This is a genomic window from Myxococcus sp. AS-1-15 (assembly GCF_020037055.1).
In the GTDB taxonomy this organism is placed as follows: domain Bacteria; phylum Myxococcota; class Myxococcia; order Myxococcales; family Myxococcaceae; genus Myxococcus; species Myxococcus fulvus.
On sequence record NZ_JAIQDF010000030.1, the window covers coordinates 1 to 53,492 of the forward strand.

Sequence of the window (53,492 nt, forward strand, 5' to 3'; positions counted from 1 at the left end):
GGGGTGGACAAGGGGTACGCGCGCCGACGGGTGGCGCTGCCGACGTATCCCTTCCAGCGTGAGCGCTACTGGGTCGACTCGCTCATCCCCAACACCGATGTGCTGGTGACCTTCTACCGGACCATCGTCCAACTGGCGGAGGTCAACACGGCGGTGCAGTTCCCCTCGTTGCGCTTCGCGACGCTGCGCGAGCCCGTGCCCGGCTTCTCGTGGATCGCCATGTACCGGCCGGAGGCCGACCCCTCGAAGGAGGCGGTCTACAAGCAGTTCTACGACCTCGCCCTCCAGTCGAACCTCGAGATGGCGAAGACGCTCTACCGGGGGCTCGACTTCTCGTCCTTCACCCGCGTGCTCGACATCGGGTGTGGTCACGCCGCGGACCTCATCGACCTGGGCAAGGCGCATCCCCACCTGGAGCTGCATGGCTGCAACATCTCGCCCGACCAGATTGAAGCGGGGCGGCAGCGCATCCGCGGGCTCGGGCTGGATGGGCGCATCAAGCTCCACTACCAGGACAGCTCGCGCGACGCCTTCCCGTCCACGTACGACCTGGTCATCGCGTTCCAGGTCATCCACCACATCCGGAACAAGGCGGACCTCTTCGCGAACATCAGCCGGAGCCTGCGCAACGGCGGCTACCTGGTGATGGCGGAGACGCTGTCCAACATGGCGAGCGCCATCGAGCACCCGGAGTCCACCACCCTCTTCGTGCCCCAGGCCGAGTGGGCGGAGCTGCTCGCCCGCAACCACCTGCGCATCGTCGAGGCGGTCGAGTCCAGCCAGGAGATCGCCAACTTCCTCCACGACCCGGACTTCGAGCAGAACTTCACGCGGGTGACCCGCGACCTGGACGAGGTGACGCAGAAGCACCTGCACGGCATCCACATGCTGGGGGAGCTGCTCAAGCGTCGGCTGGCCGCCTACCTCCTGTTCACGGTGACCAAGGACGAGTCGATGGACGTGGACACGATTCGTCGCATCAACCTCGAGCGGCTGGGCGCGCGTGTCTCCTACGATGCCGCCTACAGCGCCGTGACGAAGGGGCCGTACGCGCTGCCGCCTCCTCCGGGGGCGCAGACGCTCCAGGACGCCGCCTCCGCCGCGAGCACCTTCTCGAAGACGCTGCTCTCCACGGAGCCCGGCCAGCGAGGCCCGCTGCTCGACAGCTATCTGCGGGAGCAGGTGGCCAACTTGTTGAAGATGCCGGTGGTCCGGCTGGACGCGGAGCAGCCCCTGAGCACCCTGGGCCTGGACTCGCTGTTGTCGCTCGAGCTGAAGCACAAGATCCACGCGGAGACGGGCGTGAGCCTGCAGCTCGATGAGCTGCTGCAGGGCGCGAGCATCGCGCACCTGTCGCAGCGCCTCGCCGAGCAGCTCGACGGGAGCGGCGCGGGCCGGACGGCCCCGAGTCAGGACTGGGAGGAAGGCGAGCTGTGATGACCGACGAACTCATCGCCGAGCTGTCCCGGCAGGGCGTCACGCTCTGGGTGGAGGGGGAGCGGCTGAAGTACCGGGCCCCCAAGGGCGCGCTGTCGCCGGAGCACCTGGCGAAGCTGTCCACGAACAAGGCCACGCTGGTGGAGCACCTGCGCCGGCTCGCGGCCGACGGTGAGTCCGTCCATCCGCTCTCCCACGGACAGCAGGCGCTCTGGTTCGTCTCCCAGGTGGCACCCGACAGCGCCGCCTACAACACGGCGCTGTCGATTCGCATCGTCTCCGAGCTGGACGTCGCCGCGCTGCGACGCGCCTGTCAGCGGCTCGTGGACCGACACGGCGCGCTGCGGACGACCTTCACCACGCACCAGGGACAGCCCGTCCAGCGGGTGCGTGAGCAGGCCGAGGTCCCGTTCGAGCAGGTCCCCGTCCCGGAGCTCGACCTCGAGTCCCTGCGGGCGCGGGTGACGCAGGCGTACGAGGCCCCGTTCGACCTGGAGCGGGGCCCGCTGATGCGCGTGCGGCTGTTCACGCGGGGCCCGCGCGACCACGTGCTGCTCATCGCCATCCACCACATCGTCTATGACGGATGGTCGCTGCTGGTGCTGGGAGAGGAGCTGCTGCGGCACCTCTACGCCGCGGAGAAGGCGGGCGCTCCCGCGACGCTGCCCGCGCCGCAGGCGACCTATGTGGACTACGTCCGCTGGCAGGCCGAGATGCTCGCGGGCGCCACGGGGCAGCGGCTCTGGGACTATTGGTCCCGACAGCTGGGCGGCGCGCTGCCGGCGCTGGACCTGCCCATCGCGCGTCCCCGGCCGCAGGTGCAGGGCTACGCGGGCGCGTCGGTCCCGGTGTCGTTGAAGGGGACGCTGCCCCGGCGATTGAGGGAGCTCTGTGAGCAGGAGGGCGTCACGCTGTACACGCTGCTCCTGGGCGCCTTCATGGGCCTGCTGCACCGCTACTCGGGGCAGGAGGACCTGCTCGTCGGAACGCCCACGCTGGGGAGGACGCAGCCCCAGTTCGCGAAGGTCGTGGGCAACTTCATGAACATGATGGTCCTGCGGGGAAATCTCTCCGGGGACCCTTCGTTCCGGGCCCTGCTCGGGCAGCTGCGGCAGACGGTCGTCGGCGCGCTCGCGCACCAGGACTTCCCCTTCCACCTGCTCGTGGAGAAGCTCAACCCGGAGCGCGACTCCGGCCGCTCACCCATCTTCCAGGTGGCGTTCATGCTCCAGCCCACGCCCCGGGAGGACATCTACCAGGGGGACGAGGCCCACCCCGCGCTGCCCGGGGGGCTGGTGCTGCGCCCCTTCGACATCCCGCAGCAAGAGGGCCAGTTCGACCTCTCGCTGGAGCTGACGGAGACGGACGCTTCGTTGGGCGGCGTGCTGAAGTACCGCACGGACCTGTTCGACGCGGCGAGCATCCACCGGATGGTGGGGCACCTGGAGACGCTGCTGGAGGGGCTCGTCGAGGACCCCGAGCGGCGCTTGTCGGAGCTGCCGCTGCTCACCCCCGAGGAGCGCCGCCAGGTGCTCGACACCTGGAACGACACCCGCTCCGCGCGGACCCCCGCGTCGTGCCTCCACGAGCTGTTCGAGGCGCGAGTGCGCGCGTCCCCGGAGTCCATCGCCCTGGTCGCCGGCGCCGAGCGGCTGAGCTACCGCGAGCTGGACGCGCGCGCCAATCGACTGGCGCACCGTCTGCGGGCGCTCGGCATCGGCCCCGAGGCGCGGGTGGGCCTCTGCGTCCCCCGGAGCGCCGACATGGTGGTGGGCATGCTCGGCATCCTGAAGGCCGGCGGCGCCTACGTGCCGATGGACCCGACCTATCCCGCCGACAGGCTCGCGTACATGCTCGGCGACTCCCAGGCGAAGGTCGTCCTGGTCGACGCGGGCCACGCGACGCGGCTGCCGGAGACGGGCGCGAAGGTGGTGCCGTTGCAGGCCGGCGGCGACGAGGTCGTGGACCCTCCGAGGAGCGGGGTGGTGGCGGAGAACGTCGCGTACACGCTCTACACCTCGGGCTCCACGGGGCGTCCCAAGGGCTGCATGGTCTGTCACCGCAACGTCGTGCGCTTCTTCGACGCGATGGATGACGCCATGGGCGCTCACGAGCGCGGCGTGTGGCTCGCCACGACGAGCATGTCGTTCGACATCTCCGTGCTGGAGCTCCTGTACTCGCTCACCCGGGGCTTCCAGGTGGTCCTCCGCGGCGAGCAGGGAGTATCGACCGGGACCGGCGCGTCCAGCAGGCCGCTCGAGTTCAGCCTCTTCTATTTCGCCAGCGACGAGCGCGAGCACACGAAGGCCAAGTACCGGCTGCTCCTGGAGGGTGCGCGGTTCGCGGACACGCATGGCTTCAAGGCGGTCTGGACGCCCGAGCGGCACTTCCACGCCTTCGGCGGGCTCTACCCGAATCCCTCCGTCGTCAGCGCGGCGCTCGCGGCGACCACCCGGAACATCCGGCTGCGCGCGGGCAGCATCGTGCTCCCGCTGCACAGCCCCATCCGGGTCGCGGAGGAGTGGTCCATCGTGGACAACCTCTCCGACGGACGCGTGGACCTCTCGTTCGCCTCGGGGTGGCACCCCAATGACTTCGTGCTCGCGCCCGAGCGCTTCGCCGATGCGCGCACCTCCTTCTTCGAGCAGATCTCCACCGTCAGGAGGCTCTGGAGGGGCGAGGCGGTGTCGTTCCGGAACGGACAGGGGCAGGACGTCCCGGTCCAGTCCCTTCCCCGGCCGGTCCAGCCGGACGTCCAGGTCTGGGTGACGGCGGCGGGCAACCCGGAGACGTTCCGCGCCGCGGGAGCGTCGGGCGCGCATGTGCTCACGCACCTGCTGGGGCAGAACCTCACGGAGCTGGCGAAGAAGGTCCGAATCTATCGGGAGGCCTGGGCGGCCGCGGGCCACGGGCCGGGGCCGGGCCACGTCACGCTCATGCTGCACACGTTCATGGGCGAGGACGTCGACGACATCCGCCAGAAGGTGAACGCGCCGCTGCGCCAGTACCTGAAGAGCTCCATCGGGCTGCTGCGCTCGGTCATCGGGCCCCTGCCACATGGGGGCGAGCTGGAGGCGCTCTCGGAGGCGGACGTCGACCAGCTGCTCGCGAAGGCCATCGACCGGTACTTCAACCAGCTGGGCCTGTTCGGGAACGTGGAGAGCTGCCTGCCGTTGATCGACAGGCTGCGCGAGCTGGGCGTGGACGAGGTCGCGTGTCTCATCGACTTCGGGATGGACGTCGACGCGACGCTGGCGGGGCTCGAGACGTTGAACGCCCTGAAGGAGCGTTGCACGCGGCCCCCATCCGCGCCCGAGGACATCCCCTCGCTCATCGCCGCGCACGGCGTCACCCACTTCCAGTGCACGCCGTCGATGTTGCGGATGTTGCTGCTGGAGCCGGGGGGCGTGGAGGCGCTGCGTCCGCTCCGCAAGCTCCTGGTGGGCGGCGAGGCCTTCCCCTCGGTCCTGGCGCGCCAGGTGCTCCCGAGGGTGGAGGGCGAGGTGCTCAACATGTACGGGCCGACCGAGACGACCATCTGGTCCTCGTTCGAGCGGGTGGAGGACGCGTCCCGGGTCACCATCGGCGGGCCCATCGCGGACACGCGGATGTACGTGCTGGACGCGCGGCTTTCGCCCGTGCCGGTGGGCATGCCCGGAGAGCTGTTCATCGGAGGCGAAGGGGTGGCGCGGGGCTATCTCCACCGCCCCGAGCTGTCGGCGGAGCGCTTCATTCCGGACCCCTTCGCGGGGGAGTCCGGCTTGCGCATGTACCGGACAGGAGACCGGGTCCGTCGTCTGCCCGAGGGGCGCATCGAGTTCCTGGGCCGCGAGGACCACCAGGTGAAGGTGCGGGGAGTACGCATCGAGCCGGGGGAAATCGAGGCGGAGCTGCGTCAGCACCCGGAGGTCCGTCAAGCGGTGGTGGTGGCGAGGGCCGACGCCTCGGGCGAGGTGGCGCTCACGGCCTATGTCGTGGCCGCGACGACCGTCACCCCCTCGGCGCTGTCGCGCTTCCTGAGGGACAGGCTGCCGCCCGCGATGATTCCCTCCCACTTCGTCCGGCTGGACGCGCTGCCGTTGACGCCGAACCAGAAGCTGGATGTCCGCGCCCTGCCGGTGCCCGAGGCTCCGGCGCCGGAGCTGTCGGCCGCGTACGTCGCGCCCAGGGACGCGCTGGAGCTGGAGCTGGTGGCGCTCTGGGAGGAGCTGTTCGATTTGCGCCCCATCGGCGTTACCAGCAGCTTCTTCCAGCTGGGCGGCCACTCGCTGCTGGCGGTCCGGTTGATGTCCCGGCTGCGCGCCCGCTGGGGGCGTCAGCTCCCCGTCTCCCTCCTGTTCCAGGCGGACACCATCCGTCAGCTCGCGGCCCTGCTCGTCCAGCAGGAGGGCGGTGCTCGCGCGCGGGAGCCGCTGGTGCGCATCCAGGAGACGGGCGACAAGCCGCCCCTGTTCTTCGTGCACCCGACGGGCGGCGACGTGCTGTGCTACGCGCCGCTGGCGAGGCAGCTCGGGCCCCGGCAGCCCTTCTATGCGCTGCAGGCGCTGCCGGACCAGGACGCGGGCTCCATCGAGGAGATGGCGGCGCGGTACCTGGAGGAGGTGCGCCGCGTCCGTCCGAGCGGGCCGTACCGCCTGGGGGGCTGGTCCACGGGCGGCATCGTCGCGCAGGCGATGGCGCGGCAGTTGGAGGCGCGGTCCGAGCAGGTGGAGCTGCTCCTGTTGTTGGAGACCTGGTCTCCGGAGCTCTACCAGCGGGCGGAGGAGCCCGGCGCGCTCATGGCGTGGTTCGCCACGGACCTGCTGGGGGGCGCGGAGGCGGCGAAGCTCGACGCGGTGAAGCTCCAGGCGCTCGATGAGGCGGGGCGCCTGGGCTACCTGGTCGAGCACGCCAAGGCCCTGGGCGCGCTTCCGGGGGTGGAGCTGCCGGAGATGGAGCAGCGCTTCCGGGTCTTCTCCCGCAACGCGCGGGCCCTGTCCCGCTACCGGGCGGAGCCCTATCGCGGCAAGGTGCTCTTCCTCCAGGCGGAGCAGCTGGCCGCGCCTTCGTCGGACACGCTGCCCGCGCCGGTGGAGAGCTGGGGGGAGCGGTTGCTCCAGGCCCAGCTGCATCAGGTGCCGGGCAATCACTACACGATGCTGCAGGCGCCGCATGTCCGCGAGGTCGCGGACCGGATGACCTGCTTCCTGGATGCGCTCACGGTGGCCGCCGGGCCACGTTGAAGGAGCCTTGGGTCATGGGAATTCATGTCGCGCGGTTCAGGATGGGAGGCGAGGTCCGGTGGGGATGGGTGCGGCGGGAGCAGGTCATCCCCATCCCGGGGCGGTACGAGTCCCTGGCGGAGTTCCTCGCGGAGGGGGCGGCGAGGGCGCGGGGGATGGTGGCGGCGGGGAGCGAGGGAGAGGGGCTCGCGCTGGCGAAGCTCGAGCTGCTCGCGCCGGTGACGTCGCCGTGCAACGTGGTCTGCCAGGGGCAGAACTACCGCAGCCACATGCTGGAGGTGGGGCAGGACCCGGACGCGAAGGACTTCAACCAGTTCTTCCGCAAGGCCTCGTCGTCGCTGGCCTCGAGCACGGAGGACATCGTCAAGCCGGGGCGGGTCCGGATGCTCGACTACGAAATCGAGCTGGGGCTGGTCATCGGCCGGAGGATTTCGGGGCCGGTGCGGGTGGAGCGGGGAGGGCTGCACGAGTTCGTCGCCGGAATCGTGATGGGCAATGACATCTCCGCCAGGGACCTCCAGCTCGCGGAGGGACAGTGGCACAAGGCGAAGAGCTTCCGGACCTTCTGTCCGGTGGGGCCGTATGTCTATCTGCTCGACGCGGAGGATTGCGCGCGGTTGATGGACCTGCGGCTCCAGCTGTCTGTCAATGGCGAGCCGAGGCAGGACGCGAGCACCTCGGAGATGCTCTACCCGCCGGAGGAGACGCTCACGGAGCTGTCGGAGGTGATGGACCTGTTCCCGGGGGACCTGGTGCTGACGGGGACGCCGGGCGGCGTGGCGGCGGGGCGCAACCTGTCGAAGCTTGCGCGACAGGTGGGCAGGTTCATCAGCGTCTTCCTGTCTGACAAGACGCTCGCGAAGCTCATCCTGAAGCAGGGCAACACGGCGGGCTACCTGAAGGAGGGGGACGTCCTGCGTGCCTCGATTTCGAGCCCGGACGGGGTCATCCACCTGGGGACCCAGGAGAACCGCATCGTGACGCGGGCCCTGGAGGCGCCGGTGCGCGAGGCTCGCGCGAAGGTGGGGTGAGTCATGGGTGGGGCCGCACGTCGACCACGGGGATGGGGGAGGTGGCCTTCGGCTCGGCCTCCCGCTTCGCGAGGATGGACGCACTGACAGGCCCCACCAGCAGACTCCCCAGCCAGAAGAAGAAGCCGAGCGTGGGGTAGAGCAGCTCGAGTTGCCGGGTCGGGCTGACACCCTCGTCCGCGGGGATGGAGTGGAAGTACCAGGACAAGGAGGAGAGCCCGACGAGCACCGCGAGGAAGCCTGTCCAGAAGGCCCCTCGATACCGGCCCATCAACAGCAGGAGGAGCGTGACGGCCAGCAAGGGGTTCGCGAACCAGCCCCCTTGCATCACGAACACGCCCAACCAGCCGGTGAGCAGGAGCGTTACACCCGACATCGTGTCCTCTTGCTTCGTCGCGGTGTTGTACAGGACGAGGGCGGGCAGGGCGCAGCTGACGATGAAGAGGACCGTCGACACGACCGCGGCGCTCGTCCGGGTCAACCAGGGCTTGGCGGCAGGAGCCATCGGAGCGTCGTCTGAAGGAGGTGCCATGGGTCGCGGATGATAGGGGAAACCCGGTCGACGTGGCGAACGGAGGCTTCCCCAGCGGTCTGGCCATCGACTCGACGAACCGCACGCTGTACGGGTCCGACTTCAACGGCAGCCGGGTGATGAGCGCCGGGCTGGACGGCAGCCATCCCACGCAGGTGGTAGGCGGTATCAACAGGCCGTCCGCCCTCGGGTTCGATGTCCCGAATGGCAAGGCGTAGGTCGTCACTACAACAACAGGACTCCCCTGGTGACGAACCCGACGACGGTGCATGGGATTGCCAGCGATGTCGCGGCTGGTCGGCTGTACTTCGCGGATGGGCTGGGGACCCGGATCCGGCCTGTGGCTGGCATGGAGGCCCGCGCCGTGGTCTGGTGCCACGACGGTCGCCCTCCGTCGTCCTGAGAGGACTTCACGCATGAATCATCCCGAGCATGGCGAAGCGAGGAGCCTCGAGGAGCTCATCCAGGTTGCCCTGGAGGGGGACGAAGAGGATGCGCGCGCCTGGGAGGCCATCCGGGCCCTGCATGCGCGGGGGACGCGTGACGTGCTGGACGCGGCCCTTGGGCTGCTCGGGTCCTCCTCCGCGAAGGCGCGGGGGCGCGGCGTGGACATCCTGGGCCAGCTCGGCGCTGGAAACCCGGTCTTCCAAACGGAGCGTGGGGACGCGCTGGTGGACCTGCTCCGGCGGGAGCGGGAGCCCGAGGTCCTCCTCTCCGCCGGGGTTGCCTTGAGCCACCTGGTGGAGCCCCGCGCCCTGGCCGTGCTCGTCGCGCTGGCAGGTCATCCCTCGGCCGAGGCGCGGTATGGCGCGGCGCATGGATTGGCGGTCCTGGATGCGCCGGAGGCGGTGGAGGCGCTCATCCGCCTGTCGGCCGACGAGGACCGCGATGTCCGGGACTGGGCGACGTTCGGGCTGGGGACGCTCATGGAGGCGCGTGACACGCCGGAGCTGCGGGACGCGCTCGTGGCGCGCCTCGGGGATGAGGACCCGGAGATTGTCGGGGAGGCGCTGGTGGGACTGGCGACTCGCAAGGATGCTCGCGCGGTCCAGCCCGTGCGCGCCGCGCTGAGGGGCGAGAGGGTGATGGTCTATGCGCTCGAGGCCGCCGCGGCCCTGGGCGACCCGAGCTTCCATCCGCTGCTGCTCGCCCTACGTGATGTCGGTGGCCCCGCGGAGGGCTACTTCCGGAGCGTCCTCGAGGAGGTCATCTCCCGGTTCGGGCAGGAGCCGGCTTGAGGGGCGTCACGGACAGAATGCCGGCAGGCTCGCCCGGAGGGCCGTGAGCTCGCTGAGCGAGTCGTTCATGGCGTTGATATCGGCGACGGTCGGAATCACCAGCGGCAAGCCCGCCTGGACCCGGACGATGGCGCCTCGCATGTCACCCTGCGTCTGCAACTGGACCGCGACCTCGGTGTCGACGTTGAAGGCCTCGGCGATGACCTCGGCGTCGAAGCCGGAGAAGATGTTCATGGCCGTGGCATTGACAGTCAATGATGCGAGGTCGCTGGTGGCCTGCAGGAGGTTGAGAGGACTCGGAGTGGCGACCGCCGTGAGCGTGGAGGCGACCGAGGCCTGTGCCGAGCCTACGTAGTTGTCGACCACGGTGAGCCACGTGCCCGCGGTCGAGTTCGCCGAAACGCACTGCTGGGCCTGGGCTGGCGCGACATGGAGGACCACGGCGAGCACGGCGACGGACCACCCGCTCAAACGAGAGGACATGTCTGGATTCTCCTGGGAGTTGCTGCTGGGTGACGACGAAACTCTCGCCTCGTCGTCACGCGGGCGTCAATCAATGCCAGTCATCCAGGAGGAGTGACTGTGTCTCCGTGGACACAGTCATTGGACGTTCCGCCACCCTCGCTCAGAAGATGCCTTGTCCCGGGGTGAGGACGTGGTCCGGGTCGTAGCGTCGCTTCGCGTGCGCGAACCGCTCCCAGTGGGGATGGAAGTGTCGGCGCCAGTCGGCGGGGCTCAAGGGCACGGCATCCACGGGGTAGATCTTCCCGCCGAGGGCCGTGAGCCGGTCGACGATGGCGCGGTTCTTCTGCACGAGGGCGGCGACGTTCTCCGGCGTCGGGGGAATCGCGGTGCGCAGCAGTGAGAAGAGGAAGACGTGTCTGTCGTTGGGCGTCCGCAGGAAGGGCGTGGTCAGCGCCGAGGCGCGGAAGGGGTAGAGGAGGATGGGCCCTTGTCCCATGTCGGCGTCGGTGGTCTGCGCGAGGACCTCCTGGACGAACTCCTCGGCGCACCGGGCGGGGACGAACATGTCCAGCCAGGGGTGGGGAAAACCCCAGACGCCGAGCTGCTTGAGCAGCTCGATCAGCGGCGCGAGCCGGTTGGCGAAGTCGAAGTAGCTGCCGTCCGTCACCTGGAGCGTCCCCGGTTGGAAGCGCAGGCCCGCGAGCAGCCGCGAGTCCTGGGGCTCCGAGCCCGGGGTGAAGTACTTCACCACCTCGAGCTGATACGCCCGGCCTCCGTTGGAGGAGACGACGGAGCCCTCGACGTAGTCGAAGCGGCCGTCCTCGATGAGCCGCCGCTGGTCCTCGAGGAAGCGGTGGAGGTCGTCGTACAGCGCGAGGTAGGTCCGGGCGCGGGGCTGCACCTCGACGAGCCGAACCCGGGCTCGCACGATGATGCCGAACTGGCCCAGGCCCGAGCGCACGGCGTCGAACAGGGGCCGCTCGCGCCAGCGTGAGCACCGCACGAGCTCGCCCCGGCCCGTGACGACGTCCAGCTCCAGGACGTTGTCCACCTGGAGACCCCAGCGGAACGCCTGTCCGCCGATGCCTCCCGCCGACAGCGTCCCGCCGATGCTCAGCTCGATGTAATCGGTCAGCACCGGGGGACTCTTGCCGCTGGGGAGCGAGGCCTGGAGCAGCTCGTGCCACCGGACGCCCGCATCCACCCAGGCGCTGTCCTGGTCCAGCTCGTGGAGGGTGGCCAGCGCGGACATGTCGACGACGATGCCCGCTGGCACCTGGGACTGGCCGAAGGTGCTGTGGCTCTCACCCAGGCCGCGCGCGGCGGCGATCTTCAGCCCCTGGCGGCGCGCGAAGCGGACCATGGCCACGATGTCCTTCACCGAGCCGGGCACGAGCACCGCCCACGGCGTGTGGTGCCGGATGTGACCGAAGTCGTCCGAGGCCGCGGTCCGCGACGCTTCGTCCAGCAGCAGCTCGCCATCGAGAGGGGGCAGGGGGACCGCGCCGGCCTCCGGCGTGGAGGCCCAGCTGCGGCTCATGGGATTGAACGCGACCGCCACCAACGCACCTTGGAGCAACGTCCTCCGGGACACCGTTCGACTCGACATTCACGCCTCCTTCGACGTCGGAGACTTCTAGCCCGGCGTTGTCCTGCCCAACAATTGCCCTCGCTTCGCGGTCTCCATCGCATGGGATGCACCGCGCCAGTCCCGTGCGACCATCACGTCGATGGCGGGCGGGCACTCGTGCGCCGCATCGGTGCGCGTGCATGGCGCTCGGTGACCTTGCCCGGATATGGGGACTGGACATATGTTCAGCCCATGGCAGAGCTGCGCTCCGTTCCCCTGGGCGAGGGTCATGAGGTCCTGGTGGGGCAGTTGCCTCGCGAGCTCGTGCCCTCGGACGAGGCCTTCGAGGACCTCTGGACGCTCCATCCCGTGGAGTTCCATGAGATACAGATTCATGGCCGCCGGGTCCGCACGCCCAGGTGGCAGCAGGCCTACGGCGCGGACTACCACTACACGGGGCGCGTCAACCGCGCCCTGCCCCTCACTCCGTCGATGGAGCGCTGGCTGCAGTGGGCGCGCTCCGAGTTCGACGCGCGCCTCAATGGCCTGTTGTTGAACTGGTACGAAGGCGCGGAGGACCACTACATCGGCAAGCATCGCGACAGCGATGTCCAGCGCATCGAGGGCACCCCCATCGTCACGCTCTCCTTCGGGCAACAGCGCGCGTTCCGCATGCGGCCCTGGAAGGGGGAGGGCTTCATCGACATCCCCGCGGTGAACGGGGGCGTCATCGTGATTCCGTGGGCGACGAACCGGGCCTTCACGCACGAGGTCCCTCCCTCCGCGCAGGCACGCGGGCGGAGGATTTCGGTGACGATTCGCGCCTTCAGCGCTTGAGTCCCGGGCGCGACGTCACGTGTCCGCGCAGAGGCCCTGCTCCTGCGCTAGCAGGATGAGCTTGGCCCGGCTGGGCACGGCCAGCTTGGCGTAGACGCGCTTCAGGTGCGTCTTCAAGGTGTTCAGCGAGCTGTCCAGGTCGTCCGCGATGGTCTGGTTGTCCCAGCCATTCAAGACCCGCTCCACCACGTCCATCTCGCGCGGCGTCAGGCGCTTGCGCCACTCCGCGGGAGCCTGCGCCCCGTGCCGCACCTCCTGGAAGATCATCGCCCACGGCATCCTCCCCGACTGCCCCGGCAACCGCAGGAAGGTCACCTTCAAGCTCCTCCCCGGGCGCCGGAAGGTCAGCACGTCCTGTCCGGAGAGCTGCTGGGGGCCGGAGCGACGGAGCCCCTCCAGCGCGTCCAGCAGCACCTGCGGCAGGCCGAAGCGGCCACAGGGCGCGTCCGGGAACCAGCGATGCAGCAGCGCCGTGGAGCGGGGCGTGCGCATCAGCTCGGTGGTGGGCGGGCTCAACACGATGCTGTCGAGCCCCGTGTGCCGGAAGAGCTGCTCCAGGAGGTCGCCCTGGTGCGCCAGGTCTTCCAGCATGCGGCAATTGCGCACGGTCCTCGCCAGGATGGGCGTCAGGCGCTGGAGGAAGGCGCGCTCCTTCTCCGTGAAGGCCTTCCGGGTCTCCCGGTACAGCGTGAAGCCGCTGTGCCAGCCCAGGCCCATGTCCATCAACACGGACAACACCCGCTCCACCGGCATGTGCATCTCCCGGCAGTACGCATACATGGCGCTGTCCTGCATCTGCCGGCGCGACAGCATCTCGGTGTCCCGCAGCACGGTGTTCGGCCGCCGAATCACCGCGGAGCTCACGAAACACTCGTCTGAAATCTCCGGGTAGCGGTCGAAGAAGACCTGCGGCATGTCCTGGACCATCGGCCAGTCGTATTGGCCGGGCGCCCCCGGATTGGACACACACAGCCCTCCGAAGTCCGCCGCCAGCACGCGTGACAGAATCCGGTGGGACTCCGAGAAGGCTTCCTTCAGGTCGAGCGAGCTGCTCAACGCCGTCATCACCTCCAGGAGCACCTGCTCCCCCTGCATGGAACCCGGCTGACGCTTCACGCGCATGACCTTGTCTCCCCGGTGGCTTCGAGTGTCGGCACGACGTCCGGGGGGATTTCTACCATGCGCGGCAACGACAGCCTTTCTCACGCCCCCTGGGTTCGGAGGGCGTCACCCCGATGGGTGATGCCGGCGCTCGACGGCTCTCCCGTATGTTTCTCGGGCCCGTTCGCCGTGTCTGTCCATTCGCTGGAGGTCCCATGTCCCCGCAGCCGTGCTGGATTCGTCTCACGTCGAGGATGTCATTGCTCGCGCTCCTGGCCGCCCTGAGCGCCGTCACCTGGAGCGCGCCGGCCCAGGCGCGAACGCCTGGAGGCATCATCGGCGTCGGGTATTACGGCCATCATGGCCCGCCGCCGTGGGTGGACGCCGCGTGCCGGTTCACGGCGGTCCACAAGCCCTGTGTCTGCGCACTCCCCGCCGTCGCCCCGCTCAATGAGACCCTGGGCTGTTCGAACACGAGCCAGGCGTGGGCCGACCTGGATGCCAAGAACACCTGCACCCGGCTCTGTACGCATCCGGCGAACAACCCGTCCGGCGACGGCGGCACCGTGGCGCGCCCCGGGGGCTCGGCGGACGGCGAGGTCCTGTTCCGGGGCTCCGGCGCCGTGAGGCGCCTGCAGACGGGCGGCTATCTTGGGTTCGTCCCGTACAGCGAGGCGCCTCTCGGGTACGGCCTGGACGTGGCGTGGGTGGCCTCGGCGGTCGTGGAGGCCACCACCGTGCCCTGGGTCTTCCTGGAGGACCTGGGCCCGGCCATCCAGTGGGATGACCCGAAGGGGAGCGCCGCCTTCGTCCAGGCCTACTCGAGCGAGCGCGGCGCGCCCCAGCCCATCGGGACCTGCCGCCACGCGCTGCAGGTCTCCTGTCCGCTGACGGACGTGAAGCTCGGTGACCGCCTCCAGGTCTGCTCGGGGCAGAGCGAGGAGGACGCGAAGCGCATCGCCCAGACGAGCTGCGCGCCGCTGCGCTACGAGGCGCTGAGCCGCTCCTGGAGTCCCTGGGCCCTGTATGGCGCCCCTTCGGAGCAGCCGCATCGCGCGCCCTCCGCGACCGTCGTCGCCGTGGGGCCCGGGCAGTTCCTGGGCTACGTCCCGTCCAGTCTCCAGGTCGTGGGCTTCCACGAGGACTGGACCCGGCTGGCCGAGGCGCTGCTGGAGCGCACCGACGGCACCACCGTGTGGCTCGCCGGCCCGGCGGAGTTCTACGCCCCCAAGGCCGAGTGAGTCCCGAGCGGTTCAGCGCGGCGCGCACCGTGAGCATCCGGACACCGCGCTTCGGCGCCCGCGTGGCACACTCACGTGATGACTCGTTACGCGCTCCTGCTCCGTGGTGTGAATGTGGGCACGAAGAACAGCCTGCCGATGGCCGAGCTGCGCGCGATGCTGTCGCGGCTCGGCTGCGGCGACGTGAAGACCTACGTGCAGAGCGGCAACGCGGTGTTCACCACGAAGCTCGGCGTGGCGGAGCTCACCAAGGGCATCGAGGAGGCGCTGGAGCAGTTCATGCGGCGGCCCATCTCCACGACGCTGCGGACGCTGAAGCAGCTGCAAGCCGTCGTCGACGGCAACCCGTTCGCGGACGTGGCGACGAACCCCTCCTCCCTGTGCGTGACGTTCCTCTCGGCCGCGCCGACGAAGGCGGAGCTGGCGCCCCTGCATGCCCAGGACTGGGGGCCGGAGCTGTTCCAGGTCGCGGGCAAGGAGATCTACTCCTGGTACCCGAACGGCCAGGGGAAGAGCGCGCTGGCGGTCGCGCTCGGGAAGCTGGCCTTGCGCGGCACGGCCACGACGCGCAACTGGAACACCGTGCTGAAACTCCTGGAGCTGCTCGGCTAGGCTCCAAGGCCTCCATGGCCATCGACTTCATGGTTCTGCCTCTCAGCCGCTACATTGTCGGTGATTTCATCACCCCGGCGATGCGCTCCGCGTGGGCGAGCGGCGTCCCGTATTCCATCATCGGGCCGGAAGGTGCCCGGCCGCTTCCGGAAGGACTGCCATTCGGCGGCCCTGAGGCGCCGGTTCGTCGCGCCAGGGTCATCGACATGTTGGTGGAGGACCTGCGGCAGCTCCCAGTCTCCACGCCAGACCCACTGTGGGACGAGCGCTCCGAGGCCGAGCCTCGCTTCCACCGCGTGGACCCCGCCTCGTACGAGGCGCTCCTGGAGGAGGCACGCAGGCCCGGCAAGTCGTTCCTGGGTTTCCGCAAGAGAGGCGAGGGCGACCGCGTCCATGTGGCCGCCATGCTGTTTCTTCCCCGCGACTTCGAGGCGACCTTCGAGATGACGACGCCGCTGCGGCGCCTCACCGGTTCGACGCCCCGGGCCCTGGCGGCACTGGAGCGGATGCACTGGCCCGACAACGCGAAGGCCGCGGTCGACAGCCTCCGCGCCGCGCTCGTGGACTCCCGGGACCACCAGGTGCCGATGATCGTGGACTGGTGAGGGTCAGGCCCGCGGGGAGGGGAAAGGGACGTCGTCGGCTCAGGGCGAGGCGGACGTGGGCCGCGACGGGGCCTCCGCCCGGGGCTCGCGGTGGTACACCTTGGCCACGATGCGCCACCTGCCGTCCACCTTGAGCAGGGAGATGTAGTCGATGAAGTCCCACTTCGCCGTGCGCGCGGACACCTTGACGACGGCCGCGCTGCCGGTGACGTCCACGCCCGGTGAGCCGCCATGGGGGGCGGTGAGCGGGGGCGCTGGACCGACACGGGCGCCGGTGAAGCCGCGCGTGCTGCTTCCGAGCAGGCGGACCCGTGGGGCCTGCTTCTCGGGGACTCCTGGATAGGTCATGATTCTCCTTCCCCCTTGTCGTGAAGGAGTCGCCATGCAAGCCAAGCGTCTGGTCGTTTCCCTGTTCGCGATGTGCAGCCTGTCCCTGGTGGCCTGCGGTGGTGGAGCCGAGTCCGAGTTCGACGCGCCGGAGGGCGAGGTGATGGCGAGCACGGAGCAGGGCATCGGCATCCCGCCCAACTGCCCGAACAACGACCTCATCTACTGGTTCGAGAACATCCGTGCCTGTGTGGTGAAGTGCGGCGCCTCGCGCATCCAGGCCACCCCCGCCACGCAGTACGCCGGCTGTCAGTCGAACCTGCCCGCCACGCGCACGCTCATCAACGTGAACTACTGCATCCCCGGCTGCGACCTGCAGTAGCCCGTGCGTCCCAGGGCCGGGACACTGGCTGTGCGCCGTGTCCCGGTGGCCCTCGGGCTGGTCCATTCCGTCGAGTGGCGCGTTTGTCCGTGCGACCTGCGCCGCCGGGCTCCGTTATGGGGGCAGCACCCCACCGGGTTTCTCCGGCCCTGGGGGGCTTCTTCCTGTGAGGGGGCTTGTGAAGCACCAACGCGTTCGTTCGTACCCGAGACTTCCGTCCGTTCCCTGGCTGCGCACCCTGCTGCTCTGCGTGGCCCTGGCCGCGTGTGGAGGAGGGGAGGACAAGAAACCACCCGCGCCTCCTCCTCCGGCCAACACGGCCCCGTCCGGGCATGACGACCTGCTCGCGACCGATGAGGACACCGCCCTGGTGATTCCGGGCGCGTCGCTCGTGTCCAACGACGTCGACGCGGACGGCGACTCGCTGACCGTGACGGCCGTCGGCAAGGCGACCCATGGCGGCGTGACGCTGGTGGGCGGCACCGTCACCTTCACCCCGGAGGCGGACTTCTTCGGAACCGCGACGTTCGAGTACACGGTGGGGGATGGCCGCCTGACGGACACCGCGCGGGTCACCGTCACGGTCAACGCCGTGAACGATGCCCCTGTCGCCGTGGCGGACGGCGCGAGCACCGACGAGGATGTCGCGCTCGTCGTCCCCGCGGCCACGCTCGTCGCCAATGACACGGACGTGGATGGGGACACGCTCTGGGTGGCGGGCGTCGGCGCCGCGACGCATGGCACCGTGACGCTCGCGGATGGCAACGTCACCTTCACCCCGGAGGCGAACCACCACGGGAGCGCCAGCTTCGAGTACACGGTCAGCGACGGGCTGTTGACGCACACCGCGACGGTGGCCGTCACGGTCCGCTCCGTGGAAGACGCTCCGGTCGCCGTCGCCGACACCGTGTACGCCCGGAGGAATACCTCGCGGTACATCAAGGTCGAGGAGCTCACCGCGAATGACGACATGGGCGATGGCTTCCTGCTCAACCTCGCTGGCGTGGGCTCGGCGGTCCATTGCACCGTGAAGATCGACGGCGGGATGATCGACTTCAGGCCGGAGGCGGACTTCACCGGGTCGGCGACGTTCCACTACACGGTCAGGAATCTGGCCGGAACCACCAGCGCGAGCGTGACCGTCATCGTGGGCGAGGCGCCCGTGGCCGTCGACGATACCGTGAGCACCCTCGAGGACACCGTGCTGGTCATCCCGACCGCCACGCTCGTCGCGAATGACATCGACGTCGACACCGACGACCTCCTGGTGGAGGGCGTCTACTCGGCCACGAATGGCACCGTGAAGCTGGAGGGGCAGAACGTCATCTTCACGCCGGCGGTGGACTTCTTCGGGACGGCGACGTTCAGGTATGAGGTCTCCGACCGGGCCAGCTTCAGCTTCGGGACGGTGAGCGTCACCGTCAACCCGGTCAACGACGCCCCCGTGGTGGTCGCGGATTCAGCGGTGGCCAGTGTGGACGTCGCGCTGCGCGTCCCCGTGGCGACGCTGCTCTTCAACGACCGTGACGTGGAGGCAGACGCGCTGGCGGTGACGGGAGTCTCGAACGCGCGCAACGGCACGGTCGAGCTCGTCGGGGACGCCGTGCGATTCACGCCCGCGTCGGGCTTCGTGGGCGCCGCCGGCTTCGACTACCAGGTGGCCGACACCCACGGCGCCACCAGCACCGGCTCGGTCGACGTGCGCGTGCGTGGCTACGCGGTGAAGTCCGTCTTCGCCGGGGTGGGGACCACGTGCGCGGTCTTCACGGATGGACGGCTCAAGTGCTGGGGTGAGAACAGCAAGGGGCAGCTGGGGCTCGAGCACACCGACAACCGAGGGGGGGGCCGTGGCTTCAACCTGATGAGCAACCTCCCCTTCGTCAACATGGGTTCGGACGCGCGGGCGGCGATGATGGGCCTGGGAATGGGCTTCGGCTGCGCGCTCTTCGAGGGAGGCTCGGTCAAGTGCTGGGGTGACAACGCGCAGGGCCAGCTGGGGCTCGGCGACACGCGGCGCCGCGGAGACGGCCCTGGCGAGATGGGCGACGCGTTGCCCCGGCTGGACCTGGGCGCGGGGCGGACCGCGAAGACGCTCGTCAGCGGGCTGAATCACCTGTGCGCCATCCTCGATGATGGGGCGGTCAAGTGCTGGGGTGACAACGGGAATGGCCGGCTGGGGCTCGGCGATACGGAGCACCGCGGAGATGGCCCGGGGGAGATGGGCAACGCGCTGCCTGCCGTGAGCCTCGGCACGGGGCGGACCGCGAAGGCGCTCGCCGCGGGAGGTCGTCACACGTGCGCGCTCCTGGATGACGGCTCGGTCAAGTGCTGGGGCGATAACAACTGGGGCGAGCTGGGGCTCGGTGACACGGCGGAGCGCGGAGATGGCCCGGGCGAGATGGGCGACGCGCTGCCTCGGGTGAACCTGGGCACGGGGAGGACCGCGAAGGCGATTGCCGCCCGTGAGTTCTCCACGTGCGCGCTCCTGGATGATGGCTCCATCAAGTGCTGGGGCGGCAACCAGTACGGCGCGCTCGGCCTCGGCGACAAGGTGCACCGGGGAGACAACGCGGGTGAGATGGGAGACGCCTTGCCGCGAGTCGACCTGGGGACGGGGCGGACCGCGAAGGCGCTCACCGTTGGCGGCATCTACACCTGCGCGCTCCTGGATGACGGCTCCGTCAAGTGCTGGGGCGGCGGCTACTGGGGGCAGCTCGGGTCCGGCGACTGGAACGAGCGTGGAGGCGCGCCGGGCGAGATGGGCGAGGCACTGCCCCGGGTGAACCTGGGCGCGGGTCGCGCCGTGACGTCCCTCGTGGCGGGCTACCACCACACGTGCGCCACCTTCGATGAGGGCAGCGTCAAGTGCTGGGGCTCCAACGCCAGCGGGGAGCTGGGGCTCGACGACGAGGACCACCGCGGAGACAACCCGGGCGAGATGGGCGAGGCCCTCCCGCCCGTCGAGCTGTAGTCACACGAGGACGGCGCGGATGGGCGGGGCTTGCCCGTCCGCGCTCCCTCGCGCCCGTCAGTAGTCGGGGTGCTCGATGTCCGCGAGCAACGCCGGGCCGGTGGGGTTCCATCCCAGCACGGCCCGCGTGCGCTCGCTCGAGCCCGGCATGTCGGCCAGGGCGAAGTCCGCGAGCCAGCCGAAGTGCTCGCGGCCGCGCGGCTCGACCGGCACGCCCAGGCGGCGGCCGATGACCCGCGCGATGTCTCGCAGGGCGACGCCTTGCTCCGCGATGGCGTGATAGACGCGCTCGCCCACGCCGTGCTCCAGCGCCAGCCGATACAGCCGGCCCGCATCCGACACGTGCACGGCGGACCAGCGATTCGTCCCCTCACCCAGGTACGCCGACACGCCCTTCTCGCGCGCCAGCTGAATCAGGAAGGGCACGAAGCCGTGGTCTCCCACGCCATGGACGGAGGGCGGCAGCCGCACCGTGGCCACGCGGACGCCGCGCTCGGCCAGCTGGATGGCCGAGGCCTCCGAGCGGCGCGGATAGTCGGCGTGGTCGACCGGCAGGTCGGCCTCGGTGGGGATGCGGCCGGGCGCCAGCCTCGCCATGCCGGACGTCACCAGCAGCGGCTTGTCCGTGCCGGCCAGGGCTTCACCCAGTACCTCGATGGCGCGCTGGTCCTGTCTGGCGTTGTTGGCGAACTTCGAGAAGTCGTGATTGAAGGCCAGGTGGATGACCGCATCGGACTGCCTGGCCGCGTCAGCCAGCGCCCCCAGGTCGTCCAGGGTGGCGCGCAGCACCCGGGCGCCGGTCCGCGCCAGTCCCGCTGCCTTGTCCTCCGAGCGGGCGAGCCCCAGCACCTGGTGCCCGGCCCCCAGCAGCTCCTGGACCACGCGCGAGCCGACCCACCCCGTGGCTCCGGTCACGAACACGTTCATGTGCACCTCCTGTTTGCGTGAGAGGCAGGCACTGTGGGCGCGTTCTTCATCCTGTTAAAGTCGAGAGCTTATCCAGGTATGGCGACCAACAGGATGGGCGTATGGCCAACGAGACTCCACTGGGTGCCTATTTGAGGGAGCGGCGGACCCGGCTCGACCCGATTGCGTTGGGCTATCCGGCCGGGCGGCGGCGCACGGCGGGGTTGCGGCGCGAGGAGGTGGCGCAGCGGGCCCACATCAGCCCCACCTGGTACAGCTGGCTGGAGCAGGGCCGGGGCGGCGCGCCCTCGGCGCAGGTGTTGGACCGCCTGGCGCAGGCGTTGATGCTGACCGACGTCGAGCGCGAGCACCTGTTCCTGTTGGGGCTGGGGCGGCCACCGGAGGTGCGGTACCGGCCCGTCGAGGGCGTCACACCGCGCTTGCAGCGCGTGCTGGATGCGATGGGCGTCTGCCCGGCGATGGTCCACACCGCGACGTGGGACATCGTGGCCTGGAATCGCGCCGCGACCGTGGTCCTGTCCGACTACGGCACGCTGCCGCCGGACCGCCGCAACGTGTTGCGCCAGATATTCCTGAACCCGAAGGCGCGCGAGCTCAACTTCGATTGGGAGTCGGTGGCGCGGTTCGTGGTCGGTGTGTTCCGCGGCCACGCGGCCCGCGCCGGGGCGGCCCAGACGGTGCAGCCGCTGGTCGACGAGCTGTGCCGGGACAGCCCGGAGTTCGCGGCGATGTGGCGCGAGAACGACGTGAGGTCCTTCGGCGAGGGCGTGAAGCGGCTGCGCCACCCCGTGCTGGGTGCCCTCACGCTGGAGTACTCGTCGTTCGCCGTGGATGGCCGGCCCGACCTGGCCATGCTCGTCTACAACCCGATGGAGGAGGCGGACGCGGTGAAGATTCGCGGGTTGATGGAGGGCCGGGGCGCATAGGGGCTTTGCGCAAGGGCCTCACGCGAAGCGCAGGCCCGAGAGCTGCTCCGACTCGTGCCACGACCGTCGGGCGGCCGCCTCGTCCCTGGCGCGCGGGGGCACCTTCGCGTCAGCGGGCAAGCCCCGCGTCTCTCCGAGGTTCCTCGGGCCGTGGTAGCGAGCGGGTTGATGGGCGTGCTCTCGCCCCTCGTGCGAGGACTCGCGCCACGCTGAGCGAGGTTCGGGCAGGGCCGAAACCTGCGCGACTCCCGCTTCACCTCGCGAGGTCCGTGGAAACCCAACAGCCCTGCCGGGTTCGACAGGGGGGGCCCGGAGCTCGAAGCAGGCAGCGCGGCGGCCTTCCGTGGGGAGGGCCGCCGTCTGCATGCCGGGAGGCACCGTGGCTACTTGGGCGCCACCGTGCCGGTGAACGTGCCACTCAGGTCCCCGAACGCGTGGAGGCTGAAGACCATGGTGGACTGGAACTCGAAGGGGGTCGTCTCGGGATAGCCGCCTGGGTCCACGGTGCCCCTGAACGGCTGGCTCTCATGTGAGACGAAGTCGAGCGGAGCGCCGCTGCCCACGCCCTCAATCAGGAAGGTGCTGAGCACCTGATACCCGTTCGGGAGGCTGGTCACCCTGAAGAGGAAGGAGCGCCCCTTGAAGAAGGGGGACACGTGCTTCTCCAGCAGGGCCCCGTCCGGTCCGCCGAACTGGACGAAGATGGGGCCGGTCTCCACGGAGAGGGCCTTCGGGCCGCCTCCCTCCCTGACCACGCGAGAGGTCTCGAAGCTGATGACGAAGGGCACGCTCTTGCCCACCAGCGACGCGAACTCGGAGTCCGGAGGACCTTCGTGCTGGGTGAACGTCAGGGTGCCTGAGATGGAGCCCCCGTTGTCCACCTGGATGCCCACGTCCACGCCGCCGCTGCCCGCGAGCTTGAAGAGGTAGCGCACCTCGGTGAGCTTCCCCTGGATGACCGAGAAGGCCAGCACGGAGGGCGACAGTCGCTGGGCGCTCAGGGGCGTACCGGGTGCCGACAGGCGCTCCAGGTGCCAGCTTCCCCCCAGCTCGATGGTGTAGTCGCCCTCGATGAGTGGCACGGTCAACGTGTCGGCGGACGTGTCCGAGATGAACACCGTCTGGGCGCCCGTGATGTTGAACGTGGCGCCGACCAGCTTGACCGCCCCCTCGGGGCTCTGCGCCGTCAGCGGCAACCGCAGCGTCCCCTGGGTGGCTTCGGAGGGCGGCTCCAGCCCGACTCCATCACCGCAGGCCACGAACATCAGCGCGAGGAGACACGTACCCCACCTGCTCAGTCCCATTCCTTGACACTCCTGTATTGAGAGGAATCACGGGTAGGGACGCGTGCCGCGTTCGTCAAGTGTGGGGCTGCTCGATTCGTGGCGCCGCCCGCCTCCCAGACCCCGTGCGGTCCACGGAGTGCCCCGGCGCCGTGGGTCGCCGCTACGCCAGCGCGACGACGGCGCGGTCACAGCCCACGTAGAGGGTGCCGTCGGCGATGAGCGGTGCCGTCGTCACGCGACAGGGGGCCCTCCACCGCCAGCGCTCCGTCCCTTCCTGAAGCGTCCAGGCGTGTACGGCGTTGCGGGCCCCCATGTAGACGAGTCCCCCGGCGATGGTTGGTGAGGCCGTGCTGGCGGGTGGTTTGTCGAGCGCGACCGACCAGCGCTCCTTCCCGGTCTCCTCGTCCACGGCGTGGAGCATCGAGTGATAGCCGGTGAAGCACACGACACCGTCCGCGACGGCGGGCGCTCCCCAGAGCGCGCCGGGCGTCTGGTAGGCCCAACGCTGCTCGCCGCTGTCGAGGTCGAGCGCGTGAAGGCGCTGTCCCAGCCCGGACAAGGCATAGACCGTGTCGCCGTGGACGGCGGGGGCTCCGCCATGGCTCATCGAACCGGTCTCCACCGACCAGCGCTCGGCCCCCGTGGCGCGGTCGAGCGCGACCACGTGTCCCTGGGTGAAGCCCTGGCAGGTCCCGACGATGACTTGCTCTCGCGTCACGCTGACCGCGGACTGCACGCTCCCGCCACAGCGGAGCTGCACGCGCCATTGCTCGGTCCCCGTGCGCGCGTCGATGGCGAGGACCGCGCCGGACCGGGTCCCCACATAGACGACGTCGTCGACGACGATGGGCGAGGAGGTCGCCTCGGAGTCGCATGAGACGCTCCAGCGGAGGGCGTGCGTGCCCAGGTCGACGGCGTGACACTGCCCGCCGCCGACGACGAAGAGCAGGCCCCGCGCGACCATCGGATGCGAGAGGCTCTCGGGGCTGGCGCCGCCGACCCGCACGCTCCAGAGCTCCTTCCCCTTCGCGAGGTCGAGCGCGTAGAGCCTGTCGTTGTCGTAGTTCGCGAACAGCATGCCGTCGTGGATGGCGGGCGTGTTGCGCGTCGTCACGAGCGCGCGCGGCGCGAACTTCCAGCGGGCTCGCTTGACCGCGAGCGGTCCCGTTCCCTCGAAGTGTCCGGTCCGCGCGGCATTGGCGCCGAAGAAGATGGAGCGAGATGCGTCCGACAGAGGGGGTCTCCGGCCTGGGGGGCAGTGGGGCACTGGCCCGGGTGTCAGCTGATCAACTCCGTCGCTCGGAGCTCACGGAGGAACCCCTGGGGCGTCAGACCCGTGAACGCGCGGAACTCGGCGATGAGGTGCGCCTGGTCGTAATAGCCGGCGTCGGCGGCGATGTCCGCCCAGGGGGCGTGTTCGTCCTCGGATGCGGCGCGCAGCGCGCGATGGAAGCGGACGAGCCTGGCGAAGGCCTTGGGACCCACGCCGACGGTCTCCCGGAACACGCGACGCAGATGTCTGTCGCTCACCCCGATGTCACCCGCGACGTCGTTCACCGTGCCGCTCGAGAGGCGCTCGGCGGCGTCGAGGGCGAGTCGTGGGTGGGCGCGGCGTCCGTTGGTGCGCGCGAGGCGTTCGGCGATGGCGCGCTCCAGGATGTCCGCCGCCTGGGCCGTGTCGTCGGTGTCGCCCAGCCGCTCGAAGAGCCGCCGGGCCGCGGCATCGCCCCACAGGTCCTCGAGTGCGACGATGCTTCCGGCGAGGGCGGAGGCCGGGACGCCGAGCACCGCCTCATGCGCGCCCAGGTGGAGCCGCGCCGTCACGGTCCGCTGTCCGTGGTGGATTTGCTTGCGACGCACCCGCTGCATTCCGCCCATCGCGTGTGCGTCCAGGCCCCTTCGCGCCGCCGGCCCGAACCGAACGACGAGATGGACCTCGGGCCGCGGAATCAGGAGGCCCCGCACGTCGTGGTCGCGCTCGTCCACGAACAGCGCGGCTACAGCGGACGCGACCGAGGCGCCCGGCGCGATGTGATGGCGATGGACAAGGCCCGCATGCATGCCCTGACTCTGGCCCGCGCTCGACGGCGGCGCAAGCGTGGGGGCACGTGTCCGTTTTCTCCAATCCTCGCCGCGCCTGGGCGGGCGAAGGTCGGCCCATGAAAATCCTTGTCACCGGAGCGACCGGAAAGGTCGGAAGCCGACTCACCCAGCGACTCGCCGAGCGGGGCCATGACGTGCGTGCCCTCGTCCGCGAGCCCACCCGCGCTGTCTTCCCGAAGGAGGCGCGGGTGGAGCTCGCCCAGGGCGACCTGCTCGACGCGGGCTCGCTGGTGCCCGCCGTGCGCGGCGTCGACGCCGTGGTCCACTGCGCCGCGTTCTTCCGCGGCGCGACGCCCGAGCAGGCGCACGCGGTCAATGACCTGGGCACGCAGCACCTCGCGGCCGCCGCACGTGCCGCGTCCGTGAAGCGCTTCATCTTCACGAGCACCGGCCTGGTCCATGGCTCGACGGGGGGACGCCTCGTCGGCGAGGAAGACTCCTGTGCGCCGACCGTGGCCTATCCGGTGAGCAAGCTCGCCGCCGAGCGCTTCCTCCTCGGAGTCGAAGGGCTCGACGTGCGGGTGCTGCGCCTGCCGTTCGTGTACGGCGATGGGGACCCTCACATCGAGGAGGTGGTGCCGATGATGCGCGGCTTCCCGGCGGCCCAACGCATGTCGATTGCCCACCACGCCGACGTCGCGCAGGCCGTGGCACGCCTGCTCGAGGCGCCTTCGCCGGCGCACCGCATCTACAACGTGGTCGACGACGAGGCGCCTGACCTCGCCACGCTCTTCGCATCGGTGGGGCAGCCCCCGCCCGATGGCTCGAACGCCGAGTTCGCGCGCGCTTTCGACGTGCTCCTCGACGGGCGCCGCATCCGCGAGGACCTCGGGTTCAAGCCGGTGTTCCCCCGCCTCGCCGACGCGCTCGCGGCGGGTGCATAGAACAGACGTGCTCCCGGAGCAGCTTCAGCCAGCGAGCCCCGACGCATTCCGCCGAGCCGTGCGTCAGCGCGGGGATGCCGTCGGGAGTTGCTGACCCAGGAAGACCTCCGCGGCTCCCGAGCGTCCGTGGGCCTCCGCCTCCCGGTGGTGGAAGGCTTCCAGCATCGGTCCCACGCCCTCCGCGCCGCCGAACTGGAAGCCCAATTGGGTGCCGTAGCAGAGGCAGCCCTCCACCTTGGTCGTCAGGTGCGCCGTGATGTCCACCGCCAGGGGCCGCGGCTCCCGAGGCAGCGCCGGGTCGGGCTTCGCGCCCGGCTGGCGCACGGCGTAGGGCGTGTCGCGGTAATACCAGACGCGGTGGGACGGGATGCCCAACCCCCGCGCCGCGCGCACCACCTGAACGTGGTCCACGTGGCTCCCCAGCGCCTGCGGCACGAAGACCCGGCTGGGCGTCAGCTCCCACAACACCGGCTTCAGACGCCGCGCCACCTCCGCCTGGATGGCGTCATCCTCTCGCGGGGGATGGAACAGCGCCTCCGCGCTCGCGTAGCCCCGGTGCGGCGCCTCCTCCAGGTCCGCCCACGCCAGGACGTCCACGCCCAGCCGCTTCGCGAACGCCCGGTCCTCCTCTCGCCGGAGGGCCATGTAGTCCACCTCCGGCCCCAGCCCCTTCTCTGTCTGGCATTTCAGCGCGAAGCCCCGGGGCTCCGGCACCGAGCGCGTGAAGACGGTGATGAGCGCCACCGTCCACCCCTTGGCCTTCAAGGCCGCCAGTGTCCCCCCACACGAGAAGGCCACGTCGTCCAGGTGCGGCGACACGAAGAGGGCGGTGCTCATAACAGGTGCGGCGCCGCCCGGAACCTGCACGAGGGGTCCGCGCTCCGCTGCGTCGTCGCCGGGTCATACACGTTCGTCCACCGCGTGTCCGGCCGCGTGCCGGTCAGCGCCTTGTACACCCCCTGAATCTGTCGCCCCACCGTCCGCCACGAGTACAGCTCCCGCACCTCGCCGAGCGCCGTCGTCGCGAGCCGTCTTCGCAGCGGCGCGTCGTCCATCAGCCGCCCCATGGCCTCCGCCAGCGCGACGCTGTCTCTCGGCGGCACCAACAGCGCGTCCCGCCCGTCCTCCAGGCAGTCCACCACCCCCACCGCCTTCGTGGACACGATGGGCAGCCCCGACGCCATCGCCTCCAGCAGGGTGTTGGAGAACCCTTCCGAATACGTGGGCGACACGAACAGGTCCCCACTCCGGTACAGGTCCGGCGCCTGCGCGTAGGTGGACACGCCCGTCAGCTCCACCGTGCCCCGAAGCCCCTCCGCCTCCACGCGCGCGCGCACCGCCTCCACGTCCGGCCCGATTCCAGACACGCGCAGCCGGAACCGGCGCCCCTCCGCCACCAGCCGCTTCGCCGCGTCCAGCAGCTCCATCACGCCTTTTCGCGCGTCCACCCGGCCGTGGTACAGCCACACCGGCACGTCCTGCGGCTCCCCCAGCCTCGACTCGTTGCGCGGATGGAAGCGCTGGGTGTCCGTGGCGCCCGGGACGATGGTGAACCGCTCCAGCGGCGTCCCATGGTGCCCCCGCACCTCCTCCGCGAAGGACCGGCTGCCAATCAACAGCGCCCCCGAGTGGCCCAGCACCGCGAGCATCGCCTGCTTGTGCGTCCCACAGCACGTCCCCACCCAGTGTCCGTCACCGCCCTGGATGGAGACGACGTTGGGCAATCCCAGACGCCGCGAGGCCTCCAGCGCCGCCAGGCCACAGGGATAGCCATACTGGGCATGGATGAAGTCGAAGGGCCGGCGCCGGTGCTCGCGAACCACCGTCTCCACCAGGTCCTCCACGTCCTGCTCGAAGCTGGCGGGCTGCCCCTGGTTGATGCGTTGCTCGCCCCGGGACTCGCACCCCAGCACGTGCGCGCCCGGAATCCCTGGCGGCGGCCCGCCCCCATACACCGCCATCCCCGCGGCGTCGTTGCGGTACTGGCTCACCATCGTCACGTCATGCCCGCACGCGACCAGCTCCCGCACCAGGTTGAGCGCATAGACACTCATCCCCGAGATGGCCGGGAAGAAGCGCCGGGAGATGAAGCAGATTCGCAGCGGGCTCACGGTGTTCACGCCGCCACCTCCGCGCCCGTGGGCAGCCGCGCCCTCAGCCACTCCAGCGCCCCGGGCACCATCTGATGCGCCCGGTGCGCATCCCTGGACAACTCCACGCACACCAGCCGGTCGTAGCCCGCGCGCGTCAGCTCCCGCAGCACCGACGGCACGTCCACGTCCCCCTCGCCGAACGGCAGGTGCTCATGCACGCCGCGCTTCATGTCCTCCAGCGCCACCGTGCCCAGCACCGGCGCGAACTCACGCACCGCCTCCGCCGGCGCCCGCTCGCCGGTCACCAGCAGGTGCCCCACGTCCAGGGCCAGGCGCACCGGAGGCGCGCCCGCCGCCACCACCCGCGCCTGCAGCAGGCTCCAGCCGTCCACGGTGTCCACCAGCATCCCCGGCTCCGGCTCCACCGCCAGCACCACCCCGCGCGCCGCCGCGTACTCCGACAGCCGGGCCACTGCGTCCACCAGCCACGGCCAGGCCGCCTCCGGCGTCACCTCGGCGCGGGGCACCCCCGCCCAGAAGGACACCGCTTCGCCCCGACACGTCGCGCACACGTCCACCGCGCGCTCCAGGAACTCCAGGCGCCGGGCCCGACCCGCGGCGTCCGGCGTGATGAGCGTGGGCTCGTGCTTGCGCCGGGGGTCCAGCAGGAATCTCGCCCCCGTCTCCACCACCAGCCCCAGCCCCAGCCGCTCCAGCAGCGCGGCGAGCTGGCCGCTCCGCTGCTCGAAGTCCGGCGCGAACGGGTCGAAGTGGTGGTGGTCCAGCGTCAACGCGACGCCGTCGTAGCCACTGTCCGCGATGAGGCGCAGCGCGTCCTCGAAGCGGTGGTTGGACACGCCGTTGGTGTTGTACGCGAAGCGCAGCGCCATGGCTCATTGCCCCCCGAAGCGACGGCTCGTGCGCATCGCGTGCACGGCGTGACGGTCCGGCTCCCGGTAGAGGGGATACAGGCGTCCCACGCGCGCTTCGGCCAGTCGCGTATCGAACCAGGCGGGACCGCCCAGCCGCGCCTCGGCCTCCGGGGTGAGGCGCACCGGCTGCGCTCCCGGCGGCGGCGCGCCCAGGCCCGCCAGCGGCTCACGGCGCTCGAGCAGCCGCGCCACGTTGCGCTCGCCCAACCGGCCATAGGTCATCGTCTCCACCTCCAGCCCCGGCACCACCACCTTCACCACGTGCACGGGGTGGCCCGGAGGCGACAGGTCCGCGACCAGGATGTCGAAGCCCGCCGCGTGGAGCTGCTTCACCACGTGGTCGCACCGCCGCGCGGGGTCCTCCATCCCCGGCACCTGGGGCAGGTCCTCGAAGCGCACGGTGCGCCGGCGCAGCAACGTGCACGCGGTGAGCTCGCGCAGCGCCGAGGCCGGCAGCTGGGACCACTCCGCCATGGCCTGTAGCGCGCGGGGCTCCTCGGAGGCCACGTCCACCAGGGGGACGAACTGCTCCATGTATTCCCGGGGCGCGACGCGGGCCACCTCGCTCATCGGGCCGTGCGAGACGGCCTTGCGCGCCCGGGAGCCCGCGAACTCCAGCAGCGCCTTGCGCAGCGCCCGGTTCCGGTCCGGGTCCGTCGCCTCGCCGCAACCCGTCACGAGCAGCGGCTGGTTGCCCACGGACAGGTCGTGGCCCACCACGTAGACGTTCACGAGGCCGAAGTCGGTGCTCGCCAGCTTCGCCAGCACCTCCACGCCCGCGCGCTGGTAGCGCCCCAGCAGCTCCCGCACGTCCGGGTCCAGCGCCGCGCCCTCCAGGTCCAGCACCACGCCCTGGTCCATCGCGCGGAACTGGAGCCCGTTGCCGTCGCGCTGCAGCAGCTCCAGCAGCGCGTGCGCCAGCGCCTGCTGCTGCGTGCGTCCCGCGCCCCGGCCGTTGGTCAAGGGCCTGGCGAGCGGCGTCTTCCCGTGAAGGTTCCCGGGCCGCACGGCGATGAACTCCTCGGGCACCAGCACCCGCTCGCCGGTGGACAGGCGCTTCATCTCGCCCCAGACGAGCGGCATGTCGGGCCGGTAGGGACTGCCCGCGGGCAGGCTCAGGGTGAGGGGATTGACCACCGCCGCGGGGCCGAAGGTGGCCACCAGCTCCGCGTAGGTGCCGTGCACGCGGGGCATGCGCAGCAGGGCCTGGTCCGCGCAGACCTCCTCGGCGAGCTCTCCCAGGGCCCCGACGCGCGCCTCCTCCTCGGTGGCGCCGTAGCCGTTGGCGTGGATGATGTCGCCGGGGCGGTCTCCCATCCGCAGGCTGGCGGAGACCACCGGCACGCCCAGCCGGTCCAGCGGGTCGATGCGGAAGATCGGGAACGCTCCCGGAGGCATGACACGGAAATAGGCATCCAGGGCTTCGGTCAGGCTCATGACAGCTCCTCCAACGCAATGGGACGGGTGTGAGGCATGCCCGTGAGCAGCCGGTCGAACAGCGCCAGGGCATGCTCGCGGGTGACGCCGCGCGCGAACTCGAACGGGGTGAAGACGTTCTCGAACGGGAGCCGCTCGAGCACCGCGCGGTAGCGGCGCAGCTCCGCGTGGCTCAACGGAATCGCGTAGTGGAAGCCCTTGTGACACGACAGCGCCGTGGGGCGGCCGCGCGCGTCCAGTTCCACCTTCAGCGCGTCGCCGCAGAACAGCGAGCGGGTGCGCGCGTCGTACAAGACCGTCTGGCCTTCGTAGTGCCCCGCCACGCAGTGCAGCGTCAGGCCCGGTGCCAGGGGGTGCTCGTCATCCACCGGCCAGCGCACCTGGAAGGCCTTGCTGTAGCGGACCGCGTCCCGGTGCAGGACAAGCAGCGGGTCGAAGCGCTCCTGCAACTGCCACAGCGCCCCGAAGCCGTGCGGGTGCGACGCGGACAGCACCTGGAGGCCGCCCAGTGTCTCCAGGAACTCCAGCGCCGGCCGCGAGTACCAGGGCGCGCCCTCGAATGCGACGTTGCCCTCGGGGCGGCGCAGCAGCCACCCCGTGGAGCCCAGGCCGAAGCGCGGCGCGCAAGAGAAGCCCCAGACGCCGGGCAGCGCCTCCTCCCAGTGCGTGCTCAGGCGCTCCGACACCTGTCCCGTCGTCTGGAACTCCCATCCGTCCGGCGGCAGGGCGTTGCGCACGTCCAGGCAGGTGGGGCAGCCCGCGGGCGGCTGGCGAGCAAACCCCGGCTGCCAGGTGCCGCAGTGGGTACAGGCATAGCGGGTCAGTGACATGGGGGAAACGCCTTCCCGGCGTGGAGCGCCTGCGACAGGAGCCCCACGAGGCGCACGTCGCGCTCCGGGGCGAAGGGCTGAGGGCGGCCGTCCAGCACGCAGTCGGAGAAGGCCTCCACCTGGTTGCGGAAGGGGCTCTGGTCCTCGTCCGGGGACAGGGGGAGCCACGTCTCCTCGCCCGTCGTCGCGTCGGTGAGCGACAGCGTCCCGCCGGGCGTCTGCCCCATCGTCTTGTACGCCAGCGCGCGCGCGCGGGTGCCGATGAGCTCCAGCGTGCGCCGGGGGTACGCGTCCGGGCAGTTGTAGGCCACCTGGAGGACGCCCAGCGCGCCGCCGCGGAACTGGCCCATCAGCACCGCGCCGTCGTCCACCGCGTAGTCATGCACGCGCCGCTGCGTCATCGCGACGAGCGACTGCCATTCATCCCCCAGCACCACCTCCAGCAGGTCCAGCCCGTGGGGCGCCAGGTCGATCATCGCGCCGCCGCCGGCGCGCTCCGGGTCGATGCGCCAGTTGTCGGGCGCCCAGTCCGCGGGCAGCCAGCAGGCGTAGTGGATGCGCGCCTGGGTGAGGGTGCCCAGCACGCCCTCCTTCACCAGCGTGCGCAGCTTGCGGTGCGCGGCGTGGTGGCGCTGGTCGAACGCGGTGGCGTAGTGCACGCCCGCGCGCCGACACGCGGACAGCATGCGCAGCCCGTCCTGCACCGTGATGGCCATGGGCTTCTCGCACAGCACGTGCTTGCCCGCCGCCGCGCACGCCTCCGTCATCGCGGCGTGCAGGTGGTTGGGCGTGGCGATGTAGACGGCCTCCACGCTCCGGTCCGCCAGCGCCGCCTCCAGCGCGGTGTGACGGACGACGTCGTCCGCCGGGATGCGCATCAGCGCCTCCGCGTCCGAGTCGCACAGCGCCACCAGCCGCGCGTTGCGCGCGCCCTGGAGCGCCGGGATGACGTACTCCCGCGCCACCAGACCGCACCCCACCACCGCCCAGCCCAGCGTGCGGCCTCCTGGCTTCGCCCCGGACATGTCACCACCTCTCTGGAAGGTTCAAAAGCCACCGCCGCCTGACGAGCGCGGCCCGCTGCTCGGGCGTCGCGTCGGTGGCGGCCCGCCGCAGCAGGGCCGCGTCCCCGGGCGCGTCCGAGCACAGGTAGTGGGCGCTCGCGTACTCGGCGGCCAGGCCAGGCGTGGGCCACGCGGGGCGCACCCGGCCGTCGTGCGCCTCCAGCAGCGGATTGGGGCTCAGCCTCGCGCCCGGCACGGCCACGCCGAAGTCGATGGACCTGCGTCCCGGCGTCGGGGGCCACGCGAAGCTCAAGGCCTCCGCGCGCTCCAGTTGGGGCAGCGGGGTATCGGCCACGGCGCCCCCGTCAAGGAAGCGGGTGACGAATCCAGCGTCGTCATAGCAGGCGGCCCCGGGCATCAGCGCCGCGTATCCGGCGGGGTCCAGCGGCGTGCCCCCCACGCCCCGCTGGTCGACGTGCCGGTTGTGGGCATGGCCCACGAGCACGCGGCCGGAGGGCCCCGCAACGCGGCGCAGCTCCGCCAGCGCGCGGGCCTTGTCCGACAGGAAGTAGAGCGCGTCGTGACACAGCACGGTGGCGCCCTCGAGCGGCGCGATGGGCAGGTCCGCGGCCGCGTCCGCGCAGAGGAGCACGGCCTGGGGCACGATGAAGTGACGCGCGAGCCACAGCTTGGCGAACACCACGTCCACGCCCACCACGGGGGTGCCCCGCAGGGACACCTCGCGCAGCACCTGGCCGATGCCACACGCCAGCTCCACCACGCACGGCGGCGCGTCCCAGTGCTGCGCCAGCAGGCCCAGCGCGCTCAGGAAGGTGGGCGCGGATTGCCGGTGCGCGAAGTAGGGCGCCACCGGCCCGAAGCCCAGGTGCTCCATGGCCTCGCGAAGCCCCATCGTCCCCGACTCGACGCCCGCCACGACGGCGGCGGTGGAGGACAGGGGCGGGGGCGGCAGGCGCGCATGGTCATCCTGGTCCCGCAGCAGCAGGGCGCGCGCGTGATGGCGGTCGCCCCGCTCCAGCGCGCTCACCACGGCCTCGCGCAGGGCCTCCCGGCCGGTGCGCAGGAAGGGGATGCCGTCCACGACGGGCCAGCACGTGGCGCCATCCGACCAGAGCTCGGGCGACACGCGCGTCAACGGCAGGCCCGTGAGGGGATGGCGCGGATGCGGCGGCGGCGCGGCGGTGTCCCACGGCTGCCTCATGGCCACACCTCCGCTTCGCGAAGCACGTCGTTGCCGAAGGCCTGCAGCGGGCCGGGGTGGAGCAGCTCCAGGTCCTCCAGCGCCTGGCGCAGCGTGAAGGCCGCCGCGCGGGCGTGGGCCTCCAGCTCCAGCACCCGGTCCAGCGTGTCCGCGGCGTTGAAGGCGCGCGCCTCCGCCGAATCCACGTTCCCGGTGAGCGTCAGCGCCTGGCGCACGGCCTCGCGGAGCCGGGGCGGGAGCTGTGTCAGGACCGCCTCGGCGAGGCGCTTCATCAGGGGCTCGAGCAGGTCCCCCAGCAGCGTCTCGCCGCTGTAGCCCGCGTCCGGCAGCGCCGCGTTGAAGAGGTGATGCGACAGGCCCGCCAGGAAGGGCAGGGCCGGGGCCGCGCCGAAGTGGGGGGACACGAGCACCGCCCCCACCGCCACCGCGTAGCAGTGGTCGGCGTGGCTCTCCTGCGGTGGCACGACGAGGCGTGCCCGGCCGGGGAACGTGGCCCCGGCGCGGGGTTGGTGCACCAGCCGCTCCACGAACGCCGGCGGCGTGCCGGGGGGGGCGTCGGAGGAGGGCATCAGCGCCAGCGACAGCTGCTCGCGCAGGCCTGGGTCCAGCGGCCCCGCCACCGCGTCCAGGCCCCGGCGCAGCACCCGCGTCGTGTCCAGCGGGGACAGCCCCGCCCGCTGGAGGAGGTCCGCGTCCAGGCCGCACAGCCGCACCGCCGCCACCGCGCGCGCCGTCTCCTGGAGCGCCACGGTGCCGGGGTCCATGCCCGCCGCCAGGGCCGCCCACGCGCGACGGAAGCCATGGGCCGCCAGGCCCTCCGGATGGTCCGGAGTGCGGGTGCGCTTGAGGTCCATCAGCTCCGACAGGAGCGGACGCAGCTTCGCCAGGCGGCCCGGGGCCGCCGCCGAGTCACGCGCGGGTGTGTTCATGGTGGTGTCAGCCCCTGATGCGCTCGGGGGTGGACTCCGTGCGCTGCACGCGGCCCTTGGACAGCCACGCCATCAGGCGGCGCTGCTGCTCGGCCATGGCGTGCTCCACCGGCTGGCCGTCCGGCGACATGGGGGCCTTGAAGAAGCACCCCAGCGCGTCGATGACGCCGCCCTCGCCCCGGCGCTTGGCCAGGTCCAACGTGCGCGCCAGCTCCACCACGAGCGGCGCGGCGAGGATGGAGTCCTTGCAGAGGAAGTTGAGCTTGAGCTGCATCGGCTGCCCGAGGAAGCCGGTGACGTCGATGTTGTCCCAGGCCTCCTTGTTGTCCCCGCGCGGGCGGTAGTACTGGATCTGGACGATGTGGTCCTGGACCTTGTAGCCGAGGATGCTGTCCAGGGCCGCGCCCTTGGTGTCGAGCTTGTTCTGCCGCGACGCCGGGTCGTCGAGGGCCTCGCCGTCGCGGTTGCCCAGGATGTTGGTGGAGTACCAGCCGTCCACGTGCAGCGCGCGATCTCTCAGCGCGGGCGCGAGCACCGTCTTGAGCAGCGTCTGCCCCGTCTTGCCGTCCTTGCCGGCGATGGGTGCGCCGGTGCGCTTCGCCAGCTCGAGCAGCGCGGGCACGTCCGCGGCGACGCTGGGCGTGAAGTTGGCGAACGGCACGCCATCCACGATGGCCGCGTACGCGTAGAGCATCGCGGGGCCGATGTCCGCGTCGTTCGCGTCCAGGGCCTTCTCGAAGGACTCCGGCGTGGCGAACTGGGGCCGGGTGAGGTCCACGCCCTTCTCCGTGGAGGCCAGGTTCACCACCACCACGCGGTCCAGCTTCTCGTCCTTCTTGAAGCGGGCGAGGTCGTCGCGGATGGCCTGCACCTGCTCACGCAGGGAGCGGGCCTTCTTCGCCGTCGTGTCGACGATGTTCTTGCAGAACCTCGGGTTGGAGGCCGCGGCCCAGGGGCGCATGCGCTCCAGCGTGGGCGTCACGGCCGCCAGCTGGGCCTCCGTCAGCACCGCGTGGTTGCGCGCCGCCTTCGCCAGGTCCTCGTCGAACAAATCCCAGCCGCCGAACGTGAGCGCGTCGTACTCCACGAGCCCCAGTCCCTTCACGTCCGCCAGCGGCAGCCCTCGCGTGTCCACGCGCCCCCGGCGCAGCAGCTCCATGCCCGCCACCGCCGTGGTGGCCACCGCTCCGCCCAAACCGACAATCGCCACTCCCAGCCGCTCGTTGCCCGCCATGTCTGACGCTCCCACCAACCGCCGCACCCTGGGACTCGCGGCGGTGGGTCCGGGAGCGCTCCGGGGTGTCGGGCGCCTCCGGTGTCCCGGATACTCCGGGGACTCACACGCTGCGAGAGTTCCGGGAAAGTCGGCACCTGGGTGGGTGCTTTCAACTCTGTCTCCGGGGCGTGCCGAATGTCGGATGCCAGCGGCGTGTATCAGACGTGTCGAAGCTTCCACCCGCCCCTGCGGAAGAGGGCGGCGCTCGTCAGACCCAGCGCGCCGTAGGTGATGGCGATGGCGACGAACGCGCCCGTGGGGCCCCAGCCCAACGGATGGCAGAGGACATACGCCAGGGGCAGCTGGAGGCCCCAGGAGAAGAGGGCGTTCACCACGGTGGGCGTGGTGGTGTCCCCGGCGCCGTTGAAGGCGTGGGGCAGCACGGTGACGAAGGCGTAGAGGGCGAGGCTGCAGCTGACGATGCGCAGGCAGCGCACGGCGTGCAGGGCCACCTCCGGCTCGGAGGTGAAGCGGTGGATGAGGGGCTCGGCGAAGACCAGGAAGCCCACGGCCACCACGCCCAGGAAGCCGAGCGTGTAGAAGCTGGCGCGCCACGCGGCGCGCTCGGCCCGCTCGGTGTCGCCCGCCCCCAGGCTCTGACCCACGAGCGTGCCCGCGGCGTGGGACAGGCCCCAGGACGGCTGCTGGGCGAAGAGCAGGATGCGCATGGCCAGCGTGTAGCCCGCGAGCGCCGTGCTGCCGAAGGTGGCGACGATGCGCATCAGCACGAGCCAGCTGGACATGCCCAAGAGCGACTGGAGGATGGCGCCGCCGGACAGCTTGAGCAGCGAGCGCAGCGTGGAGGGCTCCACGCGCAGGTGACGGCGGCGCAGCTCCAGCCGGCCGCTGCCCTGGAGCAGGCGGTACAGCTGGTACAGCACGCCGGTGCCGCGGCCCACGGTGGTGGCCACTGCGGCGCCGGTGACGCCCATCGCGGGCACGGGGCCCAGGCCGAAGATGAACAGGGGCGCGAGCACGATGTTCACGGAGTTGGCCAGCCACAGCGCGCGCATGGAGGTGGCCGCGTCCCCCGCGCCGCGCAGGATGGCGCTGATGAGGAACAGCAGCATGATGATGGGGAAGCCGCCCAGCATCAGCCGCGCGTACCCCAGGCCGTGCGTCACCACGCCGGGGGATGCGCCCATCGCGGTGAGGATGGGGCGCGCGAAGAGGCAGCCGGCCAGCGCCAGCGGCACGGAGAGGACGAGTCCCAACCCGAGGGCCTGAACGGCGGTGCGCGCGGCGCGCTCCGGGTCCTTCTGGCCGATGCGGCGGGAGACGAGCGCGGTCGCGGCGACGGCCAGCCCCAGCGGGACGGTCCGGAACAGCGTGAGCACGGCCTCGGTGAGGCCCACGGTGGCGATGGCGTCCGCGCCCAGTCGGGACACGAAGAGCACGTCCACCAGGGCGAAGATGGACTCCATCACCATCTCCAGCACCATGGGGACGGACAGCAGCAGGAAGGCGCGGTCCACGGGCCCGGTGGCCAGGTCCTCGGTGGAGCCGCGCACGGCCAGCCAGCAGGAGGCGAGCAGGCCCTTGCCCCCCGAGGTGGCGGGGGTGGCGCCGGGGGAGAAGGCGTCGGGTGGGGGTTGCGTCATGGATTGGGCGTTGCAACGGGATGTTGCATGCCTTTCATCCCGCGCGGTCCCCCGCCTGCCGGTGCCACGGTGCAGGGCGGCGCGAGCAGGCGTCCAACGGCGGTTCGGCCTGGAAGGGGCCTGCTCGGACGTCAGGTCGCTCGAAGTCCACGAGAGGCTCCGAGAACCCACCTTGTTGGAGTCAGCACGGGCCCTTCGATGGACGCCATGCCGGACAGCGCGCTCCCGTCCGTTCAGGTCCTGGACGGGAACGCGGTCGCTCCGGGCTACTTCCGGGAGATCTTCCCGTCCTTGATGATGATGTTCGCGTCACCGTCGAAGGTGATGGTGGTGCCCTGCAGCGTCACCTTGCAGGGCGACGAACCCTGGATGGAGACCGAGGACGTGGTGCTGGCGGAGAACTTCACCGGGTCCTGCTTGCTCCCGCTGCACACGGCCTCGGCGGCGTACGCCTTGGAGTCCTTGTTCTCGTAGCGAAGGGTCAGGGACGCCGCGGCGGAAGTGGACACGAGCAGGGTGAGGGCTGCGATGGCGGTCTTCATGGTTGCGGGCTCCTTGTGTTGTCGAACCGGGAGCATCTTGACCCGTGACCCTGACATCCCATCCGGCGTGGAGCGCGCTCGACGACGCGACGACCATCAATCGTCCAATGCATTATCAAGGCTGGCATCTCCAACATCCTCGTCCTTGTTGCCGAACAGCCGGCGGACCGTATCTCCCAGGGGCTCGGGTCGGATGACCACCTCGCGCGGAAAGCCATTGCCCAACCCGTGCCGGACGAGGGTGACGATAGGTCGGATGCCGCCGTCAGTGGCCTTGGTGACGCGGCGTTGCTGGATGCGCGGCCCGCTGGAGCCGTCGCGGGTGCCTCCGCGGCGGACCTGCACATGTACACGCTCGCTCCGAGCGACCTCGAAGCTGGCTTCGAGCGAGAGGTCGTCATCGCGCACCGCCGTGGCTCGGTGCGCGCCAGTGGGAGGCAGTTCCTGATGGCCTTCGCGATTCCCCACTTCTTCTATCACCTGACCACGGCCTACGGCATCCTGCGCAACGAAGGCGTGCGACTCACCATGGGCGACTTCCTGGGCAACTGGGGCGAGCGTTGAGCGGGACTTCGCCCGCGCCGGGTGACGCCCGAGCCCCCTTCTCTCCTATACTGGGCGCCAGACGCCGTGCGGCTCCATCGTTGTCGTCCAGGGGGAGGAGTGCTCCATGTTCGCGTTCGACCAGAAGCCGCGTCCGTCGTCGGCGCATGCTCCTGCCCCGAAGCGTGAATCGCAGCGCCCGGCCGTCGCGCGCGCCGCATCGGAATCAGGTGGCGGATTGACGGCGCCAGTCGCTCCCGGTTCCCAGTTCGACTTCGCCCGCATCTCCATCACGCCGCCACGGATTCAACGCGAGCTGACCCTCGGCTCACCGGGGGACCCGTTCGAGCGCCAGGCGGACACCGTGGCCGACCAGGTCATGGGGACGCCGCAACCGGCGCCCGTCGGCTCGGGGCTGCACCGGGGGAATGGGGACGTGGGGGCATCGCGTGCGCTCGCGCCGCCGGTCGTCCATGAGGTGCTCGCCCGACCCGGGCGCCCGCTGGAGCCGGCCGCGCGCGACGCGATGGAGGCGCGCTTCGGTGGCGCCGACTTCTCTTCCGTGCGTGTGCATGACGACTCGCGGGCCGCGCAGAGCGCCCTGGCGGTGGGCGCGCACGCCTACTCCGTCGGTCGCGACGTGGTCTTCGCTCCCGGGCGCTACGGGCCGGGGACGGCCGCGGGAGATCGGCTGCTGGCGCACGAGCTGACGCACACCCTCCAGGGCGGTACGAGCACGCTCCGCCGGCAGCCCTTGGACACGCCCCTGCTGGGGGCCGACACGGACGAGCCGCAGTCACTGAAGAACAGCGTCAGTGCCACGAACCCGCAGGCCGCCCGGCTGGAGATCGCGAGGATTCACCGCTGGCTGGCGCGGCAGCCCCCCGGGGCCGACAACGCGACGATTCAACATCTGCGTGCCGAGCTCGCCCGGCTGGAGGCCATCGTCGGTCCGGCGTTGCCCAGGACGACGATGGCGGACGCGTTCACCTCCCTCTTCAACACGGAGTTCGCGGACGTGCTGAACGTGTTCGGCGTGCCGGCGGCTCCGCTGACCACCGCGCGGCTCCAGGTGCTCTTCACGAGCACCCAGCGCCAGAAGCTGCGGGACTTCATCGTCTCCAAGCGCATCCCCGAGCGCCTGTTCAACGGCTCCGACCGGGGGGCGACCACGGCGCAGCAGCGCCTGCTCCTGTCGGCCCACATCCTCGCGAAGGGCATCTACCAGCCCGGCTCGTTCGAGCAGCGGGTGCATGCGCAGTTCTGCTTCCACTGGGTGCAGATCGTCCACCACTACGCTGGCGCCACCCCGCCCGGGTCCGGTTTCGCCGGAGGGGTGATGGGGTCCTTCGACCCGCTGGGCGCCGCGACGCTCAACACGGGGAGGTCGATTGACGTCACGAAGCAGGACCGGGTGTCGAAAGACAAGCTTCCCCTCGATGAGGCCGAGGGCGCCGAGATGCCCCCGTCCTGCGGCGCAGGACACCCGGGGCCGGCGCCGAGCACCGTGAAGCCGACCGACGAGGGCTTGGGGCCGCTGCACGAGGGCACGAAGCAGGCGGAGGCGGCGGAGAAGGCGGCGGCGGAGAACCCCGGCAAGGGGTCGAAATACTACCGGCAGCGGCATCTCCCCCTGGCGAAGCTCAACGACATCCAGACGGGAGACTGGCTGTACCTCTACAACGCCAACGCCTCGGAAGGGGGCGGGCACAGCGTCATCTTCTCCCACTGGGAGAAGAAGGATCTCATCCAGACGCCACCTGGAGCCCGCTATCACGTGGCCATCGTCTGGAGCCAGCCGACCCCGGCCAGAGGCGGCGTGCAACACAAGGCGAGGCTGGGCGACCGCTTCGTGCCCAATCCCGGCAACAACCTGGACCCCTACGTCACGCCCGTCACGCACATCTCACGGGTGACTCCCGACACGGGGCCCGCGCTCACCGCGGCGCAGATGCTGCCGGGCCGCACGGGCGCGGCCGCGACGAAGCTGGCGAAGGAGAACGCGGACTTCATCCAGGGCAAGAAGCTCAAGGGCCCGGTGAACCGCAAGAAGCTCGTGACGTGGCTCCAGGCCAGGAACGAGTCCTTCCTGGGCTCGCTGGGGACGCACCTGGACCCGGGACAGCTCGCCGTGCTCCGCGGCGTCAACCGGGGCGACGACCTGGAGGCGCTGGTCCGCCTCTTCCAGCGGCTGCGCACCCTGAGCACCAACGCGAGGGTGCTCGACGCGAACCTCCGCGCCTACAACGCGAAGCTGGACCCGAAGCACCAGGCGGCCAAGGAGGGCAAAGAGGCCGAGGTGGCGGCCGCGACCCGGAAGCTGCGCGCGGTCGACGTGGAGATTGAGGCGGTGGAGAGCGACCCTCGGGTGAATGACCCGACGCTCGTCCGCGAACTGGAGACCGAGGCGGCCAACCTCCAGCGGCAGCTCTCGAAGCTGGGGGCGGGGCCGGAGCGCGAGGAGCTGGAGATGCAGCGGGAGCGTTATCTGGCCAAGGCCGCCGCGGCGCGCGAGGTGCAGCGCAGGAGAGGGGAGCTGCGCGTCGGCCGCGACAAGGCGGTCAAGGCGCGCGACGCGGCGCAGGCCATCAAGCTGCCCTACGGTGTCGTGCACCCCGGCGACCTCGAGAAGCAGGACCTGCGCCGGCAGAACACCGGCCGTCTGGCGGACATCAACGCGGATATCGACTGGAGCGCGGTGGTGGACCCCGCTCCGACCACGACACCCAAGAAACCGTGAGCACGAACGGCCCTGGGTGAATCGGGTCGTTCGACGGCGAGCCTTGCCGCCCAGGCACTCGTTGGAGCCACTCCCCCGGGCCTCCGGACCGCTCGGACTCGTGGACCCCGCGCGCCGCTCCAGGTCCGCCATGGTGCTCGGCATGGCTCATTCCATCTCCGCTCCCGTGGCGGTTCCCGCAGGCGTTCGTCGTGCTCCCGCGAAGGAGGGCACTCGGCCCCGCACGTGGCCCGGAGTCTTGCTGGGAGTCCTCCTGACGCCGGTCGCCGGGCTGCTGCTGGCGGCGGCGGCCCGCATCGGCGCCTCGCCTTCGGGGTGGAGCTACTCCGGAGGGCTCGTGCTGGTGGCCGTCGGCCTGATGCTGCGTGCCCGGGGCCTGTGGCGAGCGGGGCTCGGGCTCATCGCGCTCGTCGCCTGCTCACGGCTGCTCTTCGCGGACGGCACGCTCCTGGAGACCGTGCGGCTTCCGGAGGGAGGCCACCGGTGGGTGAATCGCCTCGTCGACGAGCGGGACGGGACGCTGTTCGCGGCGCACGCGCTGGTGCGGCTGGGGAAGCTGCCGCGCTCGGAGGCGAGCGGGTTCATCCCCGCGCTGGAGGCGGCGTTCGACCGGATGGAGCTGGCGGAGGGCTCGGTGGCCACGCCCGCGATCGCCACCTCCCTGGGGCTTCAGTCGCCGGAGTCCTTCGATGCGCTGGTCATCCCGCCGGCTCGAGGGGCGACGCCGGACACGGCCGTGGTCTTCCTGCATGGCCATGCGGGCAACTTCGCCGTGTACTGCTGGGAGATGGCGCGGGCGTCCTGGACCATCTCCGCGCTGACGGTGTGCCCCTCGGTGGGCCCCGCCGGAGACTGGTGGTCGCCCCAGGGGGCGAGCACCTTGAAGGCGACCCTCGAATGGCTCTCGGCCCGAGGGGTTCGTCGCTTCTACCTGGGAGGGCTCTCCAACGGCGGCGTGGGGGCGAGCCTGCTCGTCAATCGCGTCTCGCACCCGGGGTTGGACCTGCGGGGCCTGGTGCTCGTGTCCGGCGCGCGGTCCTCGGCCCCCGTGCCGGAGGTGCCCACGCTGGTGATACAGGGGCGCCATGACTCCATGATGGGCACCCCCGCCATGCGTGCCTATGTCGAGCGCCTGGGGCCGCGAGCCACCTATGTGGAGCTGGACAGCGGGCACTTCGTGTTCCTCGACCGCCATCTCGAGTCAGAGAAGGCCATCTCCCAGTGGCTCCGTCAGCAGGAGGGGCACGACCTGCCCGACACCTGAGGCCGCGGGGCTTCCCGCGTGCAGCCCGCGTCCTGGGGGGCTGGTCGTCGTGGACCCTGAGGACCCGTCCAGGGTGGGCCTCGAGCTGGATGCGTTCGAGCCGCCGCCTCGGCGCAGGCCTCGCCCTGGTCCCGCTCAGTCGGTCGCCGTCGACACGAACTCGATGCACGCGCTGGGCAGTCCGGAGTCGGGCCGAGGAGCGATGAGCCGCGTCGGGAGCTGTTCGGCCGCGCAGCAGCGTTCGAGATAGGCCACCACCCGCCTGCCTTCGTCGCTGTCCGCGGCCACGTGGATGGGCTCGTTGGCGGGATTGATGATGGCGGGGAGGAAGCCCGCGCGGATGCGCCCGGACGGCGTGATGTGGACCACCGCCGCGCCGGTCATCCTCGAGTCCGGGTGGAACGGCAGCAGCGGGTAGCCCTCCCTCGGGCGAATCATGTACTCGCCGAACTTGCGGGCCCAGGCCGCCATCTCCTCCGGCCGTCCCACGCCCAGGTAGCCATCCTTCGCGAGCCGCTCGGTGAGGTTCGGCAGGTCGAACACATAGTGTCCCAGCCCGTAGAAGATGGGCTTGCCGGCGTGGAACTCGACCCCGCGGAGCATGTGGTGATGGTGGCCCAGGACGACGTCCGCCCCGTGGTCGATGGCGAGCCTGGCCGTGCGACGCTCGTGGTCCGTCAGCGAATACGGCACGGTGGAGTCACCCCAGTGGAAGCTGGCGACGACGATGTCCGACTTCGCGCGGGCCTCGGCGAGGCTGTGGAGGAACGCCCGCTGGTCCTCGACCAGCGGCTCGGTGCTCACCACGGGCGCCATGCCTGGATTCCACACGTTCAGGTCCACGGGCGTGTAGCGGGTGTGCGCGCGCAAAGGCGCGAGCCCCGGGACACCGGGTCGCGCCTCATAGCCATAGGGAAACACGGAGCTGAAGGCCAGGAAGGCCAGCCGTCTGCCATTGCGCTCCAGATACACGGGCGCGGTGGCCTCCGCGAGATGGGCGCCCGCGCCCACCGTGGCGATGCCCAGGTCGGCCAGCGTCCCGCGCATGGACAGGAGCGCGGCATGTCCCCCGTCCAGACTGTGATTGTTGGCCAATGAGAGGATGTCGAAGCCCGCCTGGGCCAGGGGGGCGGCGTTCGCCGCGGGCGCGGTGACGGCCGAGCCGGCGCTGGGGGCCCGCTGGATGTCGTCGCTGAAGACGCCCTCGCAGTTGCCGAAGACGACATCACCGGCCCGCAGGACGTCGCGGGCGGAGGCGAAGGCGGTCGCCGGCTCGTCGCGGTCCACGAAGACATCGCCCACGGCGAAGAGCGACAGCCCAGGTCCACTTGGAGGCGCGATGTTGTTCGAGGCCACGGTGCACTCCTACATCCTGCGCGGATGCGTTCCTCGCGCCTTCTACCAGACAAGGGTGTCACCGTGGTTTTTCGCGTGTTAAAGGCCCGGAGCCTCGAGCCGCATCGGAAGGCCGCTCCACGCGGCGGCCTCGATGTATGTCATTGCCTCCAGGAGTTCCCTTGCCCGCCACGCCCCCGTCCGCCCTGGTGACAGGAACCGAGTACGAACGCCTGCTCTCCAGCCTCCGTCTGAAGAGCCCCTGGGCGCTCGAGGGACACACCCCGGAAGAGGTGCGCCGTGCGCTGGATGTCGCGGCGCAGGCGGCCCGCGTGCAGGGGGGACGGGTCGACCATGGACCGTGGCGCTCGGTGGTGGACGTCATCGCCGAGCAGTGCCGGCGGCATGCCGACCGCGTCGCGCTCTCGGCCGGTGCTGCTGAAATCACCTACGCGATGCTGGAGGCCCGGACGCGTGCCCTGGCCGCCCGCCTGCGGGCCCGGGGGCTCGGGCGCGGAGACGTGGTCGCGGTGGTGCTGGAGCGGGGCGCGGCCTTCGTCGAGCTCGCCCTCGCCGTCTGGCGCGTGGGCGCGGCCTACCTGCCCCTGGCGCCGTCACATCCCCAGGCGTGGCGCGAGGACATCGTCCGCAGGGTCGGCGCGGCGCTCGTGGTGGGCGCGCCCGAATGCCAGGTGCCGGGCGTGCCCTTCCTGGAGCCAGGGGCCGACGCGGGCGAGGGGCGCGTGGAGGACACGATGCTCGTCCCGGAGGACCTCGCGTACATCATCTGCACGTCGGGTTCGACGGGCGAGCCCAAGCTGGTGATGACCGAGCATCGCGGCGTCGCCAACCTCCTGCATGCGCAGCGGGACTTCCTGGGCGCGCTGGGGCCGGACACGCGGGTGCTGCAGTTCTTCCACCCCTCGTTCGATGCCTCGCTGTTCGATGTGCTGATGGCGCTGCCCAACGGAGGCCGGCTGGAGACGCTGGAGGCGTCGCCGCTCTCCGGAGCGTCGCTGGCCCAGGTGATGGTGGACCGGCGCATCACCCACGCGGTGCTGCCCGCCACGGTCCTCCGCACGCTGCAGCCGGGCGGCTTCCCCGACCTCCAGGTGGTGATGAGCACCGGGGACGTGTGCCTGCCGGAGACGGCCCGTCAGTGGAGCGCGCACCACCGCTTCGTCAACGGCTATGGCCCGACGGAGGTCACGGTGGCCAGCACGCTCCAGGCGGTGCACGACGTGGAGGGGGAGCGCGTGCCCATCGGCCGCCCCCTGTCCAACGACCACGTGGTCATCCTCGATGAGCAGCTGCGCCTCGTACCCGACGGGGTGGCGGGTGAGCTGTGCATCGGCGGGGAAGGGGTGGGGCGTGGGTATCTGGGGCGGCCCGACCTGACCGCCGAGCGCTTCATCCCGGATGCGTTCGGTCCGGTGCCGGGAGGTCGGCTGTACCGCAGCGGCGATTGGGGCCGGTGGTTGCCGGACGGCACGCTGGAGTTCCTGGGCCGGCGCGACGACCAGGTGAAGATTCGCGGCGCGCGCATCGAGCTGGGCCAGGTGGAGGCGGCGCTGGCCGCGCTGCCGGACGTGCGCGACGCGGTCGCCCTCATCGACGACACGCGGGAGCGCCTGCTGGGCTACGTGATGCCCGACACCGGAGCGGCGCTGACCGGCGACGCGGTGCGCGCGGAGCTTCGACGCCGGCTGCCCGGCTACCTGGTGCCGGACGTGGTTGTCGTGGTGGAGGCCTGGCCCCTGAACACCAGCGGCAAGGTGGACCGGGCGCGGCTGCCTCGCCCTCCTCGCGCGGAGCGGACGGACTACCAGGCCCCGCGGTCGCCCGGTGAGGTGGCGCTGGCGGCCATCGCGGCGGCGCTGCTCGGGATGGAGCGGGTGGGGCGCGATGACAACCTGTTCGAGCTGGGCGGTCACTCGCTGTTCGCCACCCAGCTCGTGGCCCGGGTGCGACGCGTGCTGGGCGCGCAGCTGGAGCTGAGCGAGGTGCTCCAGACGCCCACGGTGGCCTGCCTCGCGGCGCGCTTGCAGGAAGCACAGGGTGGGGTGGACCTGGGCCCTCGACGTGGCGCTGTGGGAATGGCGCTCACGCCGTCGTTCGGCCAGGAGCGGGTGTGGCTGATGCACAAGCTCAACCCGGACGCGCGGGCCTATCACACGCAGGCGGTGTTCCGTCTCGAGGGCACGCTGGACCTCGCCGCGCTGCAAGCGAGCCTCACCGACATCGTGCGTCGCCACGACGTGATGCGCTCGCGCTTCCCCGAGGTGGATGGCGAGCTGCGGTGTGAGCTGGAGGCCCCGTGGGAGGTGGAGCTCTGCGTCCAGGACTTCAGCGGCGTGGACGAAGCGCAGCTGGACTCCCACGTGGCGGAGGCGGTCCGGGACGCGGTGCAGGCCCCGTTCGCGCTCGCCGAGGGCCGGCCCTTCCGCTGGCGGCTGCTGCGACTGAGCGCGGGGGAGCACCTGTTCGTGCACGTCGAGCACCACATCGTGCACGACGGCTGGTCCTTCAACGTCTTCGTGCGCGAGCTGCTCAACGGCTACGCCGAACACGTCCGCCACGGCCAGGTGCGGCGCCCCGCGCTGGCGGTGCAGTACTCCGATTACGCGCGCTGGCAGCGCGAGTGGGTGGGGACCGAGGCCGCCGAGGCGCAGCGCCGCTTCTGGCGCCGGGAGCTGGAGGGCGCGCAGACCCTGCTCCAGCTCCCCCGACGGGTGGCCCCCCATGGGCGACGGTTTCGTGGGGTGGCGCCCCGGGTGGAGCTGGACGGTGAGCTCGCGCGGCGCCTCCAGGCGCTGGCGGACCGCAACAACGCGTCCCTCTTCACCACGCTCCTCTCCGCGTTCTTCGTCCTGCTGCACCGGTACACCGGCTCCCAGGACCTGCTCGTGGGCTCCTCGGTCGCCAACCGGCGCTGGCAGGACACCGAGGGCATGCTGGGCATGTTCATCAACACCGTCGTCCTGCGGGGCAGGCTCGACGGGGACCCCTCGTTCGAGGAGCTCCTGGCGCGGGTGCGGCGCACCACGCTGGAGGTCTATGACCACCAGGAGCTGCCCTATGAGCAGATCTTCGCGCAGTCGCCCGCGCGGCATCAGGGGGGCTTCAACCCGTTGATACAGACGATGTTCAACTTCCACGACTCGTCGGTGGGCACGCTCGATGCGTCGCCGCTCGACGTCTCCTTCGTGGAGGGGCTGGGCAACGGCTCCGCCAAGTTCGAGCTGTCCGTCGTCGCGGTGCCGCTCTACGCCGAGCCGGGGCACATCCAACGGCTGGCCGGGGACGTGGTCCGCGTTCCGCGTTCGGAGGCCCCCGTGCGCTCCAGTCCCCGCTCATCCCTGAGCGGCATCCTGCTCTCGTGGGAGTTCGACTCCGACCTCTTCGAGGACTTCTTCATCGCCGGCATCCTGTCCGCGTATCAGCAACTGCTGCGCTCCATCGTCGACGCGCCGGACACCCGCGTGTCCAGGCTGTCGATGCTGAGCGACGCGGACCGGCGCGCGCTCGTCAGCGTGGGGGCTCGCCAGGAGGCGCCGTCGTATCGGGTGCATGACCTGTTCGCACACTGGACCCGCCGAGCGCCCGACGCTCCCGCGGTGAGGTCCGGCGACCGGGTGCTGACCTATGCCGAGCTGACGCGTCGGGCGGAGCACCTGGCGCACCACCTGCGCGACCTGGGCGTTGGCCGTGAGGCCCTCGTGGCGGTGTGCATTCCGCGCTCGGAAGCCCTGGTCGTGGCCCAGCTGGGAATCCTCATGGCGGGGGCGGCCTTCCTGTCGCTGGACCCAGGTGCTCCCGCGGCGTGGCTGGAGCCGCTCATGCGCGAGGCCGGGGCCCGCGCCCTCGTCACCACGGCGGCGTTGGACGGCCGACTCACCGGTCTGCCCACCGTCGTGCTGGAGGCGCTGCCTCCGGTGTCATCCGGGCCGCTGCCGGAGGGGAGCCCGTCGGACCTCGCCTACGTGCTCTACACGTCCGGGTCGACGGGCAGACCCAAGGGCGTTCAAATCGAGCACCACTCGGTCGTGTCCCTGCTGCACCGCACGGCCCTGGCCGAGGACCTGGGCCCCGGCAAGACGATGCTGGCGATGGCGTCGGTGACCTTCGACATCTCCGTGCTGGAGGTCTGGGGCGCGCTGCTCAACGGCGCCGCCGTCCACTTCCTGCCGCCGGGGTGGGACGTGCCGGGGCTGGCGCGCTGTCTCGTCGACCAGCGCATCACGCATGCGGTGATTCCTCCCGTGGTGCTGCCCCGGTTGGCGGCCGACGCTCCGGAGGCCTTCGCCGCCCTGGACCGCGTGGTGGTTGGTGGAGATGTCTTCCCGGTGGAGGCGTTCCGCGCGCTCCAGCGCGACGGCTTCACCAAGGTCACGAACGGCTACGGCCCCACGGAGATCACCGTCATGGCCAGCGGACACCGGCTGGACGACGGGGTCGACGCCGAGGCCACCCGTGTCCCCATCGGGCGCCCGCTGTTCAATGCGCACCTGGTGGTGCTCGACGCGCACGGGCAGGTGGCTCCGCCGGGCGCGGTGGGGGAGCTCTGCATCGGTGGGGCCGGTGTCGCGAGAGGCTACCGCGACCAGCCGGGCCTCACCGCCGAGCGCTTCGTACCGGACCCCTTCGGGACCCATCCGGGGGCGCGGCTCTATCGCAGCGGGGACCTGGCCCGGTGGTTGCCAGGAGGCGTCATCGAGTTCCTGGGCCGCCGTGATGAGCAGGTGAAGGTCCGTGGCGTCCGGGTGGAGCTGGCCGAGGTGCGCGCCGCCCTGGCCGCGCATCCCGGCGTGGTGGACGCGCTCGCGCGGGTCGACTCGCGGGGCGGGGAGGCTCGCCTCGTGGGCTATGTCGTGGCCGGGGCGGCGACCCAGGTGTCGGGGCAGGCCGTGCGCGAGGACCTGGCGCGCAGGGTGCCGGCGCACCTGGTGCCTTCGGAGGTCATCGTCCTGGCGTCCTGGCCGCTGACTCAAAACGGGAAGGTGGACCCTTCGCGGCTGCCCACGACGGACCGGCGCCCGGACGCGCCCTACACGGCGCCGAGGACCGAGGCCGAGGTCCGTGTCGCGTCGGTGGTCACCGAGCTCCTGGGCGTGAGCCGGGTGGATGTGCATGAGAGCCTGCTCGCGCTCGGCATGCATTCGCTGCAGGCGATGCGGCTGGCCTCGCGGCTGAGCCGGACGGTGGGGCGCGAGGTCGGGCTCGCCACGATTCTCACCGGGCCGACCATCGCCCAGCTCGCTCATGCGCTCGCCGAGGCTCCGGTCGCGAAGCCCACCATCAAGAGGCTTCCACGCGGATGACGACCGTGTTCCCGATGTCGTTCGCCCAGCAGCGGCTGTGCTTCCTGCACCGGATGGACCCCACCGGCGCGGCCCACGCCACCGTTCGCTGCCACCGTGTCACGGGGCCCCTGGATTCGCGAGCCCTGCAAGAGGCCCTGGACGCGCTGGTGGCCCGGCACGAACCGCTGCGCACCGTCTTCCCGCTGGGGACGCAGCAGCTCATCGCTCCGGAGGGGCGCGCGCAGGTTCGCTTCGTGGAGGTCAAGACGGAGGCCGAGGCCCTGCGACACGCGCACGAGGAGGCGCTCCAGCCGTTCGACCTGGAGCGCGGTCCCTTGCTGCGGCTCACCGTGCTGCGGCTGGAGCCCCGGACGCACTTCCTCCTGTTCGCCGTGCACCTGCTGGTGGCGGACGGCACCTCGCTCCAGGTGTTCACCGAGGAGCTGGCCATCGCATACCGGGCAGCGCTCCTGGGGCGGCCTCCCGCCCTGCCCGAGCTGCCCGTGCAGTACGTGGACTGGGCCGCATGGCAGCGCGAGCAGCTCACCGCCGAGCGGCGCGAGTCGCTGTCGCGCTGGTGGAGGGAGCAGCTGTCGGGTGTCCCCCTGTTCCTGGACCTCGTCCCTCCGCGTCCCGTGTCGGGGCGGGGACGGCGCATGCACCGGGTGTTGCCCGCCGCGGTCTCCGACGGCGTGCGTGCCCTTGCGAGCACCGAGCGTCAGACGGTGTTCACGGTGCTGGCCGCCGCCTGTGGGAGGGTGCTCGGGCACCGTGCGGGACGTGAGCGGGTGCTGCTGGGGCTGGCCGTGGCGAACCGGGACCTGCCCGAGGTCGAGCGGGTGCTCGGGTTCTTCGTCGAGACCGTGGTGCTCCAGGTGGACCTGCGTGGTGACGTCGACCTCCGCGCGCTGCTCACCCGGGTGGCATCGGCCACGGCGGCGGCCACCGCGCACAAGGCCCTGCCCTTCGAGCAGCTCGTCGCGGACCTGGCTCCGCCCAGGGACCCGACGCGCTCTCCCGTCGTCCAGGTCAACTTCGCCTACCACCCCGTGGGCACGGCGGGCGCCCTGTCATTGCAGGACTGTGAGGTGACGGAGCTCCTGCTGGACCTCCCCTCCGCGAAGTTCGAGCTGACCGTTCGGGTGGAGGAGCGCTCCGACGGCGCGTTCACCGTGTGGGGCGAGTTCGACGAGAGCCTCTTCGAGCCCGCCTTCATCGAGGCGCTGCTCGCGGACTACGAGGACGTCTTGCGGACGGCGACCCCCGACGCGCGGACCTCGCCTCGGCGCTCCTCGACCCGGGAACAACAGCTTGGCCGCATCTTCGCCGACGTGCTGAAGGTCGCCTCGGTCGCTCCGGACGACGACTTCTTCCAGCGCGGCGGCCACTCCTTGCAGCTCGTCGAGGTCGCGGTCCGCATCCGGAATGAACTGGGCCAGGACCTCGGCTTGCGCGAGCTGTACCAGCATCCCACCGTGGCGGGCATCGCCGCCCGGCTCGACCGAACAGGAGCCCCCCGATGAGCCCTTCCTATCCCTTCCCCAAGGACTGGAGCCTCCCGCTGGAGCCGCCCGCTGAATACGAGTGGCTGCGCAAGCAGGCCCCGGTCTGTCCCGTGAAGTTGTGGGACGGAAACACGCCGTGGCTGGTGAGCCGCTACAGCGACGTGCTGGCGGTGCTGGGAGACCCCCGGCTGGTCGCGGACTCCACGCTGCCGGGGTTCCCGCACCTGTCGCCCGCGGCCGCTGCTCGACAGGGCAGGCCGCTGGCCTTCTTCCTGCGCCCGGATGCGGAGTATCGGGCGCAGCGGGCCATGCTCGTGCAGGAGTTCATGCCCCGGCGGATGGAGGCCCTGAGGCCGCGCATCCAGGCCACCGTGGACGCGGCGCTCGACGCGATGCTGGCCGGCCCGAGGCCCGTGGACCTGATGTCGGCGTTCGCGCTCCCCGTGGCCCTGCAAGTCATTGGCGATCTGCTCGGCGTGCCCCAGGAGGGCGCCGAGGCGCTGCACGTGCTGAGCAGGACCGTCGGCTCGCGTGCGTCCTCCCGCGAGGAGGCGACCGCGGCCTTGATGGCGCTGGATGATGTCTTCCTGCGGTTGGTGGAGGACAACCTGCGTGAGCCCGGGGACACGCTCATCGGTCGTGTCGTCACGGAGCAGGTGGCGACGGGGAAGCTGAGCCCCCCGGACGCGGCGTCCCTGTTCCACGCGCTGTACTACGCCGGGCACGGACCGTCGGCGTACATGTTCGGGCTGGGGACGCTGGCGCTGCTCATCCACCCCGAGCAGCTCGCGAAGTTCCGCCAGATGGAGGACCCCGCCGCCATCACCGCGGCGGTGCAGGAGTTGCTGCGCTTCGTCAATGTCTCACATCTCGCCCGGCAGCGCGTCGCCACCGTGGACCTCACCGTGGGCGGTCAGCTCATCCGCGCGGGGGAGGGTGTCCTCGCGCAGCCGGACTCGGCCAACCGCGACGGCACGGTCTTCGAGGCGCCGGACCGGCTGGACCTCCAGCGGGAAGCGCACCGCAACTTCGCCTTCGGCCACGGCATCCACCTGTGCACGGGGCGCGCGCTGGCCCTCATCGAGTTCGAGGTGGTGTTCAAGACGCTGTTCCAGCGCATCCCCACGTTGCGGCTGGCCGTGCCGCTGGAGGAGGTCCGCTTCAAGAAGGACGAGAACCTGCTCGGCGTCCATGAGCTGCCGCTCACCTGGTGACTCGCGGCGCTCGGCTCCGGTGAATCCGCGAGCCAGTCGGTTCGCGGTGTGCGCTTCCTGGTCGCCAGTGGGTGCGCCGGGTCTGTGATTCGGTGAGTTGACGCGTCAGCCACCGGGGTTGACACGTCAACCGAGGAGCCTGGCTGTTTCATCCTCCTCGAATCCCACGAGATGTGGCCCGGCGCTTCATGGCGCCACCGTTGCAAGGGGGCCCGCTCCAGGTTCTGCACCGAAGGAACAACATGTCCGACATCGTGACCTCCCGGCTCCCGAGCTTCCACAAGCTGCCGATGGAGGAGCGCCACGCGCACCTCGCTCGTATGTTCCGGCTCCAGCCCGAGGACCTGCGGCAACTGCTGGGCTCCGAAGCGCTGCCGCCTGTCCTGGCGAACCAGATGATCGAGAACGCGGTGGGGACGTTCTGCCTGCCGCTGGGCCTGGGCCTCAACCTCCAGGTCAACGGGCGCGACCTCCTGGTGCCCATGGCGGTGGAGGAGCCGTCCGTGGTGGCGGCCGTGTCCTTCGCCGCGAAGATCGTCCGCGAGTCCGGTGGCTTCACCGCCGAGGCGGACCCCTCGCTGATGATTGGCCAGGTGCAGGTGTCGCGCTACGGCGACCCGAAGGTGGCCACCGAGCACATCCTGGCGAACAAGGAGCAGCTCCTCGCGCTGGCCAACAGCTTCCACCCGGCCATGGTGGCGCGCGGCGGTGGGGCCAAGGACGTGGAGGTGCGCGTGCTGCCGGCCCCCGAGGGCCCGTGCGGAGAGCCGTTGCTCATCGTGCACCTCCTCATCGACACGCAGGAGGCGATGGGGGCCAACCTCATCAACACCATGGCGGAGGGCGTGGCGCCGCTCATCGAGCAGCTCACCGGCGGCAAGGTGTACCTGCGCATCCTCTCCAACCTGGCGGACCGGCGGCTGGCGCGCGCCACGTGCCGCATCCCACTGGCGGCGCTGGCGGACTTCGAGATGCCGGGCGAAATCATCGCCGAGGGCATCACCCAGGCCAGCCGCTTCGCCGAAGCCGACCCGTACCGCGCGGCCACGCACAACAAGGGCGTGATGAACGGCATCGACGCGGTGGCCATCGCCACGGGGCAGGACTGGCGCGCGATTGAAGCCGGCGCGCACGCCTTCGCCTGCCGCAGCGGGCAGTACCGTCCGCTGTCCACCTGGTACCTGGAGGAGGGGCACCTGGTGGGCCGCATCGAGCTGCCCATGGCGCTGGGCGTGGTGGGCGGCCCCATCAAGGTGCACCCCGGCGTGCAGCTGGCGCTCAAGCTGATGCAGACCCCCTCGGTGCGCGAGCTGTCGATGGTGTTCGCGGCGGTGGGGCTGGCGCAGAACTTCGCGGCGCTCCGGGCGCTGGGCAGCGTGGGCATCCAGAAGGGCCACATGGCGATGCACGCGCGCTGCGTGGCGGTGACGGCGGGCGCGCGGGGCGACTGGGTGGAGAAGATCGCCAACCTGCTGGTGAAGGCGGGTCACGTGAAGGTGGAGAAGGCCCGCGAGCTGCTGGCAAGCCTCCCCGCAGAGGACGCCGCCGCCGCGACCGGCACGAGCGTCTGACGCCGCCGCGGACGTGTCATGCGCCCCGTTGACACGTCCTCGGTGACGACTGACGTGTCAGCCGCGCGAGCCGGGGTGTTTCAACCGCTTCGAATCACACGAGAGGCGGCCTGATTCATCCCGGCACCACCGTTGCAATGGGCGCGCGGGCCCGATGAGTTGAATCATCTTGAGACTGGCGAAGGGTGAAGATGTCAAAGGCGCGTCAGAAGCAACCATTCCAGCTGCCTGAATTCTACGTGCCGTGGCCGGCGCGGCTGAACCCGAACCTGGAAGCCGCCCGCGTGCACACCAAGGCGTGGTCCTACCAGATGGGCATCCTGGGGCCGCCGAGGGACGGGACGGACCGGGAGGTCTGGTCCGAGCGCCGGTTCGACGGCATGGACTACGCGCTGCTCTGCGCGTACACGCACCCCGAGGCGCCGGGGCCGGTGCTGGACCTGGTCACGGACTG

General features: G+C 70.9%; 42 protein-coding genes and 1 pseudogene. 21 read left to right on the forward strand and 22 right to left on the reverse strand.

Annotation, left to right across the window (positions count from 1 at the left end; translation table 11 throughout):
* The 3 genes from K8625_RS42320 to K8625_RS42330 form a co-directional block, all read left to right on the forward strand.
* On the forward strand, positions 1-1,437 hold a 1,437-nt coding region (locus K8625_RS42320), incomplete at its 5' end, for a methyltransferase (RefSeq protein ID WP_223785926.1).
* On the forward strand, positions 1,437-6,659 hold the full coding sequence (locus K8625_RS42325) for a MupA/Atu3671 family FMN-dependent luciferase-like monooxygenase (RefSeq protein WP_223785927.1): 5,223 nt from the start codon (positions 1,437-1,439) through the stop codon (positions 6,657-6,659). The genes K8625_RS42320 and K8625_RS42325, both read left to right, overlap by 1 nt.
* 14 nt (positions 6,660-6,673) lie before the next feature.
* Positions 6,674-7,690 (forward strand): fumarylacetoacetate hydrolase family protein, encoded by a 1,017-nt coding sequence (locus tag K8625_RS42330; protein WP_223785928.1) that lies wholly within the window; start codon positions 6,674-6,676, stop codon positions 7,688-7,690.
* Between the two features lies 1 nt (position 7,691).
* On the opposite strand, the gene K8625_RS42335 is transcribed toward K8625_RS42330, so the two are convergent.
* Positions 7,692-8,147, reverse strand: coding sequence for a hypothetical protein (locus K8625_RS42335; RefSeq protein ID WP_141331995.1), 456 nt, complete (start codon positions 8,145-8,147; stop codon positions 7,692-7,694).
* A 107-nt stretch (positions 8,148-8,254) separates the two neighbouring features.
* On the opposite strand from K8625_RS42335, the gene K8625_RS42340 reads away from it, so the two are divergent.
* Positions 8,255-8,440 carry a hypothetical protein gene (locus tag K8625_RS42340; protein WP_223750325.1) on the forward strand — a complete coding sequence of 62 codons (186 nt, stop codon included), beginning with the start codon at positions 8,255-8,257 and terminating at the stop codon, positions 8,438-8,440.
* Between the two features lie 198 nt (positions 8,441-8,638).
* Positions 8,639-9,460: a HEAT repeat domain-containing protein gene (locus K8625_RS42345; protein WP_223750326.1), complete on the forward strand. Its 822-nt coding sequence runs from the start codon at positions 8,639-8,641 to the stop codon at positions 9,458-9,460.
* Between the two features lie 6 nt (positions 9,461-9,466).
* Here the strand turns inward: K8625_RS42345 and K8625_RS42350 are convergent, their stop codons facing one another.
* Positions 9,467-9,910 (reverse strand): hypothetical protein, encoded by a 444-nt coding sequence (locus K8625_RS42350; RefSeq protein WP_223750327.1) that lies wholly within the window; start codon positions 9,908-9,910, stop codon positions 9,467-9,469.
* Between the two features lie 175 nt (positions 9,911-10,085).
* Positions 10,086-11,534 carry an FAD-binding protein gene (locus K8625_RS42355; RefSeq protein ID WP_223785929.1) on the reverse strand — a complete coding sequence of 483 codons (1,449 nt, stop codon included), beginning with the start codon at positions 11,532-11,534 and terminating at the stop codon, positions 10,086-10,088.
* A gap of 213 nt (positions 11,535-11,747) precedes the next feature.
* On the opposite strand from K8625_RS42355, the gene K8625_RS42360 reads away from it, so the two are divergent.
* Entirely contained in the window at positions 11,748-12,332 is a 585-nt protein-coding gene (locus K8625_RS42360) for an alpha-ketoglutarate-dependent dioxygenase AlkB (RefSeq protein WP_223785930.1), read from the forward strand.
* Positions 12,333-12,347: 15 nt separating this feature from the next.
* Here the strand turns inward: K8625_RS42360 and K8625_RS42365 are convergent, their stop codons facing one another.
* The gene (locus tag K8625_RS42365) at positions 12,348-13,454 is read right to left on the reverse strand and encodes a LuxR C-terminal-related transcriptional regulator (RefSeq protein WP_223750330.1); all 1,107 of its coding nucleotides are present in this window, start codon (positions 13,452-13,454) and stop codon (positions 12,348-12,350) included.
* Between the two features lie 194 nt (positions 13,455-13,648).
* On the opposite strand from K8625_RS42365, the gene K8625_RS42370 reads away from it, so the two are divergent.
* The 3 genes from K8625_RS42370 to K8625_RS42380 all read left to right on the forward strand — a co-directional run bounded on the left by K8625_RS42370 (position 13,649) and on the right by K8625_RS42380 (position 15,891).
* Positions 13,649-14,674, forward strand: a complete 1,026-nt coding sequence (locus K8625_RS42370; RefSeq protein ID WP_223785931.1) for a hypothetical protein — start codon at positions 13,649-13,651, stop codon at positions 14,672-14,674.
* A 78-nt stretch (positions 14,675-14,752) separates the two neighbouring features.
* Positions 14,753-15,286 carry a DUF1697 domain-containing protein gene (locus tag K8625_RS42375; RefSeq protein ID WP_223785954.1) on the forward strand — a complete coding sequence of 178 codons (534 nt, stop codon included), beginning with the start codon at positions 14,753-14,755 and terminating at the stop codon, positions 15,284-15,286.
* 29 nt (positions 15,287-15,315) lie between these two features.
* The gene (locus tag K8625_RS42380; RefSeq protein WP_223785932.1) at positions 15,316-15,891 is read left to right on the forward strand and encodes a hypothetical protein; all 576 of its coding nucleotides are present in this window, start codon (positions 15,316-15,318) and stop codon (positions 15,889-15,891) included.
* Positions 15,892-15,930: 39 nt separating this feature from the next.
* Here the strand turns inward: K8625_RS42380 and K8625_RS42385 are convergent, their stop codons facing one another.
* Entirely contained in the window at positions 15,931-16,239 is a 309-nt protein-coding gene (locus tag K8625_RS42385) for a nuclear transport factor 2 family protein (protein WP_223785933.1), read from the reverse strand.
* A 34-nt stretch (positions 16,240-16,273) separates the two neighbouring features.
* On the opposite strand from K8625_RS42385, the gene K8625_RS42390 reads away from it, so the two are divergent.
* Positions 16,274-16,600, forward strand: a complete 327-nt coding sequence (locus K8625_RS42390) for a hypothetical protein (RefSeq protein ID WP_223785934.1) — start codon at positions 16,274-16,276, stop codon at positions 16,598-16,600.
* Between the two features lie 178 nt (positions 16,601-16,778).
* On the forward strand, positions 16,779-19,571 hold the full coding sequence (locus tag K8625_RS42395) for an Ig-like domain-containing protein (protein WP_223785935.1): 2,793 nt from the start codon (positions 16,779-16,781) through the stop codon (positions 19,569-19,571).
* Between the two features lie 57 nt (positions 19,572-19,628).
* Here K8625_RS42395 and K8625_RS42400 read toward each other — a convergent pair whose 3' ends face one another.
* Positions 19,629-20,498 carry an SDR family oxidoreductase gene (locus tag K8625_RS42400; protein ID WP_223785936.1) on the reverse strand — a complete coding sequence of 290 codons (870 nt, stop codon included), beginning with the start codon at positions 20,496-20,498 and terminating at the stop codon, positions 19,629-19,631.
* Between the two features lie 101 nt (positions 20,499-20,599).
* On the opposite strand from K8625_RS42400, the gene K8625_RS42405 reads away from it, so the two are divergent.
* Positions 20,600-21,424 carry a helix-turn-helix transcriptional regulator gene (locus K8625_RS42405; protein WP_223750336.1) on the forward strand — a complete coding sequence of 275 codons (825 nt, stop codon included), beginning with the start codon at positions 20,600-20,602 and terminating at the stop codon, positions 21,422-21,424.
* 383 nt (positions 21,425-21,807) lie between these two features.
* On the opposite strand, the gene K8625_RS42410 is transcribed toward K8625_RS42405, so the two are convergent.
* From K8625_RS42410 to K8625_RS42420, 3 genes are all read right to left on the reverse strand, one after another.
* Positions 21,808-22,728: a hypothetical protein gene (locus K8625_RS42410; protein WP_223750337.1), complete on the reverse strand. Its 921-nt coding sequence runs from the start codon at positions 22,726-22,728 to the stop codon at positions 21,808-21,810.
* 142 nt (positions 22,729-22,870) lie between these two features.
* Entirely contained in the window at positions 22,871-23,824 is a 954-nt protein-coding gene (locus tag K8625_RS42415; RefSeq protein WP_223785937.1) for a PQQ-binding-like beta-propeller repeat protein, read from the reverse strand.
* 164 nt (positions 23,825-23,988) lie between these two features.
* Positions 23,989-24,771: an AraC family transcriptional regulator gene (locus K8625_RS42420; protein ID WP_223785938.1), complete on the reverse strand. Its 783-nt coding sequence runs from the start codon at positions 24,769-24,771 to the stop codon at positions 23,989-23,991.
* Positions 24,772-24,869: 98 nt separating this feature from the next.
* Between K8625_RS42420 and K8625_RS42425 the strand changes: the two genes are divergently transcribed.
* A complete protein-coding gene (locus tag K8625_RS42425; protein WP_223785939.1) occupies positions 24,870-25,697 on the forward strand; it encodes an NAD(P)-dependent oxidoreductase in 828 nt (275 codons plus the stop codon).
* Between the two features lie 63 nt (positions 25,698-25,760).
* Here K8625_RS42425 and K8625_RS42430 read toward each other — a convergent pair whose 3' ends face one another.
* The 12 genes from K8625_RS42430 to K8625_RS42485 all read right to left on the reverse strand — a co-directional run bounded on the left by K8625_RS42430 (position 25,761) and on the right by K8625_RS42485 (position 37,971).
* Entirely contained in the window at positions 25,761-26,534 is a 774-nt protein-coding gene (locus K8625_RS42430; RefSeq protein ID WP_223750339.1) for a PIG-L deacetylase family protein, read from the reverse strand.
* Positions 26,531-27,817, reverse strand: coding sequence for a glycosyltransferase family 4 protein (locus K8625_RS42435; protein ID WP_223750340.1), 1,287 nt, complete (start codon positions 27,815-27,817; stop codon positions 26,531-26,533). Before K8625_RS42435 ends, K8625_RS42430 begins: the two co-directional genes overlap by 4 nt.
* Complete coding sequence (locus K8625_RS42440) at positions 27,814-28,680, reverse strand: sugar phosphate isomerase/epimerase (RefSeq protein WP_223785940.1); 867 nt, start codon at positions 28,678-28,680, stop codon at positions 27,814-27,816. Before K8625_RS42440 ends, K8625_RS42435 begins: the two co-directional genes overlap by 4 nt.
* Positions 28,681-28,683: 3 nt before the next feature.
* Positions 28,684-30,159: a YcaO-like family protein gene (locus tag K8625_RS42445; RefSeq protein ID WP_305070944.1), complete on the reverse strand. Its 1,476-nt coding sequence runs from the start codon at positions 30,157-30,159 to the stop codon at positions 28,684-28,686.
* Positions 30,156-30,989: a hypothetical protein gene (locus tag K8625_RS42450; protein ID WP_223785941.1), complete on the reverse strand. Its 834-nt coding sequence runs from the start codon at positions 30,987-30,989 to the stop codon at positions 30,156-30,158. The genes K8625_RS42445 and K8625_RS42450 overlap by 4 nt, the downstream gene beginning before the upstream one ends.
* The gene (locus K8625_RS42455; protein WP_223785942.1) at positions 30,980-32,014 is read right to left on the reverse strand and encodes a Gfo/Idh/MocA family protein; all 1,035 of its coding nucleotides are present in this window, start codon (positions 32,012-32,014) and stop codon (positions 30,980-30,982) included. The genes K8625_RS42450 and K8625_RS42455 overlap by 10 nt, the downstream gene beginning before the upstream one ends.
* Position 32,015: 1 nt before the next feature.
* Positions 32,016-33,215 (reverse strand): class I SAM-dependent methyltransferase, encoded by a 1,200-nt coding sequence (locus K8625_RS42460; RefSeq protein WP_223785943.1) that lies wholly within the window; start codon positions 33,213-33,215, stop codon positions 32,016-32,018.
* Positions 33,212-34,144 (reverse strand): hypothetical protein, encoded by a 933-nt coding sequence (locus K8625_RS42465; RefSeq protein ID WP_223785944.1) that lies wholly within the window; start codon positions 34,142-34,144, stop codon positions 33,212-33,214. Before K8625_RS42465 ends, K8625_RS42460 begins: the two co-directional genes overlap by 4 nt.
* A gap of 7 nt (positions 34,145-34,151) precedes the next feature.
* Positions 34,152-35,378, reverse strand: coding sequence for an inositol-3-phosphate synthase (locus tag K8625_RS42470; protein ID WP_223785945.1), 1,227 nt, complete (start codon positions 35,376-35,378; stop codon positions 34,152-34,154).
* 200 nt (positions 35,379-35,578) lie between these two features.
* Positions 35,579-37,021: an MATE family efflux transporter gene (locus K8625_RS42475; protein ID WP_223785946.1), complete on the reverse strand. Its 1,443-nt coding sequence runs from the start codon at positions 37,019-37,021 to the stop codon at positions 35,579-35,581.
* A gap of 266 nt (positions 37,022-37,287) precedes the next feature.
* A complete protein-coding gene (locus K8625_RS42480) occupies positions 37,288-37,563 on the reverse strand; it encodes a hypothetical protein (protein ID WP_141329207.1) in 276 nt (91 codons plus the stop codon).
* Positions 37,564-37,659: 96 nt separating this feature from the next.
* Complete coding sequence (locus tag K8625_RS42485; protein ID WP_223785955.1) at positions 37,660-37,971, reverse strand: hypothetical protein; 312 nt, start codon at positions 37,969-37,971, stop codon at positions 37,660-37,662.
* On the opposite strand from K8625_RS42485, the gene K8625_RS42490 reads away from it, so the two are divergent.
* From K8625_RS42490 to K8625_RS42500, 3 genes are all read left to right on the forward strand, one after another.
* Positions 37,909-38,127, forward strand: a complete 219-nt coding sequence (locus K8625_RS42490; protein WP_223785947.1) for a DUF1993 family protein — start codon at positions 37,909-37,911, stop codon at positions 38,125-38,127. The two genes, K8625_RS42485 and K8625_RS42490, sit on opposite strands and share 63 nt — an antisense overlap.
* A gap of 106 nt (positions 38,128-38,233) precedes the next feature.
* Positions 38,234-40,846, forward strand: a complete 2,613-nt coding sequence (locus K8625_RS42495; protein WP_223785948.1) for a DUF4157 domain-containing protein — start codon at positions 38,234-38,236, stop codon at positions 40,844-40,846.
* A gap of 238 nt (positions 40,847-41,084) precedes the next feature.
* On the forward strand, positions 41,085-42,110 hold the full coding sequence (locus K8625_RS42500) for an alpha/beta hydrolase (protein WP_223785949.1): 1,026 nt from the start codon (positions 41,085-41,087) through the stop codon (positions 42,108-42,110).
* 135 nt (positions 42,111-42,245) lie between these two features.
* On the opposite strand, the gene K8625_RS42505 is transcribed toward K8625_RS42500, so the two are convergent.
* Positions 42,246-43,466, reverse strand: coding sequence for a CapA family protein (locus K8625_RS42505; RefSeq protein ID WP_223750354.1), 1,221 nt, complete (start codon positions 43,464-43,466; stop codon positions 42,246-42,248).
* A 161-nt stretch (positions 43,467-43,627) separates the two neighbouring features.
* On the opposite strand from K8625_RS42505, the gene K8625_RS42510 reads away from it, so the two are divergent.
* From K8625_RS42510 to K8625_RS42530, 5 genes and pseudogenes are all read left to right on the forward strand, one after another.
* A complete protein-coding gene (locus K8625_RS42510) occupies positions 43,628-48,766 on the forward strand; it encodes a non-ribosomal peptide synthetase (RefSeq protein ID WP_223785950.1) in 5,139 nt (1,712 codons plus the stop codon).
* Positions 48,763-50,271, forward strand: coding sequence for a condensation domain-containing protein (locus K8625_RS42515; RefSeq protein WP_223785951.1), 1,509 nt, complete (start codon positions 48,763-48,765; stop codon positions 50,269-50,271). The genes K8625_RS42510 and K8625_RS42515 overlap by 4 nt, the downstream gene beginning before the upstream one ends.
* Positions 50,268-51,467 (forward strand): cytochrome P450, encoded by a 1,200-nt coding sequence (locus K8625_RS42520; protein WP_223785952.1) that lies wholly within the window; start codon positions 50,268-50,270, stop codon positions 51,465-51,467. Before K8625_RS42515 ends, K8625_RS42520 begins: the two co-directional genes overlap by 4 nt.
* 242 nt (positions 51,468-51,709) lie before the next feature.
* The gene (locus K8625_RS42525) at positions 51,710-53,038 is read left to right on the forward strand and encodes a hydroxymethylglutaryl-CoA reductase, degradative (RefSeq protein ID WP_223785953.1); all 1,329 of its coding nucleotides are present in this window, start codon (positions 51,710-51,712) and stop codon (positions 53,036-53,038) included.
* 191 nt (positions 53,039-53,229) lie between these two features.
* Positions 53,230-53,492: pseudogene (locus tag K8625_RS42530) on the forward strand (germacradienol/geosmin synthase); the annotation flags it as partial.

What these genes read in the sequence shown, in the direction of transcription:
- K8625_RS42325 (WP_223785927.1), top strand. Translation starts at nt 1,437, where the DNA reads ATGACCGACGAACTCATCGCCGAGCTGTCCCGGCAGGGCGTCACGCTC.
- K8625_RS42330 (WP_223785928.1), top strand. Translation starts at nt 6,674, where the DNA reads ATGGGAATTCATGTCGCGCGGTTCAGGATGGGAGGCGAGGTCCGGTGG.
- K8625_RS42345 (WP_223750326.1), top strand. Translation starts at nt 8,639, where the DNA reads ATGAATCATCCCGAGCATGGCGAAGCGAGGAGCCTCGAGGAGCTCATC.
- K8625_RS42355 (WP_223785929.1), bottom strand. Translation starts at nt 11,534, where the DNA reads ATGTCGAGTCGAACGGTGTCCCGGAGGACGTTGCTCCAAGGTGCGTTG.
- K8625_RS42360 (WP_223785930.1), top strand. Translation starts at nt 11,748, where the DNA reads ATGGCAGAGCTGCGCTCCGTTCCCCTGGGCGAGGGTCATGAGGTCCTG.
- K8625_RS42365 (WP_223750330.1), bottom strand. Translation starts at nt 13,454, where the DNA reads ATGCGCGTGAAGCGTCAGCCGGGTTCCATGCAGGGGGAGCAGGTGCTC.
- K8625_RS42370 (WP_223785931.1), top strand. Translation starts at nt 13,649, where the DNA reads ATGTCCCCGCAGCCGTGCTGGATTCGTCTCACGTCGAGGATGTCATTG.
- K8625_RS42375 (WP_223785954.1), top strand. Translation starts at nt 14,753, where the DNA reads ATGACTCGTTACGCGCTCCTGCTCCGTGGTGTGAATGTGGGCACGAAG.
- K8625_RS42380 (WP_223785932.1), top strand. Translation starts at nt 15,316, where the DNA reads ATGGTTCTGCCTCTCAGCCGCTACATTGTCGGTGATTTCATCACCCCG.
- K8625_RS42385 (WP_223785933.1), bottom strand. Translation starts at nt 16,239, where the DNA reads ATGACCTATCCAGGAGTCCCCGAGAAGCAGGCCCCACGGGTCCGCCTG.
- K8625_RS42390 (WP_223785934.1), top strand. Translation starts at nt 16,274, where the DNA reads ATGCAAGCCAAGCGTCTGGTCGTTTCCCTGTTCGCGATGTGCAGCCTG.
- K8625_RS42400 (WP_223785936.1), bottom strand. Translation starts at nt 20,498, where the DNA reads ATGAACGTGTTCGTGACCGGAGCCACGGGGTGGGTCGGCTCGCGCGTG.
- K8625_RS42405 (WP_223750336.1), top strand. Translation starts at nt 20,600, where the DNA reads ATGGCCAACGAGACTCCACTGGGTGCCTATTTGAGGGAGCGGCGGACC.
- K8625_RS42410 (WP_223750337.1), bottom strand. Translation starts at nt 22,728, where the DNA reads ATGGGACTGAGCAGGTGGGGTACGTGTCTCCTCGCGCTGATGTTCGTG.
- K8625_RS42420 (WP_223785938.1), bottom strand. Translation starts at nt 24,771, where the DNA reads ATGCATGCGGGCCTTGTCCATCGCCATCACATCGCGCCGGGCGCCTCG.
- K8625_RS42425 (WP_223785939.1), top strand. Translation starts at nt 24,870, where the DNA reads ATGAAAATCCTTGTCACCGGAGCGACCGGAAAGGTCGGAAGCCGACTC.
- K8625_RS42430 (WP_223750339.1), bottom strand. Translation starts at nt 26,534, where the DNA reads ATGAGCACCGCCCTCTTCGTGTCGCCGCACCTGGACGACGTGGCCTTC.
- K8625_RS42440 (WP_223785940.1), bottom strand. Translation starts at nt 28,680, where the DNA reads ATGGCGCTGCGCTTCGCGTACAACACCAACGGCGTGTCCAACCACCGC.
- K8625_RS42445 (WP_305070944.1), bottom strand. Translation starts at nt 30,159, where the DNA reads ATGAGCCTGACCGAAGCCCTGGATGCCTATTTCCGTGTCATGCCTCCG.
- K8625_RS42450 (WP_223785941.1), bottom strand. Translation starts at nt 30,989, where the DNA reads ATGTCACTGACCCGCTATGCCTGTACCCACTGCGGCACCTGGCAGCCG.
- K8625_RS42455 (WP_223785942.1), bottom strand. Translation starts at nt 32,014, where the DNA reads ATGTCCGGGGCGAAGCCAGGAGGCCGCACGCTGGGCTGGGCGGTGGTG.
- K8625_RS42460 (WP_223785943.1), bottom strand. Translation starts at nt 33,215, where the DNA reads ATGAGGCAGCCGTGGGACACCGCCGCGCCGCCGCCGCATCCGCGCCAT.
- K8625_RS42465 (WP_223785944.1), bottom strand. Translation starts at nt 34,144, where the DNA reads ATGAACACACCCGCGCGTGACTCGGCGGCGGCCCCGGGCCGCCTGGCG.
- K8625_RS42470 (WP_223785945.1), bottom strand. Translation starts at nt 35,378, where the DNA reads ATGGCGGGCAACGAGCGGCTGGGAGTGGCGATTGTCGGTTTGGGCGGA.
- K8625_RS42475 (WP_223785946.1), bottom strand. Translation starts at nt 37,021, where the DNA reads ATGACGCAACCCCCACCCGACGCCTTCTCCCCCGGCGCCACCCCCGCC.
- K8625_RS42480 (WP_141329207.1), bottom strand. Translation starts at nt 37,563, where the DNA reads ATGAAGACCGCCATCGCAGCCCTCACCCTGCTCGTGTCCACTTCCGCC.
- K8625_RS42490 (WP_223785947.1), top strand. Translation starts at nt 37,909, where the DNA reads ATGTACACGCTCGCTCCGAGCGACCTCGAAGCTGGCTTCGAGCGAGAG.
- K8625_RS42495 (WP_223785948.1), top strand. Translation starts at nt 38,234, where the DNA reads ATGTTCGCGTTCGACCAGAAGCCGCGTCCGTCGTCGGCGCATGCTCCT.
- K8625_RS42515 (WP_223785951.1), top strand. Translation starts at nt 48,763, where the DNA reads ATGACGACCGTGTTCCCGATGTCGTTCGCCCAGCAGCGGCTGTGCTTC.
- K8625_RS42520 (WP_223785952.1), top strand. Translation starts at nt 50,268, where the DNA reads ATGAGCCCTTCCTATCCCTTCCCCAAGGACTGGAGCCTCCCGCTGGAG.
- K8625_RS42525 (WP_223785953.1), top strand. Translation starts at nt 51,710, where the DNA reads ATGTCCGACATCGTGACCTCCCGGCTCCCGAGCTTCCACAAGCTGCCG.